Source organism: Chelatococcus sp. CO-6 (assembly GCF_001271345.1).
GTDB lineage: Bacteria > Pseudomonadota > Alphaproteobacteria > Rhizobiales > Beijerinckiaceae > Chelatococcus_A > Chelatococcus_A caeni.
The window spans coordinates 4174730-4230461 of the sequence record NZ_CP012398.1 but is presented as its reverse complement, the minus strand read 5'-3'; the positions used below and the strand labels follow the sequence as shown (position 1 = coordinate 4230461).

The 55732-nt window shown below is 69.8% G+C and carries 52 protein-coding genes (2 of these 52 cut by a window edge); 39 read left to right on the top strand and 13 right to left on the bottom strand.

What is annotated here, in order from left to right; genetic code table 11:
- Both AL346_RS19730 and AL346_RS19725 read left to right on the top strand, forming a co-directional pair.
- A protein-coding gene (locus AL346_RS19730; RefSeq protein ID WP_082312585.1) for an NAD(P)-dependent oxidoreductase crosses the window boundary here: on the top strand, positions 1 to 747 show its 3' portion. It extends 150 nt beyond the left edge of the window; 747 of the gene's 897 nt are visible here — the last part of the coding sequence; the start codon falls outside the window, past its left edge; its stop codon occupies positions 745 to 747.
- Entirely contained in the window at positions 737 to 1150 is a 414-nt protein-coding gene (locus AL346_RS19725; protein ID WP_019401868.1) for a GFA family protein, read from the top strand. Before AL346_RS19730 ends, AL346_RS19725 begins: the two co-directional genes overlap by 11 nt.
- Position 1151: 1 nt before the next feature.
- On the opposite strand, the gene AL346_RS19720 is transcribed toward AL346_RS19725, so the two are convergent.
- Entirely contained in the window at positions 1152 to 1850 is a 699-nt protein-coding gene (locus AL346_RS19720; RefSeq protein ID WP_156332811.1) for a TetR/AcrR family transcriptional regulator, read from the bottom strand.
- A gap of 122 nt (positions 1851 to 1972) precedes the next feature.
- Between AL346_RS19720 and AL346_RS25205 the strand changes: the two genes are divergently transcribed.
- The 6 genes from AL346_RS25205 (at position 1973) to AL346_RS19695 (ending at position 8059) form a co-directional block, all read left to right on the top strand.
- Positions 1973 to 2233, top strand: coding sequence for a hypothetical protein (locus AL346_RS25205; RefSeq protein ID WP_019401870.1), 261 nt, complete (start codon positions 1973 to 1975; stop codon positions 2231 to 2233).
- Positions 2234 to 2362: 129 nt separating this feature from the next.
- Entirely contained in the window at positions 2363 to 3238 is an 876-nt protein-coding gene (locus AL346_RS19715; RefSeq protein WP_019401871.1) for a glycosyltransferase family 2 protein, read from the top strand.
- Between the two features lie 28 nt (positions 3239 to 3266).
- Positions 3267 to 4358 carry an acyltransferase gene (locus AL346_RS19710; RefSeq protein WP_019401872.1) on the top strand — a complete coding sequence of 364 codons (1092 nt, stop codon included), beginning with the start codon at positions 3267 to 3269 and terminating at the stop codon, positions 4356 to 4358.
- A gap of 22 nt (positions 4359 to 4380) precedes the next feature.
- Positions 4381 to 5004, top strand: a complete 624-nt coding sequence (locus AL346_RS19705) for a CatB-related O-acetyltransferase (protein WP_019401873.1) — start codon at positions 4381 to 4383, stop codon at positions 5002 to 5004.
- 63 nt (positions 5005 to 5067) lie between these two features.
- The gene (locus AL346_RS19700; RefSeq protein ID WP_019401874.1) at positions 5068 to 5712 is read left to right on the top strand and encodes a bifunctional 2-polyprenyl-6-hydroxyphenol methylase/3-demethylubiquinol 3-O-methyltransferase UbiG; all 645 of its coding nucleotides are present in this window, start codon (positions 5068 to 5070) and stop codon (positions 5710 to 5712) included.
- 43 nt (positions 5713 to 5755) lie between these two features.
- Positions 5756 to 8059 (top strand): NADP-dependent malic enzyme, encoded by a 2304-nt coding sequence (locus tag AL346_RS19695; protein WP_053193968.1) that lies wholly within the window; start codon positions 5756 to 5758, stop codon positions 8057 to 8059.
- Between the two features lie 572 nt (positions 8060 to 8631).
- Here AL346_RS19695 and AL346_RS19690 read toward each other — a convergent pair.
- Together AL346_RS19690 and erpA are read right to left on the bottom strand one after the other, a co-directional pair.
- Positions 8632 to 10653, bottom strand: a complete 2022-nt coding sequence (locus AL346_RS19690; RefSeq protein WP_156332810.1) for a hypothetical protein — start codon at positions 10651 to 10653, stop codon at positions 8632 to 8634.
- Positions 10654 to 10791: 138 nt separating this feature from the next.
- On the bottom strand, positions 10792 to 11118 hold the full coding sequence (gene erpA / locus AL346_RS19685; protein WP_026015087.1) for an iron-sulfur cluster insertion protein ErpA: 327 nt from the start codon (positions 11116 to 11118) through the stop codon (positions 10792 to 10794).
- A gap of 98 nt (positions 11119 to 11216) precedes the next feature.
- On the opposite strand from erpA, the gene AL346_RS19680 reads away from it, so the two are divergent.
- The 14 genes from AL346_RS19680 (at position 11217) to AL346_RS19615 (ending at position 25714) form a co-directional block, all read left to right on the top strand.
- Positions 11217 to 12425: a deoxyguanosinetriphosphate triphosphohydrolase gene (locus tag AL346_RS19680; RefSeq protein ID WP_019401878.1), complete on the top strand. Its 1209-nt coding sequence runs from the start codon at positions 11217 to 11219 to the stop codon at positions 12423 to 12425.
- Between the two features lie 59 nt (positions 12426 to 12484).
- Positions 12485 to 14245 (top strand): arginine--tRNA ligase, encoded by a 1761-nt coding sequence (argS, locus tag AL346_RS19675; RefSeq protein ID WP_019401879.1) that lies wholly within the window; start codon positions 12485 to 12487, stop codon positions 14243 to 14245.
- 128 nt (positions 14246 to 14373) lie between these two features.
- Positions 14374 to 15873: an SPOR domain-containing protein gene (locus AL346_RS19670; RefSeq protein WP_019401880.1), complete on the top strand. Its 1500-nt coding sequence runs from the start codon at positions 14374 to 14376 to the stop codon at positions 15871 to 15873.
- A gap of 132 nt (positions 15874 to 16005) precedes the next feature.
- The gene (gene nagZ / locus AL346_RS19665; protein WP_019401881.1) at positions 16006 to 17052 is read left to right on the top strand and encodes a beta-N-acetylhexosaminidase; all 1047 of its coding nucleotides are present in this window, start codon (positions 16006 to 16008) and stop codon (positions 17050 to 17052) included.
- A gap of 36 nt (positions 17053 to 17088) precedes the next feature.
- Positions 17089 to 17904, top strand: a complete 816-nt coding sequence (locus AL346_RS19660; protein ID WP_026015089.1) for a ScpA family protein — start codon at positions 17089 to 17091, stop codon at positions 17902 to 17904.
- Positions 17901 to 18605 carry an SMC-Scp complex subunit ScpB gene (gene scpB, locus AL346_RS19655; RefSeq protein WP_019401883.1) on the top strand — a complete coding sequence of 235 codons (705 nt, stop codon included), beginning with the start codon at positions 17901 to 17903 and terminating at the stop codon, positions 18603 to 18605. The genes AL346_RS19660 and scpB overlap by 4 nt, the downstream gene beginning before the upstream one ends.
- A 10-nt stretch (positions 18606 to 18615) precedes the next feature.
- On the top strand, positions 18616 to 19737 hold the full coding sequence (locus AL346_RS19650; RefSeq protein WP_019401884.1) for an ABC transporter ATP-binding protein: 1122 nt from the start codon (positions 18616 to 18618) through the stop codon (positions 19735 to 19737).
- A 71-nt stretch (positions 19738 to 19808) separates the two neighbouring features.
- Entirely contained in the window at positions 19809 to 20060 is a 252-nt protein-coding gene (locus AL346_RS19645; RefSeq protein ID WP_019401885.1) for a twin-arginine translocase TatA/TatE family subunit, read from the top strand.
- Positions 20061 to 20143: 83 nt separating this feature from the next.
- Positions 20144 to 20818 (top strand): Sec-independent protein translocase protein TatB, encoded by a 675-nt coding sequence (gene tatB / locus AL346_RS19640; RefSeq protein WP_019401886.1) that lies wholly within the window; start codon positions 20144 to 20146, stop codon positions 20816 to 20818.
- Positions 20815 to 21603 carry a twin-arginine translocase subunit TatC gene (tatC, locus tag AL346_RS19635; RefSeq protein ID WP_019401887.1) on the top strand — a complete coding sequence of 263 codons (789 nt, stop codon included), beginning with the start codon at positions 20815 to 20817 and terminating at the stop codon, positions 21601 to 21603. The genes tatB and tatC overlap by 4 nt, the downstream gene beginning before the upstream one ends.
- 55 nt (positions 21604 to 21658) lie before the next feature.
- The gene (serS, locus tag AL346_RS19630) at positions 21659 to 22942 is read left to right on the top strand and encodes a serine--tRNA ligase (RefSeq protein ID WP_019401888.1); all 1284 of its coding nucleotides are present in this window, start codon (positions 21659 to 21661) and stop codon (positions 22940 to 22942) included.
- A gap of 1 nt (position 22943) precedes the next feature.
- Positions 22944 to 23705, top strand: a complete 762-nt coding sequence (gene surE / locus AL346_RS19625) for a 5'/3'-nucleotidase SurE (protein ID WP_019401889.1) — start codon at positions 22944 to 22946, stop codon at positions 23703 to 23705.
- A complete protein-coding gene (locus AL346_RS19620) occupies positions 23686 to 24387 on the top strand; it encodes a protein-L-isoaspartate O-methyltransferase (protein WP_019401890.1) in 702 nt (233 codons plus the stop codon). Before surE ends, AL346_RS19620 begins: the two co-directional genes overlap by 20 nt.
- A 136-nt stretch (positions 24388 to 24523) precedes the next feature.
- Positions 24524 to 25714 (top strand): M23 family metallopeptidase, encoded by a 1191-nt coding sequence (locus tag AL346_RS19615; protein ID WP_026015091.1) that lies wholly within the window; start codon positions 24524 to 24526, stop codon positions 25712 to 25714.
- Positions 25715 to 25830: 116 nt separating this feature from the next.
- Here AL346_RS19615 and AL346_RS19610 read toward each other — a convergent pair whose 3' ends face one another.
- On the bottom strand, positions 25831 to 26745 hold the full coding sequence (locus AL346_RS19610) for an ATP-binding protein (RefSeq protein ID WP_019401892.1): 915 nt from the start codon (positions 26743 to 26745) through the stop codon (positions 25831 to 25833).
- A 283-nt stretch (positions 26746 to 27028) separates the two neighbouring features.
- Here AL346_RS19610 and yajC point away from each other — a divergent pair, with 283 nt between their 5' ends.
- The 5 genes from yajC to AL346_RS19585 all read left to right on the top strand — a co-directional run bounded on the left by yajC (position 27029) and on the right by AL346_RS19585 (position 31259).
- A complete protein-coding gene (gene yajC / locus AL346_RS19605; RefSeq protein ID WP_183316164.1) occupies positions 27029 to 27319 on the top strand; it encodes a preprotein translocase subunit YajC in 291 nt (96 codons plus the stop codon).
- Positions 27320 to 27381: 62 nt separating this feature from the next.
- A complete protein-coding gene (secD, locus tag AL346_RS19600) occupies positions 27382 to 28992 on the top strand; it encodes a protein translocase subunit SecD (protein ID WP_019401894.1) in 1611 nt (536 codons plus the stop codon).
- A gap of 25 nt (positions 28993 to 29017) precedes the next feature.
- Positions 29018 to 29968, top strand: a complete 951-nt coding sequence (gene secF / locus AL346_RS19595) for a protein translocase subunit SecF (RefSeq protein ID WP_019401895.1) — start codon at positions 29018 to 29020, stop codon at positions 29966 to 29968.
- Between the two features lie 16 nt (positions 29969 to 29984).
- A complete protein-coding gene (locus tag AL346_RS19590; protein WP_019401896.1) occupies positions 29985 to 30368 on the top strand; it encodes an Mth938-like domain-containing protein in 384 nt (127 codons plus the stop codon).
- A gap of 30 nt (positions 30369 to 30398) precedes the next feature.
- The gene (locus tag AL346_RS19585; RefSeq protein WP_019401897.1) at positions 30399 to 31259 is read left to right on the top strand and encodes a phytoene/squalene synthase family protein; all 861 of its coding nucleotides are present in this window, start codon (positions 30399 to 30401) and stop codon (positions 31257 to 31259) included.
- 64 nt (positions 31260 to 31323) lie between these two features.
- Here the strand turns inward: AL346_RS19585 and trmFO are convergent, their stop codons facing one another.
- The 3 genes from trmFO to uvrA form a co-directional block, all read right to left on the bottom strand.
- Positions 31324 to 32739: a methylenetetrahydrofolate--tRNA-(uracil(54)-C(5))-methyltransferase (FADH(2)-oxidizing) TrmFO gene (trmFO, locus tag AL346_RS19580; protein ID WP_019401898.1), complete on the bottom strand. Its 1416-nt coding sequence runs from the start codon at positions 32737 to 32739 to the stop codon at positions 31324 to 31326.
- A gap of 344 nt (positions 32740 to 33083) precedes the next feature.
- On the bottom strand, positions 33084 to 33239 hold the full coding sequence (locus AL346_RS24825; protein ID WP_019401899.1) for a DUF1127 domain-containing protein: 156 nt from the start codon (positions 33237 to 33239) through the stop codon (positions 33084 to 33086).
- A 211-nt stretch (positions 33240 to 33450) separates the two neighbouring features.
- Positions 33451 to 36375 (bottom strand): excinuclease ABC subunit UvrA, encoded by a 2925-nt coding sequence (uvrA, locus tag AL346_RS19575; protein WP_019401900.1) that lies wholly within the window; start codon positions 36373 to 36375, stop codon positions 33451 to 33453.
- Between the two features lie 415 nt (positions 36376 to 36790).
- Between uvrA and ssb the strand changes: the two genes are divergently transcribed.
- The 4 genes from ssb to AL346_RS19555 all read left to right on the top strand — a co-directional run bounded on the left by ssb (position 36791) and on the right by AL346_RS19555 (position 41146).
- Positions 36791 to 37294, top strand: a complete 504-nt coding sequence (gene ssb / locus AL346_RS19570; protein ID WP_019401901.1) for a single-stranded DNA-binding protein — start codon at positions 36791 to 36793, stop codon at positions 37292 to 37294.
- Between the two features lie 85 nt (positions 37295 to 37379).
- Positions 37380 to 38507, top strand: coding sequence for a M20 family metallopeptidase (locus AL346_RS19565; protein WP_019401902.1), 1128 nt, complete (start codon positions 37380 to 37382; stop codon positions 38505 to 38507).
- Between the two features lie 157 nt (positions 38508 to 38664).
- The gene (locus AL346_RS19560; RefSeq protein ID WP_053193963.1) at positions 38665 to 40059 is read left to right on the top strand and encodes a globin-coupled sensor protein; all 1395 of its coding nucleotides are present in this window, start codon (positions 38665 to 38667) and stop codon (positions 40057 to 40059) included.
- Between the two features lie 76 nt (positions 40060 to 40135).
- Positions 40136 to 41146: a zinc-binding alcohol dehydrogenase family protein gene (locus tag AL346_RS19555; protein ID WP_026015093.1), complete on the top strand. Its 1011-nt coding sequence runs from the start codon at positions 40136 to 40138 to the stop codon at positions 41144 to 41146.
- A gap of 21 nt (positions 41147 to 41167) precedes the next feature.
- Here the strand turns inward: AL346_RS19555 and AL346_RS19550 are convergent, their stop codons facing one another.
- On the bottom strand, positions 41168 to 42928 hold the full coding sequence (locus AL346_RS19550; RefSeq protein ID WP_053193961.1) for a thiamine pyrophosphate-dependent enzyme: 1761 nt from the start codon (positions 42926 to 42928) through the stop codon (positions 41168 to 41170).
- A 269-nt stretch (positions 42929 to 43197) separates the two neighbouring features.
- Between AL346_RS19550 and AL346_RS19545 the strand changes: the two genes are divergently transcribed.
- Positions 43198 to 44547, top strand: coding sequence for an NAD(P)/FAD-dependent oxidoreductase (locus tag AL346_RS19545; protein ID WP_019401906.1), 1350 nt, complete (start codon positions 43198 to 43200; stop codon positions 44545 to 44547).
- Between the two features lie 15 nt (positions 44548 to 44562).
- Here the strand turns inward: AL346_RS19545 and AL346_RS19540 are convergent, their stop codons facing one another.
- Positions 44563 to 45597, bottom strand: a complete 1035-nt coding sequence (locus AL346_RS19540) for a Gfo/Idh/MocA family protein (RefSeq protein ID WP_019401907.1) — start codon at positions 45595 to 45597, stop codon at positions 44563 to 44565.
- A complete protein-coding gene (locus AL346_RS19535; protein ID WP_019401908.1) occupies positions 45597 to 46607 on the bottom strand; it encodes a zinc-binding dehydrogenase in 1011 nt (336 codons plus the stop codon). The genes AL346_RS19540 and AL346_RS19535 overlap by 1 nt, the downstream gene beginning before the upstream one ends.
- A gap of 131 nt (positions 46608 to 46738) precedes the next feature.
- Between AL346_RS19535 and AL346_RS19530 the strand changes: the two genes are divergently transcribed.
- Positions 46739 to 47881: a DUF3182 family protein gene (locus AL346_RS19530; RefSeq protein ID WP_157672236.1), complete on the top strand. Its 1143-nt coding sequence runs from the start codon at positions 46739 to 46741 to the stop codon at positions 47879 to 47881.
- A 13-nt stretch (positions 47882 to 47894) separates the two neighbouring features.
- Here AL346_RS19530 and AL346_RS19525 read toward each other — a convergent pair whose 3' ends face one another.
- Positions 47895 to 49274: a UDP-glucose/GDP-mannose dehydrogenase family protein gene (locus AL346_RS19525; protein ID WP_019401910.1), complete on the bottom strand. Its 1380-nt coding sequence runs from the start codon at positions 49272 to 49274 to the stop codon at positions 47895 to 47897.
- Positions 49275 to 49507: 233 nt separating this feature from the next.
- Here AL346_RS19525 and AL346_RS19520 point away from each other — a divergent pair, with 233 nt between their 5' ends.
- Entirely contained in the window at positions 49508 to 50317 is an 810-nt protein-coding gene (locus AL346_RS19520) for a TIGR02587 family membrane protein (RefSeq protein ID WP_053193959.1), read from the top strand.
- 11 nt (positions 50318 to 50328) lie between these two features.
- Complete coding sequence (locus tag AL346_RS19515) at positions 50329 to 50745, top strand: hypothetical protein (protein ID WP_019401912.1); 417 nt, start codon at positions 50329 to 50331, stop codon at positions 50743 to 50745.
- Positions 50746 to 50758: 13 nt separating this feature from the next.
- Here the strand turns inward: AL346_RS19515 and AL346_RS19510 are convergent, their stop codons facing one another.
- Positions 50759 to 51346 (bottom strand): sigma-70 family RNA polymerase sigma factor, encoded by a 588-nt coding sequence (locus AL346_RS19510; RefSeq protein ID WP_019401913.1) that lies wholly within the window; start codon positions 51344 to 51346, stop codon positions 50759 to 50761.
- Positions 51347 to 51552: 206 nt separating this feature from the next.
- Between AL346_RS19510 and AL346_RS19505 the strand changes: the two genes are divergently transcribed.
- A complete protein-coding gene (locus tag AL346_RS19505) occupies positions 51553 to 51837 on the top strand; it encodes a hypothetical protein (RefSeq protein WP_019401914.1) in 285 nt (94 codons plus the stop codon).
- Positions 51838 to 51935: 98 nt separating this feature from the next.
- On the opposite strand, the gene AL346_RS19500 is transcribed toward AL346_RS19505, so the two are convergent.
- Positions 51936 to 52205 (bottom strand): hypothetical protein, encoded by a 270-nt coding sequence (locus AL346_RS19500; protein WP_019401915.1) that lies wholly within the window; start codon positions 52203 to 52205, stop codon positions 51936 to 51938.
- Positions 52206 to 52393: 188 nt separating this feature from the next.
- On the opposite strand from AL346_RS19500, the gene AL346_RS19495 reads away from it, so the two are divergent.
- The 3 genes in view from AL346_RS19495 to AL346_RS19485 are tightly spaced (each overlapping or abutting the next) and all read left to right on the top strand, a layout consistent with a single transcriptional unit that may run on beyond the window.
- On the top strand, positions 52394 to 53503 hold the full coding sequence (locus AL346_RS19495) for an NAD(P)-dependent oxidoreductase (protein WP_019401916.1): 1110 nt from the start codon (positions 52394 to 52396) through the stop codon (positions 53501 to 53503).
- Positions 53500 to 54606: an NAD-dependent epimerase/dehydratase family protein gene (locus AL346_RS19490; protein WP_019401917.1), complete on the top strand. Its 1107-nt coding sequence runs from the start codon at positions 53500 to 53502 to the stop codon at positions 54604 to 54606. Before AL346_RS19495 ends, AL346_RS19490 begins: the two co-directional genes overlap by 4 nt.
- On the top strand, positions 54603 to 55732 hold the 5' portion of the coding sequence (locus tag AL346_RS19485) for a glycosyltransferase family 4 protein (RefSeq protein WP_019401918.1). 25 nt of this gene lie beyond the right edge of the window; the window shows 1130 of its 1155 coding nt (coding positions 1-1130); it begins with the start codon at positions 54603 to 54605; the stop codon falls past the right edge of the window. Before AL346_RS19490 ends, AL346_RS19485 begins: the two co-directional genes overlap by 4 nt.

Below are 55732 nucleotides of genomic sequence, written 5' to 3'. Positions count from 1 at the left end.
CTGGCAGAAGCGGTGGCCGCATCGGATGTCGTCATCGTCAATGTCATCGATTATGCGGCGGCGGACGCGCTGCTGCGCATGCCGGCGGTGGAACGCGCGCTCGCCGGCAAGGTGGTGGTGCAGCTCACGTCCGGTTCGCCCCGGCAGGCGCGCGAGGCCGGCCGATGGGCGGCGGAGCGGGGCATCGCCTATCTCGACGGCGCCATCATGGCGACGCCGAACTTCATCGGCGGGGCGGAGACGACGATTCTCTACTCCGGCATGCGGCAGGCGTTCGAACGCCATCGCGACGTGCTGCGCGTGTTCGGCGGCAACGGCGTGTTCGTCGGCGAGGATGCGGGCCATGCGTCCGCGCTCGACACGGGGCTGCTGACACAGATGTGGGGCAAGCTCTTCGGCACCCTGCAGGCGCTGGCGGTGGTCCGCGCAGAGGGCATCGGCCTGGAGGCCTATGCCCGATACATGCGGGACTTCCAGCCGGTGGTCGATGCGGCGACCGACGATCTCATCGCGCGGGTGGGCGAGGGGCGCTGGCGCGGCGACGCCGCGACGCTCGCGACCATCGAGGCGCATTACAGCGCCTTCCATCATCTCCTGGCCGTCGGCGACGAGCACGGGCTGGACCGCGTGCTTCCGGCGGCACTCGACGGGCTGTTCAAGGCCGCGCTCGCGGCCGGCCACGCGGCGGACGATTTCGCGGCGCTGATGCGTTTCATCGAGCGGGGCGGGGTGCGCCATGCCGCCTGAAGCGGGGCGGGAGCGCACCGCCCGCTGCACCTGCGGGCAGCTGAGCCTCACGCTCGCCGGGCCGCCGGACCGGGTCTATGCCTGCGGTTGCCGCGAATGCCAGCGGGCGACGGGCTCGGCCTTCGGCTGGCGGGCGCGCTACGGCAAGGGCGCCGTGGTGCGCACCACCGGCGAGCATCGCCGCTTCCGGCGTGGCAGCGACGCGGGGCGCTGGGTGGACCAGGTCTTCTGCCCCGTCTGCGGGACGCAGCTCTATATGGAGGCGGAGGTGATGCCCGACGGGCTCGTCGTGTCGGCCGGCTGCTTCGAGGAAGCGGAGGTGGGCCCGCCGGCCGCTCTGTTCAGCGCCGGCCGTCGGCCCGGGTGGCTGACCCTCGGGGAGGCGGTCCCGCTCGTGGAATAGCCTACCGCCGCGCGCCCTCCACCATCATCTGCACGGCCCGCGCCACGTGGTCCGGGTCGTCGTCGATGCGGTTCATCAGCAGGCGGAACCAGTTGAAGCCGAAATAGAGCTCGACGAGCGCCTCGACATTGTCGGGCGCGATCTCGCCGCGCTCCACGGCCCGGTCGAAGACTTCCCGCAGGCGGCACATGTGCTGGGGGACGAAGCGGTCGCGCAACGCGGCGAGGGAGACGGGGTTGGTCTGTGCCTCGGCGATGAGGGCGCGGAAGGCGCCGCCCGAGGGCGTCGTGCGCCAGAAGGCCCAGAGCGCGTTGACGAGCGTCCGCAGGTCCCGCGCCAGCGAGCCCGTGTCGGGCATGGCGATGGCGGCTGCCTTGTCCGCCTGGTAGATGGCGATGAAGAGGTCGGCCTTCGTCGGCCACCAGCGGTAGATCGTCGGCTTGCCGGCGCCGGCGCGGCGCGCCACCTCGTCGATGGAAAAGCCTGCGTAACCTTTTTCCTGCAACAAGGATCGTGCGGCGGCGATGACCGCCGCCTCGCTCGCCGGGTTGCGCCGCGCGCCGATGGAGGTGCGGCGGCCGCGCCCGCCTGCCGTGCCGGACGGGGAGGGGGCTCCGTCGTTATCGTCAGCGCCGGACGGCGGCCCGTCGGCCGGCTCGTTCGGCGGCGCGCCAGTCGGCTGGCGAGGGGGGCGGGACATGGGGCTCCTCCGGCTTCCTGCAGATTTTTGTTCGGCCCCTCTTAACATAACGAAACGGGCCGTTTATATCCATGGCCGAAACGATACGGATCGTTTCGTTTTGCCACGGAGACGGTTCCCCCATGCCTTCCGCTGCTTCTCCTTCTTCGCCTTCCCCCGCAGCCTCTCCTGCGGCGCAGCCGTCGCGCCTGCGCTTCTCGCTTGCCCTCATTCCGGGCGCCTATGTGCTGATCACCGCCATCCTCTACGGCCTCGGGCCGCTGATGGAGGACTGGCCGGTCTTCCTGCGCACGCTCGCCATCGTGCCGATCATGGTCTTCGGCATGGTCTATGCCGTCATCCCGCTCGTGCGGCGGGCGATGAGCGCGCGGCGCGGCGGCTGAGCGGCGTCGCGCTACTCGTCCGCTCGACTTGTCTTGCGGCGTGATTTGCGCCAAAGCCACGAAGGGCCGGCTGCCGCCGGCCCTTCGCGCGTTCCCGGGCCTTGCGGCCCTTCTTCGACGGGTTCTGTCTTGCCGCTCGATGCCTCGGCCGTCACGGCGGTCGTCGTCACCCACGATTCGGCCCATTGCCTGCCGGCCTGCCTTGCGGCCATCGAGGCCTGCGGCGCCGGGGCGATCGTCGTCGACAATGCGAGCGGCGACGGCTCGGCCGCGCTTGCCGAGCATCTCGGCGCGCGGGTGATCCGCAACGCCCGCAACGAGGGCTACGGCCGCGCCAACAACATCGGCGTGCGGGCCGCCGTGAGCGAATTCGTCCTCATCGTCAATCCGGACCTCGTGCTCGATGCCGGTGCGGTCGAAGCGCTTCTCGCCGCGGCCGAGCGCTATCCCGATGCCGGGCTCCTCGCGCCGCGGATCCAGGAGGCGGACGGGCGCTTCTTCTTCCAGCCGCGCTCGCTGCTCTCGCCCTATCTCCACAACCCCTCCGGGCGCCTCGTGCTGCCGGAGGGCGATTGTTGCGCCCCCTTCCTGTCGGGGGCGGCGCTGTTCTGCCGGCGGGACCTCTTCCTCGAGCTCGGCGGCTTCGACGAGGCGATCTTCCTCTTCTACGAGGACGACGACCTGTGCCGGCGCATGGCCGATTCCGGCCGGGCGCTGATCCATGTCGATGCGGCGCGGGCCATGCACGGGCGCGGCGGCTCCAGCGCGCCGGAGCCGGGCCGCATCTTCCGGTCCCGCTGGCACCAGGCGTGGTCGCGCGCCTATGTGTCGCGCAAGTACGGCCTGCCGAATCCGGCGCCCGGCATGTTCGCCGTCAACGCGCTCAAGGCGGCGGGTGCCTGCCTCACCTTCAACCGGCGTCTCGTCGAGCGCTACGGCGGCTCGGCCGCAGGGGCGTGGGCGTGGCTGACGGGGCGTCGCGCAACGACTCAAAAAAAAGGATAATCTGGAACGATCGTGGGGAGGGGGACTCATGCTGCGTTCTTACGCTTGGCCGCCGGCCGGCTCGGCCGTCGGCGTCGCAATGGCGCGTCCATTCGACAATGTAGGGGGAATACGCCTCGCGCTTGCCCTGGCCGTCGTCGTATCGCACGCCTTCAGTGTCGGCTCGGGCAGCGTCGCCAACGAGCCGCTCGTCAAGGCGACGGGCTTCACGCTCGGCGAGCATGCCGTCAACGGCTTCTTCGCCCTGTCGGGCCTTCTCGTGACCTTGAGCTTCGCGCGCAGCGGCGTGGCGAACTACGTGATCGCCCGCTCGCTGCGGATCGCGCCCGGCCTGGTGGCGGCGACGCTTCTCGTGGCGCTCGTCCTCGGCCCGGTTCTGACGACATTGCCGCTCGCTGACTATTTCGGCCAGGGCGGCGTCGGGCGCTTCATCACCGCGACGCTGACGACCTTCAAGAGCAGTGGCAGCCTGCCCGGCGTGTTCGCGGACAATCCGTTTCCATTCCCGCTGGCGACCGTGTGGACGCTCAAGTACGAGACGATCTGCTATGCCGCCGTCCTGGTTCTCGGCATCGCCGGCGCCATCCGCTACCGCGTCGTCGCCCTCGGGCTGGTCGCCGGCTTCTTCGCCGCGACCGTCAGCCTCGACGTGCTGCACCCGGACGCGCCCCAGGGCATGCAGACGGCGCTGCGGCTGCCGCTGATCTTCGCCACGGGCGCGGCCCTTTATCTCTATCGCGACATCACACCGCTGTCGGCGCCGATCCTCGCCGCCCTTGCCCTGGTGACCTGGCTCGCCGCCGGCACCGGCGCCTACAAGGCGCTGCTGTTCGTCACCACGGCCTATGCGGTCATCTGGCTGAGCTTCGCGCCCGGGTTTTCCCATCCGATCCTGACGCCGAAATGGGACCTGTCCTACGGCATCTATCTCTACGGCTGGCCGGTGCAGCAGACGGTCTACAGCCTTTATCCAAGCGTTCCCGTGGCCGTACAACTCGTCGTTTCGATCGCCCTGTCGGTGTTGCTGGCTTCGCTGTCCTGGCTATTCATCGAAAAGCCCGCCCTTGCCCTCAAGGCACGGCTGCGGGCGCGGCAGGTGAAATCGGCGCTGGCCTCCTGAACGAAAGGAAGAAGGGTTTCGGATGTGGATCGAGAAGCTGTGGCGGCGCTGGACCAATCCCCACAACCTCACGCGCCTCTTCCATGCGCGCGAGGCCGCCCGCTTCGGCTGGCAGATCGGCGACTACAGCTATGGCCGGCTGCGCGTGCGGCGCTGGGGCGGGGGCGGGCGCCTCGTCATCGGCCCCTACTGCTCCTTCGCCGATGACGTCACCGTCTTCCTCGGCGGCAACCACCGCACCGACTGGGTGACGACCTATCCCTTTTCGGGCCTGCCGGAGCTGTGGCCGGAGGCGCGAGGCCTGCCGACGCCGGAGGCGACGCGCGGCGACGTCGTCATCGGCGCGGACGTGTGGGTGGGCTCGGGCGCGACCATCCTCTCCGGCGTCACCATCGGGCCCGGCGCCGTCATCGGCGCGCGGGCCGTGGTGGCGCGGGACGTGCCGGCCTATGCGGTCGTCGTCGGCAATCCGGCGCGCGTGGTGCGCCGGCGCTTCGACGAGGCGACGGTCGAGGCGCTCGTCGCCGCCCGCTGGTGGGAGCGCCCGCGGGCCGAGCTGGTGCCGCTCATGCCGTTTCTCCTGTCCGGAGATACGGCCGCCGTCCTTGCCGCCCTCAGGGGCGCTGGAGACGGGGGGCGAGGCTGAGATTGAGGCTGGCCTGCGGCGGCACGACCTGCTAGGCGGAAGGCCCTGATCGACCGGCTGACGATGCTCGACCGCTATTACGACACCGCCCGCACCGAGGTGCTGCCCTTCCTGCCCGCGCGCGTCACGCGCCTGCTCGACGTCGGCTGCGGCGCCGGCGCGACCACGCGGGCCGTGGCGGCGCGCCATGCCGTGGCGTGGAAGGGCGGCATCGAATATGTCGACGCCGTCGCGGCGCAGGCCGAGCCGCATTTCGACCGGCTGTGGCGCGGCGATGCCCAGGCGGCGGCGCTGGAGGCCGAGATCGCGCCCGGCTCGCTCGACCTCGTGCTGTGCCTCGACGTGCTCGAGCACATGGCCGACCCCTGGACGATGGTGAAGCGCCTGTCGGCGCTCCTTGCGCCGGGAGGGCGGCTTATCGTCTCGGTGCCCAATATCCGGCACTGGAAGTTCATCTGGCGGTTGCTGGTGAAGGGCGATTTCCGCTATCGCGACGCAGGGCTGCTCGATCGCACGCATCTGCGCTTCTTCGTCAAGGAGACGGCGGCGGAGCTGGCGACGGTCGGCGGCCTGACGCTGGTCGGCGTGCATTCGGTGCAGCGCTTCCGCTTTCCCGATGCGCGCTGGCTCCTGATGGGGCTGAGCTTCGGCCGGCTGGAGACGCTGCTCGCCAAGCAATGGCTGGTGGTGGCCGAGCGAAAATCGTGATGGGGTCGGGACCGTCGGCAAGGGCGGTCCGGGGAGGGATGGTATGGCGGACAATATCTCGCAGGATCTGAAATCGGGCGCGCTGTTCTATCACCGCAATCCGCGGCCCGGTAAGCTCGAGATCCAGCCCACCAAGCCCCTCGGCAACCAGCGCGACCTCGCGCTCGCCTATTCGCCGGGTGTCGCCGCCGCCTGCCTCGAGATCGTCGCCGATCCCGCCGAGGCGGCCACCGTCACGGCGCGGCAGAACCTCGTCGCCGTCGTCTCCAACGGCACGGCGGTGCTCGGCCTCGGCAACATCGGGCCGCTCGCCTCCAAGCCGGTGATGGAGGGCAAGGCCGTCCTCTTCAAGAAGTTCGCCGGCATCGACGTGTTCGACATCGAGCTCGCCGAGACGGCGGTCGACAAGCTGGTCGATGTCGTGGCGGCGCTCGAGCCTACCTTCGGCGGCATCAACCTCGAGGACATCAAGGCGCCCGAGTGCTTCGAGGTGGAGGAGCAGCTGAAGGCCCGCATGGGCATTCCCGTCTTCCACGACGACCAGCACGGCACGGCGATCATCGTCGGCGCGGCCGTGACCAATGCGCTGGAGCTCGCGGGCAAGGCGATCGGCGACGTCAAGATCGTCGCCTCCGGCGCGGGCGCGGCGGCCCTTGCCTGCCTCAACCTCCTCGTTTCGCTCGGCGCCCGGCGCGAGAACATCTGGGTCACGGACATCGAGGGCGTCGTCTACGAGGGGCGCGAGGCGCTGATGGACCGCTGGAAGGCGGCCTATGCCCAGAAGACCGACGCGCGCAAGCTCGACGACGTGATCGGCGGCGCCGACGTCTTCCTCGGCCTGTCCGCTGCCGGCGTGCTGAAGCCGGAGATGGTGGCGAAGATGGCGGACAAGCCGCTCATCCTGGCGCTCGCCAATCCGAACCCGGAGATCATGCCGGAGGACGCCGTCGCCGTGCGGCCGGACGCCATGATCTGCACCGGGCGCTCGGACTATCCGAACCAGGTCAACAACGTCCTGTGCTTCCCCTACATCTTCCGCGGCGCGCTCGACGTGCATGCCTCGACCATCAACGAGGCCATGAAGGCCGCGGCGGTGGAGGCGATCGCGGCCCTCGCGCGCGAGACTCCGTCGGAGGTCGTCGCCCGCGCCTATGGCGGGGAGGCGCGCACCTTCGGCGCCGATTCGCTCATCCCGAGCCCGTTCGATCCGCGCCTCATCCTGCGCATCGCGCCGGCCGTGGCGAAGGCCGCCATGGACACCGGCGTCGCGCGCAAGCCGATCGAGGATCTCGAGGCCTACCGGGAATCGCTCGGGCGCTTCGTGTTCCGCTCGGGCTTCATCATGAAGCCGGTCGTCACCCAGGCGAAAGCCGAGCCCAAGCGCGTCATCTATGCCGAGGGCGAGGACGAGCGCGTGCTCAGGGCGGCCCAGGCGGTGATCGAGGACGGCATCGCCCAGCCCATCCTCATCGGCCGCCCGGCCGTCGTCGAGACGCGGCTGAAGCGCTTCGGCCTCTCGATCCGGCCCGGCAGGGATTTCGAGCTCATCAACCCGGAAGACGATCCGCGCTACCGCGACTATGTCGCGACCTATCTCGACGTCGCCGGCCGCAAGGGCATCACGCCGGATGCGGCCAAGACGCTGGTGCGCACCAACACCACCGTCATCGCGGCGGTCGCGCTCGCTCGCGGCGATGCGGATGCCATGCTGTGCGGGCTCGAGGGGCGCTTCCAGTCCCGCCTCAAGCACATCCGCGACATCATCGGCCTCACGCCCGGCGTGCGCGAGTTCTCGGCCATGAGCCTCGTCATCACCTCGAAGGGGCACTACTTCCTCGCCGACACGCATGTGCGGCCGGACCCGAGCGCCGAAGAGATCGCCGAGATGACGATGCTGTGCGCCGAGCACGTGACGCGCTTCGGCATCGAGCCGCACATCGCCCTCCTGTCGCATTCGGATTTCGGCTCGGCGGATACGCGCTCGGCGCTCAAGATGCGCGAGGCGCTCGGCCTCCTGCGCGACCGGGCACCGCATCTCGAGGTCGACGGCGAGATGCAGGCGGACACGGCGATCTCGCAGATGATCCGCGACCGCAAGCTGCCGTCCTCGCGGCTGAAGGGCGAGGCCAACGTGCTCGTCATGCCCAACCTCGACGCCGCCAACATCGCCTTCCAGCTCACCAAGGTGCTGGCCGATGCGCTGCCCGTCGGGCCCATCCTGCTCGGGCCGGCCAAGCCCGCGCACGTGCTGACGCCGACGGTGACGGCACGCGGCATCGTCAACATGACGGCGGTCGCCGTCGTCGAGGCCCAGGCGGCGCACCGCGAGCAGGTGGTGGTTGGGTAGTCGTTGCGTGCCTGCTGTCAGTCGTGAGAGCAGCGCGTAGCGCAGCAGGGGACGACGGCTCTCGCTGCTGGGGCCGGGGCTCGTCACCGCAAAGGCGAGACGCAAGGCGCGCGTTGCTGGACCACCGGGTTTCCAGCCTCGCGGCGGCGTCGCGGCGTGGATGCCCGCGACGAGCGCGGGCATGACTGTCGATAATGGCGGTTCTGTCCTGGCAGGAGTAGCGGGACGAACTTATTCCGGCGTCCCGAAGAGACGCGCGGCGCGAGCATCCTCGATACACATCCCGACTGGCAGGACATCTACCGGACGTTGGCCCGAGGAGGGAAGACGCAAACCCACCCACGTCATGCCCGCGCCTGTCGCGGGCATCCACGCCGCGAGGCTGGCACGAGCGCACAAGACGTGGATGGCAACAGCAACGCGCCTCGCATCTCTTTGCAGTGACGCAAGTTGGGCAAGCCCGACTTGCGTTGGACAAGCCCGGCCATGACGAGGGAGAGGTTGCGCTCACCATCCCGCGTCGCCGCCGTTCGCAGATGGCATCGCGCCGCTGTGCCCGGCGCTGCCGAGGCCTATTCCGCCTTTGCCTCGATCGTCACCTGCTCGAACAGCGTCGCGGGCTCGCCGCCGGCGGCGGCGAAGTCGGCGAGGCCGAGGCCGCCGGCGTTGTTGGCGGTCGCCGTAACGTTGAGCGCGCCGGGCCTGGCGACGAAGCGCGCCACGGCATTGGCGAGCGTCCGCGCGCCCTCGGAATTGCCGAGGAAGGCCGGCACGACGATGGCGGCGCCCATGCCGTATTCCTTGCGCAGGTCATCCGCCTTGCGCTTCTGCTTCTTCGCCTCCTGCTCGAGGAAGCGCTCGAAGATGCCGCCATTCTCGACGGCGAGCGAGAGGCGCTTCGCCGTCGCCGACATGAGGGCGACCTGCTGGATGGCCTCGTCCGACGAGAAGATGTCCTTCGTGACATTGCCGAGGAGGCCCGAGAGCGTCACGGCACCCATGTCCTTGCCGTTGAACGACAAAGTCTTGACGGCGAGCTCCTGCTTGTCCGGCGACCAGGCGGCATCGAGGGCGAACGACAGGTCGAGCGCCTCGTAGCCCATGGCACGCAGCTCCTTGAGCCCGTCCTTGTCGGTTCCCGCGGGCAGGGCCATGGCGAAATGGTCGACGCGCGCGCCGAGCTCGGTCGGGATGTCGTCGACGATGTTGCCGGCCTTGAGGTCGATGGCGCCGATCGCCATCTTGATCCGCTCGCCGGCCTTCACGGCCCGCTTGTCCTTGCCGCGGCGCGGCTCGTCCTCGTCGGCCGGGACGTCGATGTCGATGGCCTCGATGCGGGCATGGCCGATCAGGGGCACGAATTTCCGGGCGTCGAGATCCTCGAAATCCGTATCGGGTGCGGCGAGCGCCTCCTTCAGCCGCTCCAGCATCGGGCGCCAGACGATTTCGGAGAAGCTCATGCCGCCGAAGCGCATTTCGGCATCCGGCGTGACGAAGCGCATGCCGGTGACCGAGAAGCTCGGACCGGTCGCATCGGCGCTCATGGCAATGCGCTCCATCTCAGCGTCGATCGGCTCGCCCTTCTTCTCGTCCTTGCCCTTGAAGGTGAAGCCGGAAGCCTCGAAGCCGCCGATCTCGAAAGCCGTCATCATGTCGACGAGGCGCATGAAGAAGGCCTTGCGCTCCGCGGATGACAGCTTCTCGAAGTCGTCCACCTTGCCGAGCGCGTCGATGGTGCCGAGCCAGGAATCGGCCGTCGGGCGCGCCTTGAAGTCGCGGCCGGAGATGCGCGCGACACCGACCTCGTTGCCCTTCGCATCGCGCAAGCTGAAGTTCTCGACGCTGAAGGCGCCGTAGAGCCGCTTTGGCTCGGTGTCGCCCGGGCCGGCCTTCTCGCCATAGACGCGGGCGGTCTGCACCGTGTCGAAATCGTCGATGGTGATCGGACCCATGGAGCCGGTGGTCAGCCCCTCCTTCTTCCCGTCAATCCGCATCGTGGCGCGCGGGGCGGCGATGGCCGAGATGACACCCGCCCTGATGTCGCGCATGTCGATGTCGTGATAGGTCACCGTCTGCTGCATGTCGCCGATGGTCTGGTCCATCGTCAGCTCGGGGATGCGCACCGCGCTCGCGGTCAGGGCCGCGAGCCGCTCCGACAAGGGCTGCGTCGCCGTCTTGTCGAAGATGCGGGCGATCGCCGCCTGGTCGAGGTCCGTGCCTGACACGAGGATGCGCGGCATGCGGAGGGTCATGCCGTCGAGCACGACGGAGACGCCCTCGAGCGTCACGTCGCCCGCGGCGAGGGCGGAGCTGCCGAGAAGGCCCCGGCCCGGCAGCACGATGCGGTCGATCGAGAGCGTCGCGCCCGGCGTGGCGAGATGCAGGCCGTCGACGGCGAGGGGGCCGAACAGCGCTCCCGAAACGGCATCGACCGTTCCGGCCGGCGCCAGGATCCGCGACAGCCGCCATGCGGCAAATTCGTCCGCCACGAGTGGGGCGCCGACGAGCGCGATCGCCGCCGCGCCGGCAAGAAGGGTGTTCCGGCGCCTGCGCGCGCTGCAAACGGGCCGGGCGGGGCGAACTGCGGATGTCATTGCAAGCTCCTGATCAACGATTGCCCGTTCATCTAGAGGAGCGAGGTTACCATTCGATGTGCGCCAGCGCAGCGTCGTCCGCACGCCGCTGTGCCGGCTCGCGTCGAGATTGTCCGCCCGCCGGCAGGGGGCGTCGGATCAGAGCGAGAAGGACGTGCCGCAGCCGCAGGAGGCGGTGGCGTGCGGGTTCTCGATCTTGAAGGACTGGCCGATGAGGTCGTCGACGAAATCGACCACCGAGCCGTCGATATATTGCAGGGAGACGGAATCGACGACGACGGCCGCGCCGTCGCGCTCCACGATCACGTCGTCGTCGCTGCTGTTGCGCTCGATATCGAAGGCGTACTGGAAGCCCGAGCAGCCGCCGCCGTTGACGCTGATGCGCAGCATGCTGCCTTCGGGTTCCCCCTTCAGCACCTCGTTGATGCGCCTGGCGGCGCGCTCCGTCACAGTAATTGCCGACATATCAGGCAAGATCCGTTCATATCCGTGCCGCGAGGCTTGCCTCGCCATTCACTGAAAAGGTAAGTGCGGTCGGCGTCCGCCGCAACAGGGAGCCAGACATGCAAGCGCACGGCGAGCGTTGGCGCGCACCCTATGCCTGCGATCCGGCGGCGAGCCGCGGCCGGCTGATCCGGGAAGAGACGTCGCCGACGCGCAGCGAGTTCCAGCGCGACCGCGACCGCATCATCCATTCCACGGCCTTCCGCCGCCTGAAGCACAAGACGCAGGTCTTCGTCTATCACGAGGGCGACCACTACCGCACGCGGCTCACCCACTCCATCGAGGTGAGCCAGATCGCCCGCGCCATCGCCCGTTCGCTGGGGCTCGACGAGGATCTCGCCGAGGCGCTCGCCCTCTCGCACGACCTCGGCCATACGCCCTTCGGCCATACGGGCGAGGACGCGCTCGATGCCTGCATGGAGGGCTTCGGCGGTTTCGACCACAACGCCCAGGCCCTGCGCATCGTCACCCGGCTCGAGCGGCGCTATGCCACCTTCGACGGTCTCAACCTGACCTGGGAGACGCTCGAGGGGCTCGTCAAGCACAATGGCCCGCTCGTCGATGCGGACGGCCGGCCCTTCGGCCGCTATGGTGAGTGCGGCGTGCCGGGCGCCATCACGGAATACAACGAGCGCCACGACCTGTGGCTCGCGACCCATGCCGGCGGCGAGGCGCAGGCCGCCGCCATCGCCGACGACATCGCCTATGACGCGCACGACATCGACGATGGCCTCAGGGCCGAGCTCTTCGCGCTCGGCGACCTGAGGGCGGTGCCGTTCCTGGCCGAGCTGCTCGACGACATCGCCCGCCGCTATCCGGGGCTCGAACGCCCGCGCGTCATTCACGAACTCGTGCGCCGGGTGATCACCCGTTTTGTCGAGGATGTGATCGCCGAGAGCGGCCGGCGCCTGGCGCGCCTCGCCCCGGCCGATGCGGATGCCATCCGCCGGGCGGGCTTGCAGGTCGTCGCCTTCTCGCCGGCCATGGCGGCGGCCGACGAGGCCATCAAGGGCTTCCTCTACCCGAACATGTACCGCCATCAGCGCGTCATGCGCGTGCGGCGGGAGGCGGAGGCGGTGGTGCGCGATCTTTTCGGCAAGTTCCTGCGCGAGCCGCAGCTGATGCCGGAGGAATGGCGGGTCGACCGGGCCCGGGAGGAGGAGCCGCGCGTCGCCCGGCGCGTCGCGGACTATATCGCCGGCATGACGGACGGCTATGCCCTGCAGGAGCACCGCCGCCTGTTTGACGCAACACCGGAATTGCGCTAGGGCGCCGCCTTCGGAAGGGCGCCCCTGTCGGCGCGGCTTATGTTGTCTCAAGGACGGCCATGAACATCTTCGACGCGTACCAGCGCCGCCTCGCCGGCGCGATCGAGCGGCTCGTCGCCGCGGGCAAGCTGCCTGAGGGGCTCGATCTGTCGCGCGTCGTCGTCGAGCCGCCGCGCGATCCCGCCCACGGCGACCTCGCCACCAATGCCGCCATGGTGCTCGCCAAGCCCGCCGGCACCAATCCGCGCGCGCTCGCGGCCCTCGTCGCCGAGGAGCTGCAGCGGGAGGAGGGCGTCACCGCCGTCGAGATCGCGGGGCCGGGCTTCATCAACCTGCGCCTTGCGCCCGCCGTCTACCAGGACGTGCTGCGGGCGGTCGCCGGCCTCGGCACCGATTTCGGCCGAGGAGCGGCGAGGACCGGCAAGCCGGTCAACGTCGAATATGTCTCGGCGAACCCCACCGGGCCCATGCATGTCGGCCATGGCCGCGGCGCCGTCTTCGGCGATGCGCTCGCCGGGCTCCTGGCCTTCGCCGGGCACGAGGTGACGCGCGAATATTACATCAACGACGCCGGCGCGCAGATCGAGGTCCTCGCCCGTTCCGCCTTCCTGCGCTATCGCGAGGCGCTCGGCGAGGACATCGGCGCCATTCCCGAGGGGCTCTACCCGGGCGATTATCTCAAGCCGGTCGGCGAGGCGCTGAAGGAGCGCCACGGGGCGAGCCTCGTCGACATGGACGAGGCCGCGTGGCTGCCGATCGTGCGCGATGCGGCCATCGACGCCATGATGGCGATGATCCGCGACGATCTCGCCGCGCTCGGCGTCGTCCACGACGTCTTCTTCTCCGAGCGCACCCTGCACGGCAAGAACGGCGGCGCCATCGCCGAGACGATCGCGAGCCTCGAAGGGCGCGGCTATGTCTACCGCGGGCGCGTGCCGCCGCCGAAGGGCCAGCTGCCGGAGGACTGGGAGGACCGCGAGCAGCTGCTCTTCCGCGCGACCGACGTCGGCGACGACATCGACCGGCCGCTCATGAAGTCGGACGGCAGCTACACCTATTTCGCCGCCGACGTCGCCTATATGCGCGACAAGTACGAGCGCGGCTTCCGCGAGCTCATCTACGTGCTCGGTGCCGACCACGGCGGCTATGTGAAGCGTCTGCAGGCGGTCGGCCGGGCCATCGGCGGCGAGGAGCTCGCGGTCGTCGCGCTCCTGTGCCAGCTCGTCAAGCTGCTGCGCGCCGGCGAGCCGGTGAAGATGTCGAAGCGGGCGGGTGATTTCGTCACCCTGCGCGAAGTCATCGACGAGGTCGGCCGCGACGCGGTGCGCTTCATGATGCTCTTCCGCAAGAACGACGCGCCGCTCGACTTCGACCTCGCCAAGGTGGTCGAGCAGTCGAAGGACAATCCGGTCTTCTACGTGCAATATGCGCACGCGCGCTGCGCATCGGTGTTCCGCCAGGGGGCGGAGGCCTTTCCCGGTCTCGATGCGAGCGGGGCGGCGCTGTCGCGTGCAGATCTCGCCATTCTCGACGATGCGGCGGAGATTGATCTCGTCAGGCAGATCGCGCAGTATCCGCGCGTGATCGAGAGTGCGGCGGCGTCGCATGAGCCGCACCGGGTGGCGTTCTACCTGCACGATCTCGCCAGCGCGTTCCATAGTCTATGGAACCGCGGCAAGGAGTCGCCCCAATTACGGTTTGTTAATCAAACCGATCGAAAGTCGACCCTGGCGAGGCTGGCGCTCGTGCATGCGGTGCGGTCGATCCTTGCGTCGGGGCTTGCGGTGCTCGGTGTGGCCGCGCCCGAAGAGATGCGTTGAACGCGACCTGCGTCGCGCTGCCGTAGGCATGGGGGCCGGTGCGCGTCGGCTGGTCGAGTGATCGGCGCACTGGTCATGGTCTGCGTGCGGCTGCATGGGCGGTCGGCGCATGGAGTGCGGACAGGCCCATGAACGAAACAGCGAAATCACGCTTCCTGCTCGATCTCGACGACCTGGAGCGGCAATTGCGCCAGTCGCCCAAGGATGAGCGCGGCCCCCGGGCAGATGATCCGCTCGCGGAACTCGCGCGCATCGTCGGGCAGGACGATCCCTTCCGCGACCTCCTCAGCGCCGCGCCCCAGCGCCTGGCGCCACAGCGGACTGAGCCGGCCTTCGACTTCGGCGACGTGCCGCTGCGCGGGACGCAGCAGGAGGCCGCTCCCGTCGCCATGCCGACGGCCGATCCCTTCGAGGCGGCCTTCGAAAAGGCGCTGCTCGGGGATGCTTCCACGCTGCCGCCGCAGGGCGGCGCGGCCGGGGACTTCGACGGCTACCGGCAGGACGACTGGGGCGCGCCGGCGGGACGAGCCGCTGCACATCCGCCGCACCATGCGGACGAGGACGATTACGAGCCGGTGCCGGTCAGCGCCTATGACCCGCGCTCGTTCGACATCGACCAGGGCTACGCCGAGGACGGCTATGCCGACGAGGGCGACGAGGAGCCCGCGACGCCGAGGCGCAGCCGCAAGGGCCTGATCGCGGTGGCGTCGGTCTTCGCCATGGCGGCCGCCGGGGTCGCCCTGGCGCTCAACTACACGGGCGGGGAGGGCGGCACTGGAGGCGAGCCGCCGCTGATCAAGGCTGCCGCCGAGCCGGCCAAGATCGCGCCGCAGAACCCCGGCGGCGTCGATATTCCCAACCAGAACAAGCAGATCTACGAGCGCGCCGATGCCGCCAAGAAGCCGGCGGATGCGAATGTCGTGCGCCAGTCGGAGCAGCCGGTCGACGTCAATGCGCTGCTGAGCGCCAACGGCGGCGGCGGGCCCGATGCACAGCCGGCGGTCGACGATCTGCGCCTGACGATGCCGGAGGGGCTCGAGGCCAGCCAGGCGATCCCAGGGCTCGCCGAGCCCCGTCGCGTGAAGACGGTCGCCGTGCGGCCCGACGGCAGCGTGATCGGCACCGGGCAGCCCGCTCCAGCACGGGCGGAGCCCGTGGCGCAGCAGCAGGAGAGCGTTCCGGCGCCCGAGATGGCGGCGGTGACGCCTTCCGCGCCGGAGCCCGCGCCGCAGGCGGCGGAACCGCCCCGGCAGCCGGCGCAGCGGCCGGCGCCGTTGCCGATCGTGCCGCAGGCGCCCCAGCCGACCCAGCCCGCGCGCGTCGCGGCGGCGGAGCCCGCGGTGCCGGCGCCCGACACGCGCCCGGCGGCTGCGGTGGCGCCGCGTGGCGGCGATTTCGCGGTGCAGCTCGCGGCACGGCCCAGCGAGGCCGCGGCGCGCGAATCCTTCGCCCAGCTGCAGCGCCGCTATGGCGATCTCGGCAGCTTCGAGCCGATGATCCGGCGGGCGCAGGTCGGCGAGCGCACGGTCTATCGCCTGCGCGTCGGCCCCATGAGCCACGACGAGGCGACGAACCTGTGCTCCTCGCTGCAGTCCCAGGGCGGCGACTGCTTCGTGGCCCGCAACTGACGCGACGACCGATCGTCAGCATCCATGCGGCGGCCCCGGTGGCCGCCGCATCGCTTTTGCGTAATGGCCGCACTTTTTCGGCCGATCGTATTGGGCTAGACCCGGCGGCATGATCATCCCTGCTGTGACGAGATGCCGGACATGACGGCGATCAAGGCCTTTATCGCCGGCTGTGCCGGCCACGTGCTCGGCCCGGACGAGGCGGCCTTCTTCCGCGAGGCGCAGCCCTGGGGCTTCATCCTCTTTCGGCGCAACGTCGAAACGCCGGACCAGGTGCGGCGGCTGACGGACGCCCTGCGCGAGAGCGTCGGGCGCGCCGATGCGCCGGTGCTCGTCGACCAGGAGGGCGGGCGCGTGCAAAGGCTCGGCCCGCCGCACTGGCCGGCCTATCCGCCCGCCGCGGCCTTCGGCCGCCTGCCGGCCAACGACTTCCTGCTCAGGCGCGAGGTGGCGCGGCTCGGGGCGAGGCTCATCGCGCACGACCTCCGGACCGTCGGCATCACCGTCGATTGCATGCCGGTGCTCGACGTGCCGGTGCCCGGGGCCGACAGCGTCATCGGCGACCGGGCCTACGGGCGCGACGCGCGCGAGGTGGCCGTGCTCGGTCGTGCCTGCGCGGAAGGGCTCCTTGCTGGCGGCGTGCTGCCGGTCGTCAAGCACGTTCCCGGCCACGGCCGCGGCAATGCGGACAGCCACCACGCCCTGCCGGTGGTCGAGGCGGCGCGCGAGGAGCTCTCCGCGAGCGACTTCCTGCCGTTCCGGGTGCTGGCGGACATGCCGCTCGCCATGTCGGCGCACATCATCTACCGCGCCCTCGATCCGCGCCGGCCGGCGACGGTCTCGCGCCGCGTGATCGGCGAGGTGATCCGCGGCGAGATCGGTTTCGGCGGCCTGCTGATGAGCGACGACATCTCCATGAATGCGCTCGCCGGCACCATCGGCGAGCGCGCGCGCGCCGCGAGCCGCGCCGGCTGCGACATCGTTCTGCATTGCAACGGCAGGCTCGAGGAGATGAAAGCGGTGGCCGAGGTGGTGCCGACCCTCGCCGGGGCGGCGCGGCTGCGTGCCGCGGCGGCGCTCGCACGCCTGGCGCACGAGCCGGAGCCCTTCGATGTGGCGGAGGGCCGGGAGCGGCTGAAGTCCGCGCTTGCCATGGGGAGCGCCGGCGCCGAAACTTGATTCGGGCCGGAGAATCGCCCGCACAACGGTTGATTGATGTCTATTGCCGAATTGCCCTTCGAGGAGGTTGCCGAGCGCGGCACGAGCGAGCCTGCCCTGATCGTCGACGTCGATGGTTTCGAGGGCCCGCTCGATCTGCTGCTCGAGCTCGCGCGCCGGCAGAAGGTCGATCTCGCGCGCATCTCGATCCTCGCCCTCGCGGAGCAGTACATCGTCTTCATCGAGGAGGCGCGGCGCCTTCGCCTGGAGCTCGCCGCGGACTATCTCGTCATGGCGGCCTGGCTCGCCTATCTCAAGTCCCGCCTGCTGCTGCCCGAGAAGCCGAAGGGGGATGAGCCGAGCGCGGCCGACCTCGCGAGCGCCCTGACCCTGCGCCTGCAGCGGCTCGAAGCCATCCGCGCCGCCGCGCGCCGGCTGTCGGACCTCGACCAGCTCGGCCGCGACGTCTTCGCCCGCGGGGCGCCCGAGCCGATGGCGGTGGTGGCGCGGCCGACCTGGGATGCGACGCTCTACGACCTGCTCGACGCCTATGCCCGCCAGCGCCAGAAGGCGGCGAACGCCCGCGTGACGCTGCGCAAGCGCTTCGTCTGGTCGCTGGTGGAGGCGCGCGAGGCGCTGGAGCGGCTCGTCGGCGGCGCGCAGGACTGGACGGCGCTGGACGAGTACCTCATCGCCTATGTCGCGGCGCCCGGCATGCAGGCCACGGTGCGCGCCTCGGCCCTGTCGGCCACCCTCGAGATGGTGCGCGAAGGCGTGCTCGACCTGCGCCAGGACGGCGCCTTCGCGCCGCTGTGGATCCGCCGGCGTGCCGGCGGGAGGCGGCCCGACAGCGGGGAAGGCGGGGCGGCATGAGCGCCAATGTCGAGCGCCTCGACCGGCACGACGAGGCTGCCGAAGCCTTCGTCCAGGCGCTGCGCATCGCCGAGGCGCTGCTCTTCGCCTCGCGCGAGCCGGTGAGCGAGGCGGCCATCGCCGAGCGCCTGCCGAAGGGGACGGATGTCGCGGCCGTGCTCGACCGGCTGCAGCACCTCTATGCCGGGCGCGGGGTCAACCTGCGGCGGGTGGCGCAGGGCTGGATGTTCCGCACCGCCTCGGACCTGTCGTATCTGCTGGCGCGCGAGCTGGCCGAGCCGAAGAAGCTCTCGCGCGCGGCGCTCGAGACGCTCGCGATCATCGCCTATCACCAGCCCGTGACGCGGGCCGAGATCGAGGACATCCGCGGCGTCGCCACCTCGCGCGGCACGCTCGACCTGCTGCTCGAGACCGGATGGGTGCGCCTGCGCGGCCGGCGCCGCACGCCCGGCCGGCCGGTGACCTACGGCACCACGCCGGCCTTCCTGTCGCATTTCGGCCTCGAGGGCATCGATGACCTGCCCGGGCTTGACGAACTCAAGGGGGCGGGCTTCTTCGAGGGGCGCCTGCCGTCGGGCTTCTCCGTGCCGATGCCGAGCGACGCGCCGGGCCTTCGCGACGATGAGGATCCGCTGGAGGAGGACCTCTTCCTCCTGAGGGAGCCGGATGCGGACGAGCCGCTGACGGACAGTGACCAGTGACGGATGGGTGATGAGCGACAGCGTGATGCGTGAGCCGGTGCGGTGGCCCTGGCGGGAATGGGGGCCGCGCGGCACGGCGGGGGCGGCCTTTCCGTCCTCGCTCAGCATCGAGGACGTGCACCAGGCCTATGGCGAGGTGGCGGCGCTGTCGGGCGTGTCGCTGGCGGCGGACCCCGGCGAGATCGTGGGGCTGCTCGGCCATTCGGGCTGCGGCAAGACGACGCTGCTGCGCATCGCCGCCGGCATCGAGCGACCGACGGCCGGCCGGGTGGTGCTCGACGGGCAGGAGGTGGCAGGGCCGAGCGCCTTCGTCGAGCCGGAGGCGCGCGGCGTCGGCCTGATGTTCCAGGACTACGCGTTGTTCCCGCACCTGACGAACCTGCGCAACGTCATGTTCGGGCTGCGGCGGATGCCGCCGGCGGAGGCCGAGAAGGTGGCGCGCCGTGCGCTCGCCCGCGTCGGGCTCGACCGCTATGCGGAGGACTATCCCCACATGCTGTCGGGCGGCGAGCAGCAGCGCGTGGCCCTCGCACGGGCCGTGGCGCCGCGCCCCGGCATCCTGCTCATGGACGAGCCGTTCTCCAACCTCGACCGGCGCATGCGCGACGCGATCCGCGACGAGACCGTGGCCCTGATGCGCGAGACGGGGGCAACGGCCATCGTCGTCACGCACGACCCGGAGGAGGCGATGCGCATCGCCGACCGCATCGTCCTCATGCGCGGCGGCAAGGTGGAGCAGGTCGGCACGGCGGAAGAGCTCTATCGCCGGCCGCAGTCGTTGTTCGCGGCGCGTTTCTTCTGCGATTTCAACGAGCTGCCGGGAGACGTGAAGGCGGGAACCGTCATGACGCCGCTCGGCGCCTTCCCGGCGCCCGGAGAGCCCGAGGGGTCGGCCGTCGTCTGCGTGCGGCCGCAGGGCATCGCCGTCGGCCCGCCCGGCGAAGGCATACCGGGGCGGATCACGATGCGGTGTTTCCTCGGCGAGGTCGATCTTCTGCACATTTCGCTCGACGGCCTCGAACGGCCGTTGCAGGCCCGGTTGCGCAACGGCGGGCCGTTCCACGAAGGGCAGGACGTGGGTGTGACGATCATGCCTGACGAAGTTCTTGTTTTCGCCGCGGTGGGAGCCTAGTTTCGGGACGAAGTTGGGAGAGCGCTGCGTGGCGCGTGAAGACGCCGGGACGGCGCGTGGAGAAACAGGTTATGGGTGGCGCAAGCATCTGGCATTGGATTGTCGTCGGTCTGGTCGTTCTGCTGCTCTTCGGGCGCGGCAAGATTTCAGAGATGATGGGTGACGTCGCGAAGGGCATCAAAGCCTTCAAGAAGGGCATGGCCGAGGACGACACCAGCGAGCCTGCGGCCTCGCCGGCGTCCGACAAGGGCAAGGTCATCGAGCACAAGGCGACGCCGACGGCCGAGGTCGACGCGAAGTCGAGCGAGCGCAAGGCCGGTTGATCCGGGACAATCGCGTGTAACAGGTCCGGCCGGGATGCCGCGAGCATCCCGCCGGCTTCGTGACGCAGGCAACTGAGCGCGCCATGTTCGACATCGGTTGGAGCGAGCTTCTCATCGTCGGGGCGATCGCGCTCATCGTCATCGGTCCGCGCGACCTGCCGCGCACGCTGCGCGCCATCGGGCAGATGACGGCGAAGATCCGGCGCATGGCCGGCGAGTTCCAAGGCCAGTTCAACGAAGCCATGCGCGAGGCCGAGCTCGACGAGATCCGGCGCAACGTCGAGAGCGTCAAGGATGTGACCTCCGCCTTCGACAAGCCGTTCAACCCCATCGAGACGGCGCGCAACGAGATCAAGAACGCCATCGAGGGCGCGGGCACCGTCGCCAAGGAAGACCCGGCCGCCAAGGAAGGCGCCGGAACAGCACCCGCTCCGGTCGATCTGCCGCCGCCGGACCTTCCGGCCGCGCCCGATCCCGCTAAGGCGATCGCAGCGGCGCCAGGGGCCGAGCCGGCGCCGAAACCGAGGCGCGGGACGAAGGCCGCCGCCAGCGCGGCGCCCAAGACCTCCGAACCCAAGACCGAAGCCAAGGCGACAGATTCGAAGTCAGCCCCGAAGCCCCGCGCGGGCAAGGCGGCTGCCGCGAAGCCGAAGGCAGCCGGCGGGGAGGGGGCAACCGCCAAGCCGGCGGCATCGAAGGCCCGGTCCACCACCACGAAGAAGGCCGTCGCGTCTCCGGCTGACGGGGGCGAAGCATGAGCCAGGAAGACATCGACGCAACGCGCGCCCCCCTGATGGAGCACCTGATCGAGCTGCGCTCGCGGCTCATCAAGTCGCTCATCGCCTTCCTCGCGACGTTCTTCCTCAGCTTCCTCTTCGCGAAGCAGATCTACAACGTCCTCATCTGGCCCTATATCTTCGCGGCCGGGCCGGAGGCGCAGATCCAGCTGATCTACACGGCGCCGCTCGAATATCTGTTCACGCAGATCAAGATCGCGCTGTTCGGCGCCGCCTTCCTGTCCTTCCCCGTGGTGGCGGCGCAGATCTACATGTTCGTGGCGCCGGGCCTCTACAAGAACGAGCGCGACGCCTTCCTGCCCTATCTCGTTGCGACGCCGATCTTCTTCCTGCTCGGCGCGGCGGTGGTCTTCTTCATCGCCATGCCGATCGTGATGCGTTTCTCGATCGGCCAGCAGCAGTTCGCCGAGGCCGGCCAGGCCGCGATCACGCTGCTGCCGAAGGTGAGCGAATACCTGTCGCTCATCATGACGCTGATCTTCGCCTTCGGCATCTGCTTCCAGCTGCCCGTCGTCCTGACGCTGCTGGCGCGGGCCGGGCTCATCGACAGCGCCTTCCTGAAGGACAAGCGGCGCTACGCCATCGTGCTCGTCTTCGTGCTGGCCGCCCTTCTGACGCCGCCCGACGTCATCAGCCAGCTCGCCCTTGCCCTGCCGACGCTGCTCCTTTACGAGGCTTCCATCTTCTCGGTCCGCATGGTCGAGAAGAAGCGCGCGGAAGCCGAGGCCGCGCGCGAGGCGGCCTGACGGCAATCCCCGCCGGAGCGGCCGCTGCCTCGTCCATCGGCCGGTCCGGATTGCCATGCACGATATCCGTTTCATTCGCGAGAACCCGCAAGCCTTCGACGACGGCCTCGCCCGCCGCGGCCTCCCGGCCCAGGCCGAGGCCCTGATCGCGCTCGACGAGAAGCGCCGGTCCGTCATCACCGGGCTGCAGGCCGCGCAGGAGCGGCGCAATGCCCTCTCGCGCGAGATCGGCGAGGCGAAGAAGGCGAAGGACGAGGCGCGGGCCGAGGCCCTGATGGCGGAGGTCGCCGCGCTCAAGGAGGCGATGCAGACCGGCGAGACGGCCGAGCGCGCCGCCATCGCCGAGCTCGACGCCGCGCTCGCCGCCATCCCCAACCTGCCCAAGGCGGACGTGCCGGACGGGCCGGACGAGAGCGCCAACGTCGAGCGCCACCGCCATGGCGACAAGCGGGCCTATGCTTTTCAGCCGAAAGAACATTTCGACCTCGGCGAGGCGCTCGGCCAGATGGATTTCGAGGCCGCGGCCAAGCTCTCGGGCGCGCGTTTCGTGGTGCTCAGGGGACAGCTTGCCCGGCTCGAGCGCGCCATCGGCCAGTTCATGATCGACCTGCATACGGGCGAGCACGGCTATACCGAGGTGAGCCCGCCGCTCCTGGTGCGCGACGAGGCGGTCTATGGCGTCGGCCAGCTCCCGAAGTTCGAGGAGGATCTCTTCCGGACGACGGACGATCGCTGGCTGATCTCGACGGCCGAGGTGCCGCTGACGAATCTCGTCCGCGAATCAATCCTTTCCGAGGAGGAGCTGCCCAAGCGCTTCACGGCGCTGACGCCGTGCTTCCGCTCCGAGGCCGGCTCGGCCGGGCGCGACACGCGCGGCATGCTGCGCCAGCACCAGTTCTCCAAGGTCGAGCTCGTGTCGATCACGACGCCGGAAGCTTCCGCCGAGGAGCACGAGCGCATGCTCGCGGCGGCCGAGGCCGTGCTGAAGAAGCTCGACCTGCACTACCGCGTCGTGACGCTGTGCACCGGCGACATGGGCTTCGCCTCGCAGAAGACCTACGACATCGAGGTGTGGCTGCCGGGGCAGGGCGCCTACCGCGAGATCTCGTCCTGCTCGGTCTGCGGCGACTTCCAGGCCCGGCGCATGCGCGCCCGCTACCGGCCGAAGGACGTGAAGGAGCCGCGCTTCGTCCACACGCTCAACGGCTCGGGCACGGCTGTCGGGCGTGCGCTCATCGCCGTCATGGAGACGTGGCAGAACGAGGACGGCTCCATCACCGTCCCTCCCGCCCTCGCGGGCTACATGGGCGGGATCACGCGAATCGGGAAGACGGGCTGACATGCGCATCCTTTTGACGAACGACGACGGCATCCACGCTCCCGGCCTCAAGGTGCTGGAGGAGATCGCCCGCGAGCTCTCCGACGACCTGTGGATCTTCGCGCCGGAGACGGACCAGAGCGGCGTCTCGCATTCGCTGTCGCTGAATGATCCGCTGCGCCTGCGCATGGTCAACGAGCGCCACTATGCCGTGCGCGGCACGCCGACGGATTGCGTCATCATGGGCCTGCGCCACGTGATGAAGGACAATCCGCCCGACCTGATCCTGTCCGGCGTCAACCGCGGCCAGAACGTGGCTGAGGACGTGACCTATTCCGGCACCATCGCCGGGGCGATGGAGGGCACGCTGCTCGGCGTGCCGTCGGTCGCGCTGTCGCAGGCCTATGGCTCCTACGGGCGCGCGGCCATTCCGTGGGAGTGCGCCCGGGCGCATGCGCCGGGCATCATCCGCCGGCTGATCGAGGCGGGCATCGAGCCCGGCATCCTCGTCAACGTCAACTTCCCTGCCTGCGAGCCGCCCGAGGTGAGGGGCACGGCCGTGACGGTGCAGGGGCGGCGCGACCAGGCGCTTCTCAACATCGAGGAGCGTCATGACGGGCGCGGCAATCCCTATTACTGGCTGGTCTTCGCCCGCGAGAAGAGGGAGGCGGGGGCCGGCACGGACCTGCGCGCCATCGCCGAGAACCGCATCTCCATCACCCCGCTCGAGCTCGACCTGACGCACGAGCCGACCATGACGCGCTATGCGCGACTTTTCGGGTAATCCCGACGCCCTCGACGAAGCGGATGCCGACGCCGGGCCGGTGACCGGCGCGGAGGAGACGGTCGCCTTCCTGCTGAGCCTCAGGGCGAAGGGCATCCGCGACACGGCGGTGCTGAGGGCGATGGAGGTCGTGCCGCGGGACATGTTCGCGCCGCGGCGCTTCGCCGATCTCGCGCGGGCCGACGTGTCGCTGCCGCTGCCGTGCGGCCAGACGATGACGGCGCCCGGCATCATCGCCGCCATGCTGAAGGCGCTCGCCGTGCAGCGGCACCACCGCGTGCTCGAGATCGGCACCGGCTCCGGCTATCTGTCGGCGGTGCTCGGCCATCTCGGGCGCGAGGTCATCTCGATCGAGCGATTCCGCACGCTGGCGCTCGCGGCGGCCGAGCGCATCGCCTCGCTCGGCCTGTCGCACGTGCGCATCATGCCCGGCGATGGTCTCGGCATCGGCAATCTCGGCGGCACCTTCGACCGCATCATCCTCAACGGCCTCGTGCCGGCTGCGCCGGCCGCGCTCACGTCGACCCTGCCGCCGGGCGGGCGCCTGGTGACGGCGCGTGTCGTGGAGGGCGTCTCGCGCATCGTCATGATCGAGCGCGGGGCCGATGGGGAACTGGCCGAGACGCCCCTGCAGCCGGCGCGCATGCCGCCGCTCGCGCGCGGGCTGGCGCGGGCGCTGTGACGGGCACGCCGCGGAGCGGTTCCCGCGGGCTGTGGGTCAACCGAAGATGTTGCTGCCGTGGCTGATATCGCAACGGTTGCTTAACCTGAATCCCTTTTAATCACCCCAGATGCGTTGCGTTCTCGTGGGTGGTTCAATGGGTCAGAGCGTTGTCAACGAGCAGTCATGGCTCCTGGTGCGCCTCGCTGCTGTCAGCCTGGTTGCGGGCGTTGCGGCCGGCTGCAGCTCGGATGTGATGCGCTTTACGGAAGATCCGTTCTCGAACCCCTTCAAGGACCCCGGCGTGACCGGCAGCGTGCAGGCCTCGCCGCCCGCTCCCGTCGCCAGCCAGCCGCTCTCCTCTCCCGGCATGGCCTCGACCTACCGGCCGACGCAGCCCGTGCAGCAGGCGTCCTATGTGCCGCCGTCCCAGCCGGTGCGGGCGACCGGCGCACCCCAGGCCGTCACGGGCAGTGCGAACGGATGGACGGCGCAGGGCGGCAGCGCCGTCTACGTCGGCACCGGCGACACGCTCGCGAGCATCTCCGGCCGCTATGGCGTGCCGACGGCCGCCATCCTGGCGGCGAACGGCCTGACCAATGCATCGCAGATCACCCCGGGCCGCCAGATCGTCATTCCCGTCTATAATCCCGGCGCGGCGTCCGTCGCCGCTGCCCCGCCGCCTGCGGCACAGCCGGTGAGGGTCGCCTCCGCCGGCAATACCGTGCCCGTCGCCGCCCCCGCGGCGGTTCCGGCTCCGCCGCGGGCGTCCCGCCCCACGGCGCCGGTCAAGACGGCCGAGCCGGTGGCCGAGAAGCCCGTGCAGGTGGCGAAGCTCGAGCCCAAGGCCGAGCCGAAGCCGCAGGAGGTGAAGACGGTGCCGTCGCCGCTCCCGGCGGCCCAGGCGGCCAAGCCCGAGGAGAAGGCGTCGGAGCCGACCCGGACGGCGAGCCTCAACCCGGCGGAGGTCGCCGGCGGGCTCGAGTTCCGCTGGCCGGCGCGCGGCCGCGTCATCGCAGGCTTCGGCGGCAAGGGCGGCAACGAGGGCATCAACATCGCCCTGCCGGAGGGCACGCCCGTCAAGGCCGCCGAAGGCGGCACGGTGGCCTACGCCGGCAGCGAGCTCAAGGGATACGGCAATCTCATCCTTATTCGCCACGACAACGGCTGGGTGAGCGCCTACGCTCACAACAGCGAGCTCCTCGTCAAGCGCGGGGAGAGCGTGCGTCGCGGTCAGACCATCGCCAAGTCCGGACAGACGGGCAACGTCTCCTCGCCGCAGCTGCACTTCGAGCTGCGCCGTGGATCGAGCCCCGTCGATCCGATGCCGCATCTCGCGGGATTGTGAGGCGGACGCGGCGCCGGATGCGGCGATGATGATCCAGTCAAATGATCGGCGCGCGTGAGACCCCGCGCCGATCACAGGAGGCGGGCCCGGTGCGCACCGGGCCCGTTTTCTTTTGTTCAGGCGTCGAGCCTGGCGCCGAGACGGCCCGCGAGATCCTGGATGAACTGCCAGGCCGTGCGGCCGGACCGGGCGCCGCGCGTCGTCGCCCATTCGAGCGCCTCGGCGCGCAGGCGCTCGGGCTCGTAGGCGAGGCCGAAATGCGCGGCATAGCCGTTGATCATGTCGAGATATTCGTCCTGGCTGCACTTGTGGAAGCCGAGCCACAGGCCGAAGCGGTCGGACAGCGAGACCTTCTCCTCCACGGCCTCGCCGGGATTGATGGCCGTCGAGCGCTCGTTCTCCATCATGTCGCGCGGCAAGAGGTGGCGGCGGTTGGAGGTGGCGTAGAAGATGACGTTCTGCGGGCGTCCCTCGATGCCGCCTTCGAGGACGGCCTTCAGGGACTTGTAGGACGTGTCGTCGCTGTCGAAGGACAGATCGTCGCAGAAGACGATGAAGCGGTGCGGATCCGCCTTGAGCAGGCTCATCAGGGCCGGCAGGCTCTCGATGTCCTCGCGGTGGATCTCGACGAGCTTCAGCGGCCGCTCGCCGTCGCGGCTCGCGAGCCGCTCGTTGGTTTCGGCGTGGATGGCCTTGACGAGCGAGGACTTGCCCATGCCGCGCGCGCCCCAGAGCAGCGCGTTGTTGGCCGGCAGGCCGCGGGCGAAACGCTCGGTGTTCTCCGCCAGGACGTCACGCATGCGGTCGATGCCGCGCAGGAGGACGAGGTCGACCCTGTTGACCTTCGGCACGGGATCGAGCCGGGCCGGGGAGGGATGCCAGACGAAGGCATCGGCCCCATGGAGGTCGGGGGCCGTCGCGGCGCGCGGCGCGATCCTCTCGAGGGCGTCGGCGATGCGCGTCAGCGTCGACAGGAGCGCGTCCGTGCCGGCGCTGTCGGCAGTCGGTGGGGCGGGCGGTTGTGCGGGCATTCCTCGGCCTGTCTTTCCTCGTTAGACTTGTCGTTGCGGGCCATGACGGCCGCCGACGCCCGCCGCGAAAACGGCGGCGACGGCCGCGCCGGAGCGACGCGGGATGGTGCCGTGCGTGCCGTCGTGGCAGGCGGTTTGCTTTCGGCGGGCTCATCGTTATAGTCCGCGCGCTCTAATAACCCTTTGCGCCGCATGCATGCCAGCGATGCGGTTTCTCGCCGGAGGTCAGTCAGTGATCACGCCAGCCTTCGCTCAGTCCGCCGGATCCGCCGGCGGGGGCGACATGCTCATTCAGCTCGTTCCGTTCATCCTGATCTTCGTCATCATGTGGTTCCTCATCATCCGGCCGCAGCAGCGGCGGGTGAAGGCCCACCAGGAGATGATCAAGAACGTGCGGCGCGGCGATACCATCGTCACCTCGGGCGGCCTCGTCGCCAAGGTGACCAAGGTGGTCGACGACGGCGAGATCGAGGTGGAGATTGCCGAGGGCGTCAAGGCGCGCCTCGTCCGCGGCATGATTTCCGAGGTTCGCTCCAAGTCCGAGCCCGTCAAGGCCGAGGCAACGAAGAGCTGATCGATACCGCGCGCGGCGCCGGCTAGCCGTCGCCGCGCCTTGCCCTGCGTCAAGGCTGTCCCATGCTGCGCTTCTCGACCACGAAGGTCGTCGTCATGCTCGCCGTCACGGCGTTCATCTGCCTGCTGGCAGTGCCGAACCTGATGGCGCCCGATACCCGCAACGCCATTCGCCAGGCCGTTCCAGGCTGGGTGCCGTCTTGGCTCGTGCCGACGCAGGCCATCGTGCTCGGTCTCGACCTGCAGGGTGGCTCGCACGTGCTGCTCGAGGTCGATTCGAACGACCTCGTGCGCTCGCAGGTGGCGACGCTGCGCGACGACGTGAGGCGCATCCTGCGCGAGACGCGGGTTGCGCCGCAGGGTGGCATCGTGGCGATGCCGCGCGGCGTGCAGCTGCGCCTCGCCGATGCGGCGGATGTCGAGAAGGTGCTGCCGCGGCTCCGGGAGCTGTCGCAGCCGATCAGCAACGCCATCATCGGTCAGACGGGCGAGCGCAACATCGACATCACGACGAATGGCGATTCCGTCCAGCTCACCCTGAGCCAGGCCGGCGTCGAGGAGCGCGTCAGGCGGGCCGTCGACCAGGCCATCGAGGTGCTGCGCCGCCGCGTCGACGCCCTCGGCACGACGGAGCCGAACATCCAGCGCCAGGGCGCGGACCGCATCCTGGTGCAGGTGCCGGGCCTGCAGGATCCGCAGCGGCTGAAGGAGATCCTCGGCCGCACGGCCAAGCTGCAGTTCCGCTTCATGGCCGAGGGCGGCGGCAGCCCGTCCGAGGTCGAGATGATGCCCTCGCGCGACAGCGGCGGCCAGATGATGCCGGTCGAGCGTCGCGTCATCGTCGAGGGCGAGGACCTCACGGATGCGCAGCCGGCCTTCGACCAGCGCACCGGCGAGCCGATCGTCAATTTCCGCTTCAACGTGCGCGGCGCCCAGCGCTTCGGCCAGGCGACGAGCGAGAACGTCGGCCGCCCACTCGCCATCGTGCTCGACAACGAGATCATCTCCGCGCCGCGCATCCTGCAGCCCATCACCGGCGGGTCGGGCCAGATCTCGGGCAACTTCACCGTGGAGCAGGCGAACAACCTCGCCATCCTGCTGCGCGCCGGCGCGCTGCCGGCGAAGCTCACCATCGTCGAGGAGCGGACGGTCGGGCCCGGCCTCGGCCAGGATTCGATCGAGGCCGGCAAGCTCGCCGCCATCATCGGCACCATCCTCGTCGCCATCTACATGATCGCCTGCTACGGCCTGTTCGGCGTGATGGCCAATGTCGCGGTGCTCCTCAACGTCATCATGATCCTCGGGCTCCTGTCGGCGCTCGGGGCCACGCTGACGCTGCCGGGCATCGCCGGCATCGTGCTGACGGTCGGCATGGCGGTCGACGCCAACGTGCTCATCTACGAGCGCATCCGCGAGGAACGCCGGCTCGGCCGCTCGGTCATCTCGGCGCTCGATGCCGGCTTCAGCCGGGCCCTTGCAACCATCGTCGATTCCAACATCACGACGCTGATCGCGGCGGTCGTCCTGTTCCTGCTCGGCTCCGGGCCGGTGCGCGGCTTCGCCGTCACCCTCTCGGTCGGCATCGTGACGACGGTCTTCACGGCCTTCACCCTGACGCGGCTGATGGCGGCGCTGTGGTTCCGCACCATGCGTCCGACCACCATTCCGCTTTGATCTGCTGGACCGAGTGACGAAAACCATGCGTCTCCTGCGCTATATCCCGGACGACACCAAGTTCGGCTTCATGCAGTATCGCCGGATCAGCTTTCCGCTGTCGGCGGTGCTGTCGGTCCTGACGATCGTGCTGTTCTTCGCCGTGGGCATGAACTTCGGCATCGATTTCCGCGGCGGCACGCTCATCGAGATGCAGGCGAGGAACGGCGTGGCCGATCTCGCCTCCATCCGCCAGACGGCGAGCGGCCTCGGCTTCGGCGATGTCGAGGTGCAGACCTTCGGCGGGCCGGACGAGGTGCTGATGCGCTTCGGCCTGCAGGGCGACAGCGAACAGGCGCAGCAGGCGGTGGTCGGTGCCGTGCGCGGCGCTTTCGAGGCCGACTACGATTTCCGCCGCGTCGAGGTCGTCGGGCCGCGCGTGTCGGGCGAACTCGTCCAGTCCGGCACGCTCGGCGTCGTCGTGGCCGTGCTCGCCGTCCTCATCTATCTCTGGTTCCGCTTCGAGTGGCAGTTCGCCGTGGGCGCGGTCATCGCCACGCTGCACGACCTCGTGCTGACCATTGGCTTCTTCTCGATCACGCAGCTCGAGTTCAACATGACCTCGATCGCGGCGATCCTGACCATCGTCGGCTATTCGCTCAACGACACGGTGGTGGTCTACGACCGCATCCGCGAGATGCTGCGCAAGTACAAGCGCCTGTCGCTGCCCGACATCATCGACATCGCCATCAATTCGACGCTCTCGCGCACGATCATGACGGCGACGACGACCTTCCTCGCCCTCATGGCGCTCGCCATCTTCGGCGGGGCGGTGATCCAGAGCTTCTCGCTCGCCATGATCTTCGGTGTCGTCATGGGCACCTATTCGTCGATCTTCATCGCTGCACCGGTTCTCATCTATCTCGGGGCGAAGGTCGGCGGCGAGGGTGAGGCCGGCGAGAAGACGCAGGCCTCCGCGCAGCAGGCGGCCCCCTGACCGGGATGGACGCGTGATGGCCGAGCGGCGCTACGAGGGCTTCGTACCGGGGCGGCACCAGATCGATGCCTACGGCAACGGCGGCTTCCGCTTCGCCGACATGTCGCACAAGGGCTCGATCCTGGCGCTGCCCTCCGGCGTCAAGGCCTGGGAGGCGACATCGGCGCAGGGGCTCGCTCCTGCCGATTTCGGGTCCGTCAGGGCCGAGGCGGAAGCCATCGAGCTGCTCATCGTCGGCACGGGGGTCGAGCTCGTGCCCCTGAGCGAGGCGCTGCGCTGGCATCTGCGTGAATTGCGCATCGCCGTCGAGGTGATGCCGACCGGTGCGGCCGCGCGCACCTACAACGTGCTGGTCGCCGAAGGGCGCAAGGTCGCCGCGGCGCTCATCGCCGTCGCCTGATCCCTACGCTGCTGCGAGAAGAGGTCTGCCGTGAACGACGCCGCCGGGCCGAACGCCGCCGCCTTCGCGCATTGCGCGGAGGAAGTGCGCGGCCACGATCCGGACCGGTTCTTCGCCACCCTGTTCGCGCCGGCCGGGAAGCGGCCCTATCTCCACGCCCTCTACGCCTTCAATCTCGAGATCGCCCGCGTGCGGGAGGTGGTGAGTGACCCGATGCCCGGCGAGGTGCGCCTGCAATGGTGGCGCGACGAGCTCGCAGGGCGGGCGCGGGGCGATGCCGAGGGCCACCCGGTCGCCGCGGCGCTGCGGGAGACGATCGCCCGCTTCCGGCTGCCCGTCGAGGCGCTCGTCGCGCTCATCGACGCGCGCAGCTTCGACCTCTACGAAGACCCCATGCCGAGCCTCGGCGATCTCGAGGGCTATTGCGGCGAGACCGCATCGGCGCTGTTCCGCCTCGCATCGCTCATCCTCGCCGACGGCGGCGAGGCCGGGCCGGCCGATGCGGCGGGCCATGCCGGCGTCGCCTATGGCATCACCATGCTGCTGCGCGCCTTCCCCTGGCATGCGGCGCGCGGCCAGCTCTATCTGCCGGCGGACATCCTTGCGCGCCACGGCCTTTCCCGCGAGGAGGCGCTGGCGCGGGACGAGGCGGCGCGGCTCGCGCCGGTTCTCGCCGAGATGCGGGCGCTCGCCGAGGATCACCGGCGGAAGGCGCTCGCCTTCATCGGCGAGGCGCCGGCGGCCGTGCGGCCCGCCTTCCTGCCGCTCGCCGTGGTCAGGGCGTATCTCGCGCGGATGGAGCGGCCCTACGATCCCTTCCGCGACCTTGTCGAGGTGCCGCAATGGCGCCGCCAGTGGGCGCTGTGGCGCCTGGCGCGGCGGCTCGGCTAGAGCCGGATCCAACCAGGCTGGTCGACCTGATCGACGAATCCGGCTCCAAACTCCACGAAGGATCCTATTCGGCGGCCTGACGGTCTCGCCCGTCGAGCCAGCCGGCAAGGTCCGTCCGTGCGCGGTCGGTCAGCGCCTTCTTCTTCGCGACCGCCTTGTCCTTGCCGCGCAGGCGCCGGCCGTCCGTGCCCTTCGGCGCCGCGTCGAGCGGCGGGAAGAGGCCGAAGTTGATGTTCATCGGCTGGTAGGACTGCGGACCGCCGTCGATGGTGGCGATGTGGCCGCCGGTGATGTGGTTGACGAGGGCGCCGAGCGCCGTCGTGGCCGGCGGCGGGTTGAGTGCCTCGCCGAGCCGCTCGGCGGCGGCGAAGCGGCCGGCGAGAAGGCCGATGGCGGCGCTTTCCACATAGCCCTCGCAGCCAGTGATCTGGCCGGCAAAGCGCAGGCGCGGCTCGGCCTTGAGGCGCAAGGTGCCGTCGAGCAGCCTGGGCGAATTGATGAAGGTGTTGCGGTGCAGGCCGCCGAGGCGGGCGAATTCCGCGTTCTGGAGGCCCGGGATCATGCGGAAGATGCGCGCCTGCTCGGCATATTTCAGCTTGGTCTGGAAGCCGACCATGTTGAACAGGGTGCCGAGCGCATTGTCCTGGCGCAGCTGCACGACCGCATAGGGGCGCTCGTCCGGCTTGTGCGGGTTGGTGAGGCCGACCGGCTTCATGGGCCCGTAGCGCAGGGTTTCGCGGCCACGCTCGGCCATCACCTCGACGGGCAGGCAGCCGTCGAAATAGGGCGTGTCCTTCTCCCATTCGCGAAAATCGGTCTTCTCGCCGGCCAGCAGCGCATCGACGAAGGCCTCGTATTCGTCGCGCGTCAGGGGGCAGTTGAGATAGTCGGCGCCGGTGCCGCCGGGACCGGCCTTGTCGTAGCGCGACTGGGCCCAGGCGACCGACATGTCGATGCTGTCGCGGTAGACGATCGGCGCGATCGCGTCGAAGAAGGCGAGCTCGCCTTCGCCGGTGAGGGCGCGCACCGCCTCGGCGAGCGCCGGCGAGGTGAGGGGGCCGGTCGCGATGATGACGCTGTCCCAATCGGCCGGCGGCAGGCCGGCGATCTCCTCGCGGGCGATGGTGATGAGCGGATGCCCGGCAAGGGCCTCGCTCACGGCCTCGGAGAAGCCGTCGCGGTCGACGGCGAGCGCGCCGCCGGCCGGCACCTGGTGGGCATCGCCCTTCGCCATGATGAGGGAGCCGAGCGCCCGCATCTCCTGGTGCAGGAGGCCCACGGCGTTGCTCTCGGCATCGTCGGAGCGGAAGGAGTTGGAGCAGACGAGCTCGGCGAGGCCCTCGGTCTTGTGGGCCGGCGTCATGCGCACGGGGCGCATCTCGTGCAGGACGACAGGCACGCCGCGCGAGGCGATCTGCCAGGCGGCCTCCGAGCCGGCGAGGCCGCCGCCGACGACATGAATGGGTGCGATCTTGGTCATGCCGCCTATGTGTCCGCAGGCCAGGCCCGCGTCAAGGACGATGGGGCGTCCGTCGGGAGGCGGCGGGCTTATGGAACGCTGTTCGAAGAAGCCTCTCCCGGCTGCGGGGAGAGGGCAGGGTGAGGGGGAAAAGGATCCGCCAAAGCGCCCTCGGGCCTTTGCTCGACTAGGTCAGCCCCTCATCCCAACCCTCTCTCGCGGGCGAGGAGACGGAGTCTGGGGTGCCGTGCGCGCCGTTCCCTGAAACGAGGCCCCAAAAACACGAACGCCCGCTTGTGGCGGGCGTTCCGAACAGACGGTCCGGGAGATGGGCGCAGCGGGCGAAACCGCCGCAGCGCTCATCCTCAGACGGCAGCGTGCTTCTTCGCGACGAAGGGAATGTCCCAGCGCGAGATGCCGAGGTCGTTGAGCTCACGGTCGGTCAGACGCGACAGCTCACGGACGGTCTCGCGGTAGCGAATGTACGCCTTGATCTTGGCGAGGATGTAAGAAACGAACATGGGGCTCTCCTATTCTTGCGGTCGCAACCTGCTCGTCGCGCCGAACTGGACACACACTAGTTGTTGCGATGCAGCATATAAGTGCGGCAACGCACATTGAGGAGAGGCAAGTTCGTATGACAGACCCGCGCGGCCTGCATAACACCGCGGCAATCCTGTCAAGATTCAGGCACCCTTATGCTTCCCGCGTGGGCAATCAGCCGATTCGAGCCTATTCGGCGGCTTGTTTGCGGCTGCGAAGAGGCCGGCGCTCCAGCACCTCGGCGAGGAAGCGGCCGGTATGGCTCGCCGCAACCTTGCAGATCGCCTCCGGCGGGCCCTCGGCCACGATGGTGCCGCCGCCGTCGCCACCCTCCGGGCCCATGTCGATCACCCAGTCGGCGGTCTTGATGACCTCGAGGTTGTGCTCGATGACGACGACGGTGTTGCCCTGGTCGACGAGCTCGTGCAGCACCTCGAGCAGCTTGGCGACGTCGTGGAAATGCAGGCCCGTCGTCGGCTCGTCGAGGATGTAGAGCGTGCGGCCGGTGGCGCGCTTCGACAATTCCTTCGACAGCTTGACGCGCTGGGCCTCGCCGCCCGACAGGGTCGTCGCCTGCTGGCCGACCTTCACGTAGTCGAGCCCGACGCGCGCCAGCGTCTCCATCTTGTCGCGGATGGCGGGCACCGCCTTGAACAGCTCCTTCGCCTCCTCGACCGTCATGTCGAGCACGTCGGCGATGGACTTCTCGCGGTACTTCACCTCCAGCGTCTCGCGGTCGTAGCGCTTGCCCTTGCACACGTCGCAGGTGACGTAGACGTCGGGCAGGAAGTGCATCTCGATCTTGATGACGCCGTCGCCCTGGCACGCTTCGCAGCGGCCGCCCTTGACGTTGAAGGAGAAGCGCCCCGGCTGGTAGCCGCGGGCCTTCGCCTCCGGCAGGCCGGCGAACCATTCGCGGATCGGCGTGAAGGCGCCGGTATAGGTCGCCGGGTTGGAGCGCGGCGTGCGGCCGATGGGCGACTGGTCGATGTCGATGACCTTGTCGAGATGCTCCAGCCCCTCGAGCGCGTCGAAGGGGGCGGGATGCTCGATGGCGCCGTTGAGGCGCCGCGCCACCGCCTTGTAGAGCGTGTCGATGACGAGGGTCGACTTGCCGCCGCCGGATACGCCCGTGACGCAGGTGAAGAGGCCGAGCGGCACGTTGGCCGTGACGTTCTTGAGATTGTTGCCGCGGGCGCCGGCGAGCTTGAGCATGCGGCTCTTCTGCGGCTTGCGCCGCTTCGGCGGCACGGGCACCGAGAGGCGTCCGCTCAGATATTGCCCGGTCAGCGAATTCGGATCGGTGATGATGTCCTCGGGCTTGCCCTGGGCGACGATCTCGCCGCCATGGATGCCGGCGCCGGGGCCGACGTCGACGACATGATCCGCCGTCAGGATCGCGTCCTCGTCGTGCTCGACGACGATGACGGAATTGCCGAGGTCGCGCAGGCGGCGCAGCGTGCCGAGCAGGCGCTCGTTGTCGCGCTGGTGCAGGCCGATGGAGGGCTCGTCCAGCACGTAGAGCACGCCCGTGAGGCCGGAGCCGATCTGCGAGGCGAGGCGGATGCGCTGGCTCTCGCCGCCCGACAGCGAGCCCGAGCCGCGCGAGAGGGTGAGATAGTCGAGCCCCACGTCGAGCAGGAAGGTGAGGCGCTCGCGGATCTCCTTGAGGATGCGCCCGGCGATCTCGTTCTGCTTGTCGCTCAGCCGGTCGGGCAGGGCCTCGAACCATCCGCGCGCCTCGGCGACCGACATCTGCGCCACCTCGCCGATGTGCCGGCCGTCGATCTTCACCGCCAGCGCCTCGGGCTTGAGGCGGTGCCCGCCGCAGGCGCCGCAGGGCGTCTCCGACATGAAACGGCCGATCTCCTCGCGGGCCCAGTCGCTCTCCGTCTCCTTCCAGCGGCGCTGCAGGTTGTTGACGACACCCTCGAAGGGCTTCTTCACCTCGTAGGAGCGCAGCCCGTCGTCATAGGCGAAGCGCACGGCCTCCGTGCCGGTGCCGTAGAGGATGATGTCGCGCGCCTTCTCGGGCAGCTCGTCCCACGGCTTCGAGACCGGGAAGTCGAAGTGCCTTCCCAGCGCTTCGAGGGTCTGGCCGTAATAGGGCGAGGTGGACTTCGCCCAGGGCGCGATGGCGCCGCCGCGCAGGGTCAGCCGCCCGTCCGGCACCACGAGGTCGGGGTCGATCTGCATCTCGTGGCCGAGGCCGCCGCAGACCGGGCAGGCGCCGAAGGGATTGTTGAAGGAGAAGAGCCGGGGCTCGATCTCGGGGATGGTGAAGCCCGAGACCGGGCAGGCGAAGCGCGAGGAGAAGACGAGGCGCCGCGCCTCGCCCTTGTCGTCCTTCTCGTCGGCGAATTCCATCACGGCGATGCCGTCGGCGAGCTCGAGCGCCGTCTCCAGCGATTCCGAGAGGCGCGCGGCGATGTCGGGCCGCACCACGAGGCGGTCGACCACCACGTCGATGTCGTGCTTGAGCTTCTTGTCGAGCGCCGGTGCCTCGGCGATCTCGTAGAACTGGCCGTCGATCTTCACGCGCTGGAAGCCGCGCTTCATGAAATCGGCGAGCTCCTTGCGGTACTCGCCCTTGCGCCCGCGCACCACGGGGGCGAGGAGATAGAGGCGGCTCTTCTCCGGCAGGGCGAGCACGCGGTCGACCATCTGGCTGACCGTCTGGCTCTCGATCGGCAGACCGGTGGCCGGCGAATAGGGCACGCCGGCGCGCGCCCACAGGAGGCGCATGTAGTCGTAGATCTCCGTGACCGTGCCGACGGTGGAGCGCGGGTTCTTCGAGGTGGTCTTCTGCTCGATGGAGATGGCGGGAGAGAGCCCGTCGATCTGGTCGACGTCCGGCTTCTGCATCATCTCCAGGAACTGACGGGCGTAGGCCGAGAGCGACTCGACATAGCGGCGCTGGCCCTCGGCATAGATGGTATCGAAGGCGAGCGACGACTTGCCGGAGCCGGACAGGCCCGTGAAGACGACGAGCTTGTCGCGCGGGATGGTGAGGTCGACGTTCTTGAGATTGTGCTCGCGCGCACCACGGATGGTGATGGTGCGGGTGGCGGCCGCCTCGGCGGCATGGTCGAAGAGATCGTCGATGGGAGCCATGGATCACAAACCGGCTGAGCCGCGCCGAAGCCTCGACGCCGCGGAAGAAAAGCAGTCACCGCACCACATGCGGGTTCTCGAGAAACCCCTGAACGCCGCCCTGAGGGGGAATGCACGGCCGCACCCCTCCCGAAACGGCATATCGGGCTCGCAAGCGAACCCGATATAATGCGCCTCGCGGCGATTGCCCACTGGAGCAGATCGCCGCCGGCAGGCGCGGCCGGCATCCTCCCCGCGTCGTTCGGCACGCCGCTACAAACGGCAGCTTGCGCATCGCGAGTCGGAGCGATAAGAACATAGCAAGAACGATAGGACATGCAACTGTGGACAAGCCGCCATCCCGTCCGCCCGGCGCTATCAGGCGCCGGGGCGGCTCTGGTTTAAGGTCGGTGTCGAAACGAGCGGAGGTGGAGGTATGGCGGGCAGCGTCAACAAGGTGATCCTCATCGGCAATCTGGGACGCGACCCGGAAGTGCGCACGTTCCAGAACGGCGGCCGCGTCTGCAACCTGCGCATCGCGACCTCGGAGACCTGGCGCGACAAGGCGAGCGGCGAGCGGCGCGAGAAGACCGAATGGCACTCGGTCGTCATCTTCAACGAGAACCTGCTGCGCGTGGCCGAGCAGTATCTCAAGAAGGGCTCGAAGGTCTATATCGAGGGCCAGCTCGAGACCCGCAAGGCGACCGATGCCTCGGGCGGCGAGCGCTATTTCACCGAGGTCGTGCTGCGCCCGTTCCGCGGCGAGCTGACCATTCTCGACAGCCGCGGCGGCGGCGGCGAGATGGGTGACGAGGGCGGCGGCTTCGGCGGCTCGCGCGGCTCGGATTTCGGCCGTGCCTCGCCGATGGAGCGCAAGCCCGCCGCCTCGGGCAGCACAGGCGGCTATTCCGGCGATCTCGACGACGATATCCCGTTCTGATAGCAAGAATTTCGCCGATGTTCGGGCGACGGAGGCATCCGCCGACGTCGCCCGAACTGCGTAAGGGACGAAGGACCGGGCCGCGATGACGAGCGAGTACGATACGGATGCGATGGTAGCGGGCCTGTCGCGCTGGGTGCTGGAGGAAAGTCCGACCCGCGACGCGGCGGCCGTCAACCGCATGATCGACCTCGTCGCCGCGGAGGCGCAGGGGCTGCCGATCGCGGTCGAGCGGCTGCCCGGCAAGCACGGGCTCGGCGACACGCTCGTCATGCGCGCCGGCCCGCGCACGGATGCCAAGGGCATCCTCGTCATGTCGCATGTCGACACCGTGCATCCCATGGGCACGATCGACGGGCCGCTGCCGCTGCGGCGCGACGAGGACAAGCTCTACGGGCCCGGCATCTACGACATGAAGGGCGGCGCCTATCTCGCCCTCGAGGCCTTCAAGCGCGTGGCGGCCGCGGGATCGGCGCTGCTGCCGATCACCTTCCTGTTCACGCCGGACGAGGAGATCGGCAGCCCGACGACGCGCGAGATCATCGAGCACGAGGGCCGCCGGGCCTCCTATGCGCTGGTGACGGAGCCGGCGCGCGACGGCGGCAAGATCGTCACCGCCCGCAAGGGGGTGGGGCGCTTCGACGTGCGCATCGAGGGGCGGCCGGCCCATTCCGGCACCAGCCACCAGCTCGGCCGCAGCGCCATCCGCGAGGCGGCGCGGCAGATCCTCGACATCGAGGCGATGACCGACTACGGGCGCGGCATCACCACCACGGTCGGCCTCGTCTCCGGCGGCACGGCGGCCAACGTCATTCCGCACTTCACCTATTTCTCCGTCGACCTCAGGGTGATCGAGGATGCGGACGGGGTGTCGGCGAGCGAGAAGATCCTCGCCCTCAAGCCCTACGATCCGGACGTGAAGCTGACGATCACGGGCGGCATGAACCGCCCGGCCTATGTGAAGACCGACGAGATCGGCCGGCTGCTCGCCCATGCGCAGCATCTCGCCGCCGACATCGGTTTCGAGCTCGCCGATTCGCCCATGACCGGCGGCGGCAGCGACGGCAATTTCACGGCGGCGCTCGGCGTGCCGACCCTCGACGGCCTCGGCATCGACGGCGAGGGGGCGCATACGCTCAACGAATACGGCCTCATCTCGTCGCTCGCGCCACGCGGGCAGCTGATGCAGCGCCTGTTCGAGACGCTGGCCTGAAGGCGAGGCCCCCGGCAGGCTTCGGGCAAGCTTCGCGCTGCAGTTTCGTTCGTGATGCGGCTTCACTCCCGTCGGCGTTCGGCCGGCGGGCTCTTGTGGCGTGCCTGACGGAGGCGGTTCGGCGCGCCGGCAAAAGCTTGGGACGAGACGTCTGAGAATGGACGCGGAACGGGCATTGAAGCGCACGGCCGGGCAGGCCGCCCGCCAGCTGCTGGAAGACGAGCTTGCCTTCGTCGGTTTCGACCGCAAGGACCGGGAGCGGCTGCGGCAGCTGAAGCCCGTGGTGGCGGAGGAACTGCCGGCCATCCTCGATGAGCTCGTCGACCACCTCGGCTCCAACGGCGTGGCGGGTGAGCTCTTCACGCGCAAGGAAGTGCGCCGCAACATCCGCACCGTCCTGCTCGCCCATTGGCTGCGCGTCTGCGATGCACGCTTCGACGAGGGCTATCGCCAGTCGGTCGGGGCGGTGGCGGAGATGTACACCAGCCTCGGCCTGTGCTCGCGCCTCTGCCTTGCCGGCTACGCCCGCACGACGAGCGCCCTGACGCGCACCGTCACCCGGGCCATCCTGCGCTCGCGCCACGTCTGGGGGCACAACAGCCTCGGCGCCAATCTCGACCTGGCGCTCGACGCGCTGATCAAGGCCGCGATGTTCGATCTCGACCAGTGCACGGCCGCCATGGATGCGCGCCGGAAAAGCGCGCAAACGGCGCAACGCGAGACACTTGCGGCAGAATTCGAACATATGGCTTCAGGCCTGGCCGAGGCCGTCGCCGCGGCCTCGCAGGATGTGGCGGCGGCGGCCGAGAGGCTCGTTGCCGCGGCCGGGCAGACGAGCCAGCGCTCGCACCAGGCGGCGGCCGTGGTCGAGGACGCCGGCGCGGGTGCTTCCGCGGTCAGCGAGGCGGCCGATACCCTGCGGCAGGCGATCGCGGAGGTGACGCGGCGCGCGGGCGAGGCCGCCCAATCGGCCAGCGAGGCGAGCGGGCAGGCCGGGCGCACGCGCGAGACCGTCGGCGCCCTGTCGGAGGCCGCCCGGCGCATCGGCAAGATCCTCGGCGTCATCGAGGCCGTGGCCAAGCAGACCAACCTGCTCGCGCTCAACGCCACCATCGAGGCGGCCCGGGCGGGCGAAGCGGGGCGTGGCTTCGCCGTCGTCGCGGCCGAGGTCAAGCAGCTCGCCCAGCAGACGGCGCGCGCGACGGACGATATCGCCGGCCATATCCGCGATATCCAGGCCGTCGTCGGTCGCGCCGTGGACGACATCGGGGCGGTGAGCGCCAGCATCGACGGGGTCAACACGGCCTCCGCCTCGATCTTCTCCGCCGTCGAGCAGCAGAGCGCCGGCGCGGCTGAGATCGGCACCCACACGGGCCGCGCCAGCGAAGGCGTGAACCGGGCGAAGGGCGAGCTGTCACAGCTGGTGGCCGATGCCGCGACGGCCGGGCGCCTGGCGCAGGAGGTCGCCGAGGCCTCGCGCGCGCTTCTCGCCCGCGCGGACGGCTTCAGGGAAGAGGCCGCCCGCCTCCTGTCGCAGCTGCGGGCCGCCTAAGCGATCATGCGCACCAACGGGGCCTCGACCGCGGCGCCATGCTGCGTTATCGACGCCGGACAGGGAGGAGGCGCCGATGAGAGCGTTGCGTTGTGACGAGCCGGGAAAGCTCAGCATCATCGAGCGGGACGAGCCGGTTGCCGGCGAGGGCGAGGCGCTGGTGCGCATCCGCCGGGTCGGCATCTGCGGCACGGACTATCATATCTTTCACGGCAACCAGCCCTATTTCAGCTATCCGCGCGTGATCGGCCACGAGCTCGCCGGCGAGATCGTGACGGCGCCGGCGGGCAGCGGGCTCCGGGCCGGCGAGATCGTCGCCATCGAACCCTATCTCTATTGCGGCGCGTGCCGGGCCTGCCGCCTCGGGCGCACCAACTGCTGCCGGCGGCTCGAGGTGCTCGGCGTGCACCGCGACGGCGGCGCCTGCGACCATATCGCCGTGCCCGTGCGCAACGTCGTCCCGGCCGGCGGGCTCGGGCTCGACGAGGCGGCGATGGTCGAGTTCCTCGCCATCGGCGCCCATGGGGTGCGCCGCTCCGGCGCCGGTGCGCAGAGCCGCGTGGCCGTGGTCGGCGCCGGCCCCATCGGCATCGCGGCGGCGATCTTCGCCAAGGCGCGCGGCGCCGAGGTGTCGGTGATCGACATGAATGCCCGGCGGCTCGCCTTCTGTGCCGACGAGATCGGCGTCGACAGCGTCTACGAGGTGTCGGCGGATCTCGACCAGCATCTCGATGCCGCGACGGACGGCGAGTTCTTCGACGTCGTCTTCGACGCGACCGGCAGCCCCGCGGCGATGATGAAGGGCTTTTCCCTCGTCGGCCACGGAGGCAGCTATGTGCTGCTCTCCATCGTCAATGCCGACATCACCTTCAACGATCCCGCGTTCCACAAGCGCGAGACGACGCTGCTCGGCAGCCGCAATGCGACGCGGGAGGATTTCGAGACGGTGCTTGCGACCATGCGCGCGGGCAAGGTGCCGACCCGCGCCCTCGCGAGCCACCGGGGCAGCCTCGACGAGGCGCCGCAGCTGGTGCCGGCCTGGTCGAAGCCGGAGGCCGGCGTCATCAAGGGGCTCATCGAGATCTGACGCGCCCGTAAGGCCGGGCGCCTATTGCCCCGCCTCGATCATGGTCTTCGCCGGCTCTTCCGCGATCGCGGCCTCGATCTGCTCGTGGCCCGGGGTCTGCGGCAGCGCCTTGCGGAAGTTCTCCGCATAGTCGGGCGGCATCTTGGGCGGCATCATCGGCTCGGCCGCGTCGACGGTCGCCTCGATGAGGACCGGTCCCTCCGTCGCGAAGGCGCGGTCGAGCACGTCGTCGACCTGTTCCGGGCGGGTGACCGCATGGCCGATGCCGCCCATCGCCTCCGCCGCCATGGCGAAGTCGATGGGCTGCAGCTCGCAGCCGAACTGCGGGTTGCCGAGGAACATCATCTGTTCCCAGGCGATCTGGTTCAGCATGTTGTTCTTGATCACCAGCACCTTCAGCGGCAGCCGATAGCGCACGGCGGTCGAGAATTCGCCGAGCTGCATGGCGAGGCCGCCGTCCCCGACGATGGCGAAGATCGGCCGGCCCGGAAAGGCGATGCCGGCCGCGATGGCATAGGGCAGGCCGCAGGCCATGGAGGCGAGCGCGCCCGAGACGCCGAAGGCCTGGCCGTCGCGCAGGTCGACATGGCGGGCCGCGAGTTCCGTGTTCTGGCCGGAATCGGTGACGAGCACCGCATCGTCCGGCAGGCGCAGCCCGAAGGCGCGGGCGACGACCTGCGGCTTCAGGGGCACGTCCGCCTTCGTCTCGGACGTCGCCATCATCTCGCGCCAGCGCGCCATCCCGGCCTGCGCTTCCTCGAGGAAGCCGCGGTCGCTCTTGCGGGCGAGCCGGTCGTTGAGCAGGCGCAGCGTCTCGGCGGCTTCGCCGACGAGGCCGGCCTCCACCGGATAGCGCAGGCCGATCCGCTGGCCGTCGCGGTCGATCTGCACGCCGCGCGCCTGCCCGGGCTTCGGGTAATATTCGATATAGGGGAAGGTCGAGCCGACGATCAGGAGGGCGTCGCAGCGCTCCATGGCCTCCTGCGAGGGCAGGGTGCCCAGCATGCCGATGCCGCCGGTGCTGTGGGGATGGTCGTCGGGCAGGGCCGCCTTGCCGAGCAGGGCCTTGGCGACAGGCGCGGCGAGGAGGTCGGCGGTCTCTTCCAGCTCCGCGCGGGCGCCGAGTGCGCCGCGGCCGGCGAGGATCATGACGCGCGAGGCCTTGTTGAGCAGGGAAGCGGCCTTGTCGAGATCGCTCTCGGTCGGCAGGCGGCGGCCTTCGAACCAGCGGTTCGGCACGTGGCCGGGCGCGTTGCGCTTCGAGCGCTCGGCCTCGCCGAGGCTCTGCTCCTGGACGTCATTGGCGATGGAGAGGTGGGCGACGCCGCGCTGGCTGAGCGCGGAGCGGCAGGCGAGGCTCGCGAGGTTCTCCATATGGGCTGCGTCGTTCACCTGGGCGTTGAAGACCGCGACGTCGTTGAAGACGCGGGTGAGGTCGACGTCCTGCTGCGTGAAGGTCTCGATCAGGTCGTGGAACTGCATGCCGGTGATGGCGAGCACCGGCGCCTGGTCGAGCTTGGCATCGTAGAGCCCGGTGAGCAGGTTGGCGCCGCCGGGGCCGGAGGTGGCGAGGCACACGCCGAGCCGGCCCGTCCATTTGGCATAGGCGCAGGCCATGAAGGCGGCGGACTGCTCATGGCGCACCTGGATGAAGCGGATCCTGTCCTGCCGCGTGCGCAGGGCCTCCATGATGCCGTTGATGCCGTCCCCCGGCAGGCCGAATACGACGTCCACCTGCCATTCGATGAGCGTGTCGACGAGAAGGTCGGCGGCTGTGGTCATGGCGGTTCCCCCTGTTGCGGTTGTTCGCGGGTCCTGGATAGCCGCTGCCCCTGGCGGCTGGCACAATCGGCAACGGTCGGCGGTCGCGACCGGAACTCGTCAGGGATCGAACTGTTCCGACGAGGGGCAGGGCGCCGCGGGACGGAGGGGAGCTTCGGCCCGGCGGATGGGGCAAGCTGCAGCGAGGAACAATCGGGACGACGCACGGTTCGCCCTGGATACGCCGCCCGCCCGGGTGGCGGCCCATTGCGCGAAGGAGGGGGAAACCAATGCACGGCAATGCCGGGCGAAATGGGGAAGAACGTGCCGGCAGCGCCACGCCCGTCGTTGTCATCGGGGCGGGCTTTGCCGGCCTCGAAGTGGCGAAGGAACTGGGCAGGGCCGGCATCCCTGTGGTCCTCGTCGACCGGCAGAACCACCACCTGTTCCAGCCGCTGCTCTACCAGGTGGCGACAGCGGCCCTCTCTGCCGCCGAGATCGCCGAGCCGATCCGCAAGATCCTGCGGCGCTACCCGTCGGTCGAGGTCCTGCTCGATGAGGTCACGGCCATCGACCCGCAGGCGCGCGAGATCACCCTCGCCACCGGCCGCCGGCTCGGCTACCGCTTCCTCGTGCTCGCCTCGGGATCGCGCACGTCCTATTTCGGCCATGGCGAATGGTCGCGGCTCGCACCCGGCCTCAAGACGATCGAGGATGCGCGGCAGCTGCGCTCACGCCTGCTCCTCACCTTCGAACATGCCGAGCGCGTGGACGATCCGCTCGAGCGCAGCCGGCTGATGACCATCGCGATCATCGGCGGCGGGCCGACAGGCGTCGAGCTTGCCGGCTCCATCGCCGAGCTGAGCCGCTTCACCCTGGCCCGCGACTTCCGCAGCATCCGGCCGCAGAACACGCGGATCATGCTGGTCGAGGGGCTGCCGCGCCTGCTGGCGGGCTTCTCCGACAAGGCGGCGCGTTTCGCGCGCGAGCGGCTGGAGCGGCTCGGCGTCGAGGTGCGCACCGGCAGCATGGTGGACCATATCGGGCCGGGCGAGCTCGGCATCGCGGGCGAGCGCCTGCCGGTCGGGCTCGTCGTCTGGGCGGCGGGCGTCGGGGCCTCGCCGCTCGGTGCCGAGGCGGGCGGGCGCACGGACAAGACGGGGCGCGTCTTCGTCGAGCCGACGCTCGAGGTGACGGGCAGCCCCGGCGTCTTCGCGCTGGGCGACGTCGCCCGTTGCCTCGACGCCGACGGGCAGCCGCTGCCGGGTCTCGCCCAGGTGGCCCGCCAGCAGGGCCTGCATCTCGGGCGCGGCCTCGCCGCAATGATCAAGGACGGCAAGGCCTTGCAGCCGTTCGTCTACCGCAGCCGCGGCAACACCGCTATCGTCGGCCGCCACGCCGGCGTCTTCGAGCGCGGGCGCCTCAAGATGAGCGGCTGGTTCGCCTGGCTCGCCTGGGCCGCCATCCACGTCTACCTGCTCGTCGGCTTCCAGCACCGCCTGCTGGTGTCGTTCCATTGGCTGTGGCGCTACATCACCTACGAACGCGGCGCGCGGCTCATCACCTTCCGCGACGACACGCGGCAGCCGCCGCCGGCGCGCGATGCCGCCAACGACCGCGAGCGCGGCGCAGCCGGTTGATGGCCCGATCGCGGGTCAGCCGAGCACCGGCCGGCCGTAGATCCTGTCGAGGGTTTCGGCGACGACGATGTGATGATCGGCCTCGGCATCGAAGCCGGTCCCCGCCGCCAGACGCTCGGCCCAGGCGACGAGCGGCCGCCCGCCCCAGGCATCGGGCGGAGCGCACAGGCGTTCGCGCGCGGTGCCACGGGTGCGCTCGGCCACGAAATCGTAGAACGAGCCGTCGACATTGCGCAGCGTCGCGCCGCCCTCAGTGCCGTGAAAGGCCGCCGAGATGACGGCCTCCTGGCCGGCGTGCAGCCGCCAGGAGCAGGCGAGGCGGACGGTGGCGCCGCCCGCGAGGTCGATCGTCGCGCTCGCGAAGTCCTCGACGCCGGAAAAGGCGCCGTCGATCCGCCGTCCCGCGGAGAAGAGACGGCTGCTCACCTCCGTGACCTGCGGCCAGCCGAGCACCCAGAGGGCGAGGTCGACCAGATGCACGCCGAGGTCCATGACGCAGCCGCCGCCGGACAGGGCCGGGTCGTAGAACCAGGCCTTGTCCGGGCCGTAGGCATTGTGGAACACGAGGTCGACGTCGTAGACGGCGCCGAGCGCCCCGCCCGCGACGAGATCCCGGATGAGGCGCATGGCCTCGGTTTCCCGATAGGAGAGGTCGACGCCGAGCGGCTTGCCCGCCCGCCGCGCCGCCGCGACGACGGCGCGCACCTCGGCGGCATTGCGGCCGAGCGGTTTCTGGCAGAAGACGGCGATGCCGCGTTCGAGCGCGCGCAGCGACTGTTCGGCATGCAGGGCGCTCGGCGTCGCGATGACGAGGCCGTCGATGCCGCTGTCGAGGAGGTGCTCGACATCGGGAGCGACCGACGCGCCCGGCACCAGGGCGGCCGCCTTCTGCGCCACCTCGGCGGAGGCGTCGGCGACGAGCGCGACCTCCGCGACACCGGCATCGTGCAGCATCTGCATGCGGTGGCAGCCGATCCAGCCCACGCCGAGAAAGCCGAGGCGGGGGCGGCCCAGCGCGGCGGAGGGGGCATCGCGCACGGGCGCTTCCATCACATCCTCACCACGGCCTTGAGGAAACCGTCGGGCCGGTCGCGCGTGTCGTCGAGCGCCTGCCCGAGGTCCTCCAGCCGATAGCTGTGGGTGACGAGCGCCTCGAGGTCGATGGTCCCGTCGAGCACGGCGGCGAGGCCTTCGCGCATGCCGCTGAGATAGGCCCGCGGGTCGCGTTCGTGGGCATTGATCACGTCGAGGCCGCGCCAGTTCCACAGCTGCATGTCGATCTGGCGCGGGCCGTCCTGATGATAGCCGGCGATGACGAGCCGCCCGCGCTCGCCCGTGAGCTCGCCGGCGAGGGTGAGCGGGCCCTGCTTGCCGGTCGCTTCGATCACCCGCTCGCACAGCGTGCCGCCCGTCAGCTCCTGCACCCGGTCGCGCACGGCGTGGCGATCGTCGAGGGCGATGCATTCGGCGGCGCCCATGCGGCGCGCCACGTCCAGGGCGAAGGTCCGGCGCGACACGGCGACCACGTGGGCGCCTGCCTGCGAAGCGAGCCGCGTCAGGAGAGCGCCGAGAAAGCCGGCGCCGACGATGGCGACCGTCTGGCCCGTCGCGATGTCGGATCGCCGGAAGATGTTCATGGCGCAGCCGAGCGGTTCGCCCGGAAAGGCGCGCTCCTCGAAGCCCTCCGGCAGCGGCAGCACCGCGGCGGCATCTCCGACGTCGTATTCGGCATAGCTGTTTTGGAATAGCGTCGCGACCGGCTGGCCGGATTCGAGATCGGTCACATCCGGCCCGAGCGCGTCGACGATGCCCCAGCCCTCGTGGCCGAGGCCGCCGGGCTGGGTCGGGAACTGCATCCAGTCCGGGCCGGCCCAAGGTACGAGGTTGGACGCGCAGACGCCGCAGCCGCTGTTGCGCACGCGCACCTGGCCCGGGCCCGGCTCGGGGAGGGGCACCTCCCGGATGGCGCAGGTGCCGGGACCGGTGACGATGGCGGCCCTCATGGCCGCGGGGCGGGTGAGTACGACGGGGGCGGGCGAGGCTTTCAGCGCTGCGGTCATCCAGGGCTCTCGGGGCAGGGTGGTATCCGGGCCGGTAGAACAACCGACGGCGGCATCTGTTCCGTTGCCCCTCGGGAACAAAGCGCCTGACGGCCCGGTTGCGTTCTCGGACCGCTGGCCCGGAGATGCGCATGGTGACCGACACTGGCTCCGCACGGATGCGGAAGGCCCTCGTGACCCACGACTGCCGCGGCGGACGGGATCACTCCGAGATCGGCCATGTGTCGCTTGCGCGGGCGCTCGCGGCGACGCTTGATCTCGATTATGCGGGCGCCGTGGAGGAGTGCACGGGCAGGACCAGCCTCTATCATTTCCCGCGTCGCACCTTGTGCGGGCACGACGAGGCCGCGCGACACGCCGTCAGATGTGAGGACGACCTGTTCGGCGGCTGGGTCGCCGAGCCGTTCATGGCGACGAAGGCGATCGTGCATCCGCTCGTCTCGCGAGGGGCCGTGGCGCCGCCCTCCTGGTTGCCCGCTTTCGCGCGCGAGGTGGAGGAGGTGGTGCTCGACGGCCTGACCGTCTTCGATGCTTCGGATGCGGCGCAGGCGGCCCGTCGCCTTCTCGCCCGGGGCGCCCTGCGCCTCAAGCCGGTGCTGGCGGAGGGGGCGCGTGGCCAGGTCGTTGTCCGCTCCAAGGACGAACTCGACGAGGCGCTCGCCGCCGTGCTTGCCCACAACGACGTGCGGCACGGCCTGGTGCTCGAGGAGAACCTGTCGGACGTCGGCACCGCCAGCGTCGGCGAGGTGCGGGCAGCCGGCCTCAAGGCCGCATATTTCGGCATCCAGAGCCTGACCGACGACAATGCGGGGGAGAAGGTCTACGGCGGCTCGGCGCTGTATCTCGTTCGCGGCGGCATGGAAGCCCTCCTGGATCGCCCGCTCGACGAGAGGGCCCGGCGCTGCGTCGTTGCGGCCCGTGTCTTCGACCGGGCCGCGGATGCCAATTTCGCCGGCTTCTTCGCCTCGCGGCGCAATTACGACATCGCCTTCGGCACCGCGGCCGACGGCGGCGAACGTCTCGCCGTCCTCGAGCAGTCATGGCGCGTCGGCGGCGCGACCGGTGCCGAGATCGCGGCTCTCGCCCTGTTCAGGAGCGATCCGCGCATCACCGCCGTGCGGGCGCGAACGGTCGAGCGCTACGGCGACGCCGACGTGCCGGACGGAGCCGTCGTGCATTATCGCGGCGATGATCCCGAACTCGGCCGGCTGGTGAAATACACGGTCGTCGACGATGTCATCCGCGCTGATGACCGGGGCCGCCACAACCGGTGACGGCCCCCATGGGTCACAGGCGGCTGCGGGCGGCGACCTTGCCGCGCCATTGCGCCGAGGGGGCGCTCGGCGCGTCTTCGGCAGCGCGCGGTGCGGCAGGCCGGCCGAGCCCGATGCAGCGCAGGCCCGCCGCCGTCACCGCCTCGGGCGGGAGGAGATTGCGGTAGTCGAACAGCATCCGGCCGACCATCCGGTCGGCAATGCGCGCCAGGTCGAGGTCGCGGTAGTCGTCCCATTCCGTCAGGATCACGAGGGCATCGGCCTTCTCCACCGCCTCATAGGGCGTCGCGCACCATCGCACGTCGGCGAGATGCCGCCGCGCGGCCGCCATCGCCATCGGATCGTGGGCGCGCACCGCGATCCCAGCCTTCTGCAGCATGGGGATGATGGTCAGCGCCGCCGCCTCGCGGATGTCGTCGGTGCCGGCCTTGAAGGCGAGGCCGAGCACGGCCACCGTGTCGCCGCTCGCGAGGGCGGCCTCGTTGAGAATGCGGCGCCCGAGATGCGCCTTGCGCTCCTCGTTGCGGCGGATGAGGGTCTCGATCAGCGCCTGGGGTGCGCCCGCGCGGCGGCTGACGGCGGCAAAGGCGCGCGTGTCCTTGGGGAAGCAGGAGCCGCCGAACCCGGGGCCGGGTGTCAGGCAGCTCGGGCCGATGCGTCGGTCGAGGCCGATGCCCTCGGCCACCCGGGCGACGTCGCCGCCGATCCGCTCGCACAGTTCGGCGATGTCGTTGATGAAGCCGATCTTGAGGGCGAGAAAGGCATTGGCGGCATATTTGACGAGTTCGGCGTTGTCGCAGCTCGTCGACAGGACGGGCACCTTCCTGCGCGCGAGGGGGGCGTAGATCTCTTCCAGCACCTTCGCCGCCTGCACGTCGTCGGCGCCGATGACGATGCGGTCGGGTTCCATGAAATCCCCGACCGCGGCGCCCTCGCGCAGGAATTCCGGGTTCGAGGCGACGCGAATGTCGAGGGCGCCGCGCTCGCGGGCGATGAGGTCGGCGAGCTGGCGGCAGGTGCCCGGGACGACCGTCGATTTCACGATCACGATGGCGTTGCGCGCGAGGCGCGGGGCGATGGCGCGCGCCGAGGCGATGATCTGGCTGAGGTCGATCTCGCCGTCCGGCAGGGCCGGCGTGCCGACGGCGAGGAAGACGGCCTCGGCCGCTTCCAGCGCGTCCTCGAGCCCCAGGCAGAATTGCAGGCTGCCGTCTGCCATGCCGCGGCGCACCAGGTCCTCGAGGCCGGGCTCGTAGAGCGGCAGGTCGAGACGGGCCAGCCGTGCGAGGCGCCCGCCGTCGATGTCGTGACATCGCACCCGATGGCCGAGGGCGGCGAGGCAGCTGCCTGTGGTCAGGCCCACGTAACCGGCGCCGATGACTGCGATGCGCATGCGGATCTCCTCGTCTCGGGAAACGCCGCCCTAACCTGAGGTGGTTTGTTGTTGTTCCCGATCGCGTGAGTTGCCGCTGCTGCCGGGCCGGGTGGAGACGGCCCGCCCGAGGGCGATGTGAACCAAAGGCGCACCGGCGCGTTGTATCGCTGCGAGCAGGTTCGGACCGGCCGGTCCGGCCTCGCCCCAGATGGTGACCGATGGGAAAAGTCGGCTTGGAACGCGGAACGAGGATGCGCGCGCGAAGCAAGGTCCTGCGGGATACCGGGCGCGCGCTCGGTGGCGCGCTGATCTTCTCCATGCCGATGCTCATGACGATGGAGATGTGGTGGCTCGGCTTCTCCATGGACCGGCTGCGCCTCGCGCTCCTGCTCATACTGTGCCTGCCGCTCCTCATCCTCCTGTCGCGGCGGATCGGCTTCGAGACGACCCGCGCCTGGCGCGAGGATGTGGCCGATGCCCTGTTCGCGCTCGGCATCGGCATGGTGACGAGCGCCGTCGCCCTCGCTGTCTTCGGCGCCATCGGTCCGGGCATGTCGTTCCATGAGATCACCGGCAAGATCGCCATCCAGGTGGTGCCCGCGAGCATCGGGGCGCTCCTGGCGCGCAGCCAGCTCGGGTCGGAGAGGCGGGAGGAGGAGGACCAGCAGGAGAGCTACTGGAGCGAGATGTTCCTCATGGCGGTCGGCGCGTTGTTCCTGGGCTTCAACGTGGCACCGACGGAGGAGATGATCCTCATTTCCTACCGGATGACGCCCTGGCACGCCGTGGCGCTGGTCCTGCTCTCGCTGCTCGTCATGCACGGCTTCATCTTCGCCGTGGGCTTCAGGGGAGGCACGGAGCTCACGCCGCAGACGCCCTGGTGGAGCGCCTTCGCCCGTTTCACGCTGCCGGGCTACATGCTCGCCATGATGGTCAGCCTGTACATCCTGTGGACGTTCGGCCGCACCGACGACACCTCGCTCGAACAGGTCATCACCGCGACGATCGTGCTCGGCTTTCCCTCTTCCGCCGGCGCCGCGGCTGCCCGGCTCATCCTGTAGAAGGCAGGTTCATGCGGACGAACGGAAAGGACAAGGCCGGCGCTCCCGCAAGCTACGAGAAGTCGCTCGAATGGGTCGTCGGCGGCGTCGCCTTCTTCTTCGTCGTCGTGCTGCTGGGCTACCTGCTCGGTCTCGCAGCCTGGGTGGACGGGCAGCCGCCGCGCTTCTCGATCGTGGTGGAGAGCGTCGAGCAGATCGGCAACGTCTACCAGATGCAGGTGGTGGTGACCAACGAGGGGGATGTCACGGCATCGGACGTGACGCTGCGCGGGGTGCTGCGCCGGGAAGTGGGAGCCGACGAGGCGAGGGAGCTGCGCTTCGACTATCTGCCCCAGCGGTCGCAGCGGCGCGGCGCCTTCGTCTTCGAACAGGATCCACGCAGCGATGCGACGATGCACCTCTTCGTGACCGGCTATGTCGAGCCGTGAGACGGGGCGCCCGTCACCGCGAAACGGATTTGGGCAGGGAAGCGGTCGGAAATGTCTCCGTCCTCTCGATGCAGCTCGAGGCAGACCGTTCGTCGAGCTCCTCGAGCAGCCGCAACCGCGCCCGGCTGAGCCGGCTCTTCACCGTGCCGAGGGCACAGCCGCAGATCTCGCCCGCTTCCTCGTAGCTCATGCCGAGGACGCCCACGAGAACGATGATCTCCCGATGCTGCGGCGGCAGGCGCTGGATGGCTTCATGAAGCTCGCGCCCGCGCGTCGACCACTCCTGCGTCGCGTCGACACGCAGGCGCGTCGACGCGCAGTCGCTGACCCCCGGGGCCTCGCGGCGGGCGAGCTTCGCCTGGGTGTAGAACGTGTTGCGCATGATGGTGAACAGCCACGACTTCAGGCTGGTGCCGGGTTCGAACTGCTCGATCTTGGCGAGAGCCTTGGTCAGGGTCTCCTGAACGAGGTCGTCGGCATCGCTGGTGTTGCGGCAGAACGTGCGTGCGAAGGCACGCAGGGCAGGAATGAGCGCGACGATCTCGGAGCTGGATTGCTGGTGCGAGGCGTGTCCTTTCTCGAGCCTTCGGTCAGGCTGCATGGCGATTGCCTCCGCGAAATCGTGTGCTGGTGTCCGAGCCGCCCCTCCAGCCCGTCCTCTTGGGACAATGTTCGCCCCGCCCGATAGTTCCGTGATCTTCGGGAGAAATCGACGCCGCCGGCGCGCCGGTCTCCGGCCCGGACCGGGAAAGACCGGAACAAGGCCGATGGCGGGCGGTTAGAGGGGCCTATCGAGGGAGAAAAGCCATGACCAAACGGCAAGGCAAGCCTGCGTCACGCGCGGCGCCGCAACCGCTCGACGAGACCGAGCTCGCGAGCGACCGCATGGGCAACAACCGCCTGCAGGGAGACGACCAGGGGAATGTCCATAACGAGCGCCGCGCCGTGGCCGATGTCCGGCAGGACACCGATGGCGTGATCGAGAGTTTCGAGAAGCTCGACAAGGACAAACGTGCGCGGACCGATCTCGGCAAAGGCGCACGTTCGGGAGATTCCGGCTCCGGGTCCGGCGGGCGCCGCGACAAGTCCTGAGCCGGCGATGTTTCACCCCCGCTTCGTCGGGGCGGCTGCGGCGAGGTCCGTGCCGATCTGGAATCGTGAAAGTTGAAACGACGGTGAGGGCGACGGCCTCAGGAGCCGTCGCGCTCGATGAACTTGCTGAAGCGGCTGACATCGCCGCCCTCCGTCCGCTCCTGATGCAGGAAGGCGAGGCGGTTCTCGTCGAAGATGCGGAAGAATTCCTCCCAGGAGATCTCCTCGAGGTTTTCTTCCGGCTTGCCGAAGTCGATGCGCAGGATGCCGCCGGGGCCGGACGTCTTGACCCGCGCCGGACGGCCCTGCCGCGCTTCCACCCATTTGCGGATGGCCGCGTGATCGGTGGTGGTCTTCGCTTCGCTCATCGGCTGTCTCCTCGCGTGGTGGAACGCCCGTTCGAACCAGCCGCGGCATCGATTGTTCCTCCTGCGTCCGCTCCCGCCGGAGCGCCTTGCCACGTCCAGGAGGACCCCGTGGCGAGGAGGTGGAACAAACGTTGGCGCGCATTGTTCGGACGCTGCAACTCGGTTTTCTCGATACATCTGGAGCGAACGTGCCCAAGACAGTTCTGATCACGGGCGGCTGCGGCTTCATCGGGCGTCATCTGACGGATGAACTCCTTGCCGGCGGCTATGCCGTTAGGGTGCTCGACAGCCTCGTCGAGCAGGTTCACGCAGAAGGCGGGTTCAGGGGAGACGACCGCGCCCACTACATCTTCGGCGATCTGCGCGACAGGGACACCGTGCGCGAGGCGCTCGCCGGCGTCGATTGCGTCGTGCATCTCGCCGCCGAGGTCGGCGTCGGCCAGTCGATGTACGAGATCGCCCGCTATGTCGGCGGCAACGATCTCGGCACCGCCGTCCTGTTGGAGGAGCTCATCGACAGGCCGGTCGAGCGCATCGTCGTCGCCTCGTCCATGAGCGTCTACGGCGAGGGGCTCTATCAGTCCCGCGACGGCAACCGTGCCGATGGCGCACGCCGCTCGCGCAGGCAGCTGATCCAGGGCCAGTGGGACCTCTACGACGAGAAGGGCCAGCCCCTCATCGCCGTCCCCACCGATGAGGACAAGCGCATCGACCTTGCATCCATCTACGCCCTGACGAAATTCGCCCAGGAACAGGCGGTGCTGATCTTCGGCGAGGCCTACAAGGTCGATGCCGTCGCGTTGCGGCTCTTCAACGTCTTCGGCCCGGGCCAGGCGCTCGGCAATCCCTACACCGGCGTCCTCGCCAACTTCGCCGCGCGCCTCGCCAACGGCAACCCGCCGCTCATCTTCGAGGACGGCGAGCAACGGCGCGACTTCGTCCATGTGAAGGACGTGGCGCGTGCCTTCCGCCTCGCGCTGGAGAAGCCGCAGGCCGCGGGCCATGCCATCAATATCGGCAGCGGCGATTCCTACAGCATCAGGCGTGTCGCCGCGCTCGTCGCCGAAGCGCTCGGCCGGCCGGATGTCGAGCCCGAGATTCTCGGCAAGATGCGCGCGGGCGACATCCGCAACTGCTTCGCCGATCTCGGCAAGGCGCGCGAGCTCCTCGGATACGAGCCGCGCCACCGGCTGGAGGACAGCCTCGGCGAGTTCGCCGCCTGGGTCGCGGATGTCGGGGCGAGCGACCGCAGCGCCGAGATGCGGGCTCTCCTCGAGAAGCGGGGGCTCGTGTCATGAGGGCCGAGGCGCCAGACCGTGCCGGTCCTGCCGCGCCCGCGGCCGGCCGGAGGGCACGGCCGGTCGTCGTCACCGGCGGCAGCGGCTTCATCGGCTCCAATCTTGCCGATGCGCTGGCGCGGGACGGCGAGGATGTCATCGTGCTCGACGACTGCAGCCGCCCCGGGGTGGTGGAGAACCTCGCCTGGCTGAGGGCCCGTCACAGCGAGCGTATCCGGCCCTTTCTGGCGGACGTGCGTGATTTCGACGCGATCGCGCCGGCCATCGCCGAGGCGAAGGCCGTCTTCCATCTCGCTGCGCAGACCGCGGTGACGACGAGCCTTGCGAGGCCGGTCGAAGATTTCGAGGTGAATGCGCGCGGCACGCTCAACGTGCTCGAGGCCATCCGCCGCACGGGCCGGGCCATTCCCGTCGTCTTCGCCAGCACCAACAAGGTCTATGGCGCGCTCGCCGACATCGACCTCGTCGAGCGCGAGGACCGCTACGAGCCGACGGATGCGGTGATCGCCCGCCACGGCATCGGCGAGGACCGACCGCTCGCCTTCTGCACGCCCTACGGCTGCTCGAAGGGCGTCGCCGACCAGTACGTGCTCGACTATGCGGCCTCCTTCGGCATCCCGGCCGCGGTGCTGCGCATGAGCTGCATCTACGGTCCGCGCCAGTTCGGCACCGAGGACCAGGGCTGGGTCGCCCATTTCCTCATCGCGGCGCTCGAAGGGCGCAGCATCAATATCTACGGCGACGGCAAGCAGGTCCGCGACATCCTGCACGTAAGCGACGCCGTCGCCGCCTACCGGGCCGTGCTGGCCGGCATCGACAGGCTCGGCGGCCGGGCGTTCAATCTCGGCGGCGGCGTGGCGAATGCCGTCAGCCTGAGGATCGTGCTCGCCGAGATCCGGCGCCTCGTCAACGAGGAGCCGCGCATCGTGCCGGGCGCCATGCGCCAGGGCGACCAGCGTTATTTCGTCGCCGACACCCGCCTCATCGAGGCGTCGACCGGCTGGCACGCGCGTGTGTCCTGGCAGGACGGGCTCGCCGATCTCGCCGCCTGGCTGCGTGCGGAGCGCGGCCTCGACGCGCTGGCGGAGAGGGCGACGGCATGAGGGGGAGCCTGCCATATAACGGCGCCGCTCCGTCCGCTCCCGCGCCGGCCATCGAGGCGCGCTGGCGCGTCCTGATGACGCTCGATGCCGTCGGCGGCGTCTGGCGCTATGCGGTCTCGCTCGCGTCCGCGCTGCGGCCCCTCGGCATCCAGACGATCCTCGTCGGGATGGGGCCGCCGCCTTCGCCCGAAAAGGTGGCGGAGGCGAGCCGGGTCGGCGACCTTGTGTGGCTTGATGTGCCGCTCGACTGGACGGTCGCGGACGAGGCCGGCCTCGACCAGCTGGCCGGGGTGCTCGATCATCTCGCCGAAGAGCACGAGGTCGATCTCCTGCACCTCAACCTGCCGACGCAGGCGGCGGATATTCATACCATCCTGCCCGTCGTGGTCGTGTCCCATTCCTGCGTCGTCTCATGGTGGGAGACCATGCGCGAGGGACCCTTGCCCGAGAGCTGGCGCTGGCAGGTGCGGCGCAATGCGGCCGGCCTTGCCCGCGCCGATGCCGTGGTCGTTCCCAGCGACAGCCATGCCGCCCTCGTCGAGCGCTGCTACGGCCGCCTCAACCGGCTGAAGGTGGTGCGCAACGGCATCGCGCCGACGGAAGAGCGCGCGGGCGCCGACGGCAGCGTCGTCGCGGCCGGCCGCTGGTGGGATGACGGCAAGAACGCCGCCGTTCTCGATGCCGCGGCGGCCTTCACCGACGTTCCCGTCCTCATGGCCGGGCCGACGACCGGGCCGAACGGCGAGAGCACGGCATTGAGGCATGCGGTGGAGCTCGGCGAAATCCCACATGCGGAGGTGCTTGCCCGCATGGCGGCGGCCGGCATCGTCGTCTCGCCCTCGCTCTACGAGCCGTTCGGCCTCGCGCCGCTCGAGGGTGCCGCGCTCGGCGCTGCCCTCGTCCTCGCCGACATCCCGACCTATCGGGAGCTGTGGGACGAGGCGGCGCTCTTCTTCGATCCCCGCGACCCGCGTGCGCTCGGCCGCGCCATCACCCAGCTCGCCGCCAATCCCGCCCGGCGCGACGAGATGGGCCGGAAGGCGCTGATGCGTTCGCGCCGCTACACCTTGAAGGCGCAGGCCGAGGCCATGGCCGCCCTCTACCGCTCGCTCGCCGCGACGCCGGC

What these genes read in the sequence shown, in the direction of transcription:
- AL346_RS19725 (WP_019401868.1), top strand. Translation starts at nt 737, where the DNA reads ATGCCGCCTGAAGCGGGGCGGGAGCGCACCGCCCGCTGCACCTGCGGG.
- AL346_RS19720 (WP_156332811.1), bottom strand. Translation starts at nt 1,850, where the DNA reads ATGTCCCGCCCCCCTCGCCAGCCGACTGGCGCGCCGCCGAACGAGCCG.
- AL346_RS25205 (WP_019401870.1), top strand. Translation starts at nt 1,973, where the DNA reads ATGCCTTCCGCTGCTTCTCCTTCTTCGCCTTCCCCCGCAGCCTCTCCT.
- AL346_RS19710 (WP_019401872.1), top strand. Translation starts at nt 3,267, where the DNA reads ATGCTGCGTTCTTACGCTTGGCCGCCGGCCGGCTCGGCCGTCGGCGTC.
- AL346_RS19705 (WP_019401873.1), top strand. Translation starts at nt 4,381, where the DNA reads ATGTGGATCGAGAAGCTGTGGCGGCGCTGGACCAATCCCCACAACCTC.
- AL346_RS19700 (WP_019401874.1), top strand. Translation starts at nt 5,068, where the DNA reads ATGCTCGACCGCTATTACGACACCGCCCGCACCGAGGTGCTGCCCTTC.
- AL346_RS19695 (WP_053193968.1), top strand. Translation starts at nt 5,756, where the DNA reads ATGGCGGACAATATCTCGCAGGATCTGAAATCGGGCGCGCTGTTCTAT.
- AL346_RS19690 (WP_156332810.1), bottom strand. Translation starts at nt 10,653, where the DNA reads ATGACATCCGCAGTTCGCCCCGCCCGGCCCGTTTGCAGCGCGCGCAGG.
- erpA (WP_026015087.1), bottom strand. Translation starts at nt 11,118, where the DNA reads ATGTCGGCAATTACTGTGACGGAGCGCGCCGCCAGGCGCATCAACGAG.
- AL346_RS19680 (WP_019401878.1), top strand. Translation starts at nt 11,217, where the DNA reads ATGCAAGCGCACGGCGAGCGTTGGCGCGCACCCTATGCCTGCGATCCG.
- argS (WP_019401879.1), top strand. Translation starts at nt 12,485, where the DNA reads ATGAACATCTTCGACGCGTACCAGCGCCGCCTCGCCGGCGCGATCGAG.
- AL346_RS19670 (WP_019401880.1), top strand. Translation starts at nt 14,374, where the DNA reads ATGAACGAAACAGCGAAATCACGCTTCCTGCTCGATCTCGACGACCTG.
- nagZ (WP_019401881.1), top strand. Translation starts at nt 16,006, where the DNA reads ATGCCGGACATGACGGCGATCAAGGCCTTTATCGCCGGCTGTGCCGGC.
- AL346_RS19660 (WP_026015089.1), top strand. Translation starts at nt 17,089, where the DNA reads ATGTCTATTGCCGAATTGCCCTTCGAGGAGGTTGCCGAGCGCGGCACG.
- scpB (WP_019401883.1), top strand. Translation starts at nt 17,901, where the DNA reads ATGAGCGCCAATGTCGAGCGCCTCGACCGGCACGACGAGGCTGCCGAA.
- AL346_RS19650 (WP_019401884.1), top strand. Translation starts at nt 18,616, where the DNA reads ATGAGCGACAGCGTGATGCGTGAGCCGGTGCGGTGGCCCTGGCGGGAA.
- AL346_RS19645 (WP_019401885.1), top strand. Translation starts at nt 19,809, where the DNA reads ATGGGTGGCGCAAGCATCTGGCATTGGATTGTCGTCGGTCTGGTCGTT.
- tatB (WP_019401886.1), top strand. Translation starts at nt 20,144, where the DNA reads ATGTTCGACATCGGTTGGAGCGAGCTTCTCATCGTCGGGGCGATCGCG.
- tatC (WP_019401887.1), top strand. Translation starts at nt 20,815, where the DNA reads ATGAGCCAGGAAGACATCGACGCAACGCGCGCCCCCCTGATGGAGCAC.
- serS (WP_019401888.1), top strand. Translation starts at nt 21,659, where the DNA reads ATGCACGATATCCGTTTCATTCGCGAGAACCCGCAAGCCTTCGACGAC.
- surE (WP_019401889.1), top strand. Translation starts at nt 22,944, where the DNA reads ATGCGCATCCTTTTGACGAACGACGACGGCATCCACGCTCCCGGCCTC.
- AL346_RS19620 (WP_019401890.1), top strand. Translation starts at nt 23,686, where the DNA reads ATGCGCGACTTTTCGGGTAATCCCGACGCCCTCGACGAAGCGGATGCC.
- AL346_RS19615 (WP_026015091.1), top strand. Translation starts at nt 24,524, where the DNA reads ATGGGTCAGAGCGTTGTCAACGAGCAGTCATGGCTCCTGGTGCGCCTC.
- AL346_RS19610 (WP_019401892.1), bottom strand. Translation starts at nt 26,745, where the DNA reads ATGCCCGCACAACCGCCCGCCCCACCGACTGCCGACAGCGCCGGCACG.
- yajC (WP_183316164.1), top strand. Translation starts at nt 27,029, where the DNA reads ATGCTCATTCAGCTCGTTCCGTTCATCCTGATCTTCGTCATCATGTGG.
- secD (WP_019401894.1), top strand. Translation starts at nt 27,382, where the DNA reads ATGCTGCGCTTCTCGACCACGAAGGTCGTCGTCATGCTCGCCGTCACG.
- secF (WP_019401895.1), top strand. Translation starts at nt 29,018, where the DNA reads ATGCGTCTCCTGCGCTATATCCCGGACGACACCAAGTTCGGCTTCATG.
- AL346_RS19590 (WP_019401896.1), top strand. Translation starts at nt 29,985, where the DNA reads ATGGCCGAGCGGCGCTACGAGGGCTTCGTACCGGGGCGGCACCAGATC.
- trmFO (WP_019401898.1), bottom strand. Translation starts at nt 32,739, where the DNA reads ATGACCAAGATCGCACCCATTCATGTCGTCGGCGGCGGCCTCGCCGGC.
- AL346_RS24825 (WP_019401899.1), bottom strand. Translation starts at nt 33,239, where the DNA reads ATGTTCGTTTCTTACATCCTCGCCAAGATCAAGGCGTACATTCGCTAC.
- uvrA (WP_019401900.1), bottom strand. Translation starts at nt 36,375, where the DNA reads ATGGCTCCCATCGACGATCTCTTCGACCATGCCGCCGAGGCGGCCGCC.
- ssb (WP_019401901.1), top strand. Translation starts at nt 36,791, where the DNA reads ATGGCGGGCAGCGTCAACAAGGTGATCCTCATCGGCAATCTGGGACGC.
- AL346_RS19565 (WP_019401902.1), top strand. Translation starts at nt 37,380, where the DNA reads ATGACGAGCGAGTACGATACGGATGCGATGGTAGCGGGCCTGTCGCGC.
- AL346_RS19560 (WP_053193963.1), top strand. Translation starts at nt 38,665, where the DNA reads ATGGACGCGGAACGGGCATTGAAGCGCACGGCCGGGCAGGCCGCCCGC.
- AL346_RS19555 (WP_026015093.1), top strand. Translation starts at nt 40,136, where the DNA reads ATGAGAGCGTTGCGTTGTGACGAGCCGGGAAAGCTCAGCATCATCGAG.
- AL346_RS19550 (WP_053193961.1), bottom strand. Translation starts at nt 42,928, where the DNA reads ATGACCACAGCCGCCGACCTTCTCGTCGACACGCTCATCGAATGGCAG.
- AL346_RS19545 (WP_019401906.1), top strand. Translation starts at nt 43,198, where the DNA reads ATGCACGGCAATGCCGGGCGAAATGGGGAAGAACGTGCCGGCAGCGCC.
- AL346_RS19540 (WP_019401907.1), bottom strand. Translation starts at nt 45,597, where the DNA reads ATGGAAGCGCCCGTGCGCGATGCCCCCTCCGCCGCGCTGGGCCGCCCC.
- AL346_RS19535 (WP_019401908.1), bottom strand. Translation starts at nt 46,607, where the DNA reads ATGACCGCAGCGCTGAAAGCCTCGCCCGCCCCCGTCGTACTCACCCGC.
- AL346_RS19530 (WP_157672236.1), top strand. Translation starts at nt 46,739, where the DNA reads ATGGTGACCGACACTGGCTCCGCACGGATGCGGAAGGCCCTCGTGACC.
- AL346_RS19525 (WP_019401910.1), bottom strand. Translation starts at nt 49,274, where the DNA reads ATGCGCATCGCAGTCATCGGCGCCGGTTACGTGGGCCTGACCACAGGC.
- AL346_RS19520 (WP_053193959.1), top strand. Translation starts at nt 49,508, where the DNA reads ATGCGCGCGCGAAGCAAGGTCCTGCGGGATACCGGGCGCGCGCTCGGT.
- AL346_RS19515 (WP_019401912.1), top strand. Translation starts at nt 50,329, where the DNA reads ATGCGGACGAACGGAAAGGACAAGGCCGGCGCTCCCGCAAGCTACGAG.
- AL346_RS19510 (WP_019401913.1), bottom strand. Translation starts at nt 51,346, where the DNA reads ATGCAGCCTGACCGAAGGCTCGAGAAAGGACACGCCTCGCACCAGCAA.
- AL346_RS19505 (WP_019401914.1), top strand. Translation starts at nt 51,553, where the DNA reads ATGACCAAACGGCAAGGCAAGCCTGCGTCACGCGCGGCGCCGCAACCG.
- AL346_RS19500 (WP_019401915.1), bottom strand. Translation starts at nt 52,205, where the DNA reads ATGAGCGAAGCGAAGACCACCACCGATCACGCGGCCATCCGCAAATGG.
- AL346_RS19490 (WP_019401917.1), top strand. Translation starts at nt 53,500, where the DNA reads ATGAGGGCCGAGGCGCCAGACCGTGCCGGTCCTGCCGCGCCCGCGGCC.